Origin of the sequence: Streptomyces sp. NPDC002032, assembly GCF_042890765.1 — a bacterium.
Taxonomy (GTDB): Bacteria; Actinomycetota; Actinomycetes; order Streptomycetales; family Streptomycetaceae; genus Streptomyces.
In genome coordinates, this window is the sequence record NZ_JBIASM010000012.1 from 112,162 (window position 1) to 169,017 (window position 56,856).

Below are 56,856 nucleotides of genomic sequence, written 5' to 3' on the forward strand. Positions count from 1 at the left end.
GGATGAGCGAGTCGACCGTACGGCGCCGGCTGGCGCGGCTGGAGGCGGGGCAGAGCCTGCGCTACAGCTGCTCGATGGCCTCGGCGCTGTCCGGCTGGCCGGTGTCGGCGACGCTGTGGGCGGAGGTGCCGGAGTACGAGGTGGCGGGCTGCGCGGCGGTGGCCTCGGGCCTGCGCGAGACCCGGACCTGCATGTCCGTCAGCGGCCCCTGGAACTTCATCATCAGCGCCCGGCTGCGCTCGGTCGAGGGGCTGTCCCGCTACACCGCCGATCTCTCCAGGCGGCTGCCGGGGCTGCGCATCACCGACACGGCGGTGGCGCTGCACGTACGCAAGTCGGAGGCGCAGGAGCTGGACCAGCTGGGGCGGCGGCTGCGGACCGTCCGGCCGGACATCTGGCAGGACCCGGCGCCGCACGCCTGACCCGGCGCCGCACGCCTGACCCGGCGCCGCACGCCCGGCCCGACGGGGCACGCCCGGCCCGGCGGGGCGGCCGGGCTCACGCGCGTCCCCGCGAGACACGTACGCGCCACGCCTACGGCGGCGGGAGGCACCTGCGGCGGCGCGTACGCCACGCCCGCAGTGGGTGACGTACGTGCCGCCGCGGGTGCCTCCCGCCGCCGGGTCCGTGCGCGGGGGCCGGACCGGTGCGCGGGCGCCGGGGTCAGTGCACGAAGGCCGGTCCGGCCGCGGCCTCCGCCTCCGCGTCCTTCCTGACGCCGAGGTGGTTGAAGGCGAGGTTGAGGACGATCGCCGTGACGCAGCCGGTGCTGATGCCGGAGTCGAGGACGACGAGGAGGTCCTTGGGGAAGGCGTGGTAGAAGCCGGGGGCGGCGATCGGGATCAGGCCGATGCCCACCGAGGCGGCGACGATCAGCGCGTTCTCGCCCTTCTCCATGGCCGCGCCGGCCAGGGTCTGGATGCCGCTGGCCGCGACCGAGCCGAACAGGACGACGCCGGCGCCGCCGAGGACGGGCAGCGGGACGACCCCGATGACGGAGGCGGCCATCGGGCACAGGCCCAGCAGGATCAGGATGCCGCCGCCCGCGGCGACCACGAAGCGGCTGCGCACCTTGGTCATCGCGACGAGTCCGATGTTCTGGGCGAAGGCGCTGCACATGAAGCCGTTGAACAGCGGGCTGAGCGCGCTGCCCAGGGTGTCGGCGCGCAGGCCGCCCTCGATGGTCTTCTCGTCCGCCGGCCGGCCCACGATCCGGCCGAGGGCGAGGATGTCGGCGGTGGACTCGGTCATGCAGACCAGCATGACGATGCACATGGAGATGATCGCGGCGACGTGGAACTGCGGGGCGCCGAAGTGGAACGGGGTCGGGAAGCCGATGACGTCCGCGTTCTTGACGGCGTCGAAGTGGGTCATGCCCAGCGGTATCGCGACGAGGGTGCCCGCGACCAGGCCGAGCAGGATCGAGATCTGCTGGAGGAATCCGCGCAGGAACTTCCGCATCACCAGGACGATCGCCAGGGTGAGGGCGGCCATGCCGATGTTCTTCATCGAGCCGTAGTCGGTGGCGGTGCGGTTGCCGCCCTGCGACCAGTTGAACGCCACCGGGAGCAGGGACACGCCGATCAGCGTGATGACCGTGCCGGTGACGACGGGCGGGAAGAAGCGGACGAGCTTGCCGAAGTAGGGGGCGGCGAAGAAGCCGATGACCCCGGCGACGATGATCGCGCCGAAGATCACGGGGATGGCGTCGGCGCCCTGGTCCTTGCCGATGGCGATCATCGGGGTCACACCGGCGAAGGAGACGCCGTTGACGAAGGGGAGTTTGGCGCCGATCTTCCAGAACCCGAGGGTCTGGAGGAGGGTGGCGAGCCCTGCGGTGAAGAGCGAGGCGCCCATCAGGAAGGCGGTCTCGGTGGCGGAGAGTCCGACGGCGGGGCCGACGATCATGGGCGGGGCAACGACACCGGCGTACATGGCGGCCACGTGCTGGAGGCCGCTGGTGAACATCTTCAGCGGAGGCAAGGTCTCGTCGACCGGGTGCTTCTCCTCCGGTACTGCGACTGCATCTTTGCGAAACCTGGGCGTTTCGGCCACGGCTTCCTCCGGTCGGTTAGACACGTCGGCAGGGACGTGGGTGTCATGGAGGTGGTGCGAAAGCGTTGCTAGTCGAGCCTGTATGGAGTTGTGGATCCTGCGACTTCATGTCCCAAGAGGTGCGGAAACGATTCGCCCAAACCGGTTCCACGCGTTTTCGAGCTGGTGGTGCCGTGGCAGTGGCGCGAGACGTGCTGCGCTGCGGGGTGCAGTGGTTGTCACGAGTCACCGCCCCCGGGGGCGCCGTCGGATCTCTCCTCGGGCGCTTCCCGGGAACGGCTGCCGCGGACCCCGCTCGGGTCCGCGGCCGCCGGCCGGGGGCCGTCCCCCCCGACCGGACTCCGTGGGATCAGGCCTGCGCGGAGATGCGCGCCAGGCGCTGGGCCTCTTCCCGGGTGGACACGGCGATGGCGTCCTCGTCGGCGAAGAGGAGTCGGTTGTTCTCGACGATCTGCTTGCCGTTGACGAACGAGGCCGTCACCGGGGCCGCCGCGCCGAAGACCAGGGCGGTGACCGGGTCGGCGATGGAGGAGTGCAGGAACGTGCTCACGTTCCACAGGACCAGGTCGGCGAGCTTGCCGGCCTCCAGGGAGCCGATGTTGTCGGCGCGGCCCAGGACCTGCGCGCCACCGTACGTACCGAGGCGCAGGGCCTGGCGCGCGTTCAGGGCGCGCTCGCGGTGGACGGGGTTGAGGCGGTTGATGAGGAGCGCGTTGCGCAGCTCGGTGTGCAGCTCGCCGGACTCGTTGGAGGCGGTGCCGTCCACGCCGAGGCCGACCGGTACGCCGGCGGCCAGCATGTCCGGGACGCGGGCGATGCCGGCGGCCAGACGGGCGTTGGAGGACGGGCAGTGCGCGACACCGGTCTTGGTGCGGGCGAACGCGGCGATGTCGGAGTCGTTCATGTGGACGCTGTGCGCCATCCAGACGTCCTCGCCGAGCCAGCCGGTCGACTCGAAGTAGTCGGTCGGGCCCATGCCGAACAGTTCCTTGCAGAACTGCTCTTCCTCGACGGTCTCCGAGCCGTGCGTGTGCAGGCGCACATTCAGGCGGCGGGCCAGCTCGGCGCCCTGCTTCAGCAGCTCGGTGGAGACCGAGAAGGGGGAGCAGGGGGCGACGGCGACCTGGGTCATCGAGTCGAAGGAGGCGTCGTGGTACTTCTTCACGGTCGCCTCGGTGTCGGCGAGCGCGCCTTCGAGGGTCTCGACGGCGTGGTCCGGCGGCAGGCCGCCGTCCTTCTCGCTGCGGTCCATCGAGCCGCGGGCGAGGGTGAAGCGGACACCCATCTCGGACGCGGCGCGGATGATGGAGCCGGACAGGTCGCCGGAGCCCTTGGGGAAGACGTAGTGGTGGTCCATCGCGGTGGTCACACCGCCCTTGGCCATCGCGGCGAGGGAGCCCTGCGCGGCCGTGTACGTCATCTGCTCGTCGATGCGCGCCCAGGTCGGGTACAGCGAGACGAGCCAGTTGAAGAGGTTGTGGTCGGTGGCCAGGCCACGCGTGATCCACTGGTAGAAGTGGTGGTGCGTGTTGACCAGACCGGGAGTCACGAGGTGCCCGGTGCCGTCGATGCGACGAACGACGTTGACGAGGTTCTCGGGGGCCTTGCCCGCGCCGATGGACTCGATCTTGTTGCCGGCGATGACCACATGGCCCGAGGCGTACTCGGTGTCATTGGCGTCGACGGTCGCAATCGCACAGTTCTCGATGACGATGCGCTCGACGGCGCTGTCAGGGGCTGCCGATGCTGCCATGGGACTTCCTCGTGCTTTCAGTGGCGGTGCGGGCACGGCAAAACCCAGGGGATTTGAGTGCCGGAGCCGGGGGCCTTGGCAGCTGACAGTACTGCCGCCCCGTGTGTTGCGTCCGGGTGCCGATTCAGGAAGTTGTGGGGGTGTCGCCCGTCCCGGGGCCACTGCGGAGCTCCGGGACGGGCGCGGCGTACTCAGAGATTGGTCATGTCCACGGGGATACGGGCGTCAACGCCGTCGCGGAGGACCGTCGCCTCGATCAGACCGTAGGGACGGTCCGCGGCGAAGTACACCTCGTTGTCGTTCTTGAGGCCGAAGGGCTCCAGGTCGACGAGGAAGTGGTGCTTGTTCGGGAGCGAGAAGCGGACCTCGTCGATCTCCGAACGGTGGTTGATGATCCGCGAACCCATCTGGTACAGGGTCTGCTGCAGCGAGAGGGAGTAGGTCTCCGCGAAGGCCTGCAGCATGTGCTTGCGGGTCTCGGCGTAGGACTTCTCCCAGTTGGGCATCCGCTGCTCATCGTCCGACCAGTTGAAGCGCCAGCGGGCCGACACCTGGGTGGCCAGGATGCGGTCGTAGGCCTCCTTCAGCGTCGTGTACTTGTCCTTCACGTAACCCCAGAACTCGGAGTTCGTGGAGTTCATGACGACCAGGTCCTTGAGGCCGGAGATGACCTCCCAGTTCGTACCGTCGTACGTGATCTGGGTGACGCGGGTCTCCATGCCCTGGCGGACGAAGGAGTGGTTCACCTCGTCGGAGCCGATGAACTTGGAGTTGGCGTCCGAGGTGGCGATCCGGTCCCAGGAGTACTCCTCGATCCGGATGCGCGCCCGCTGGATCGGCTCCTGGCTGTTGACGAACCAGCGCGCCAGGTGGATGCCGAACTGCTCGGCGGACTCGATGCCGTGCTCCTTGGCGAACGCGTACACCGTGTTCTTGGTGGTGTCCGTGGGGAGCACGTTGGCGTTCGAGCCGGAGTAGTGGACGTCGTCCATGTCGCCGGAGAGGGCGACCGAGACGTTCAGGTCCTTGATGTGGTGCGTGTCGCCGTCCCGCGTGATCTTGACGACGCGGTTCTCTGCTTTGCCGTACTGGTTCTGGCCGAGAATCGTGGCCATGCTAGCTCCCTCGGTAAACGGAGTAGCCGAACGGGTTGAGCAGCAGCGGTACGTGGTAGTGCTCGCCCGGGTTCACCGCGAAGGTGATGGTTACCTCGGGGAAGAACGCACCGCTGTCCCTTACGCGGGGGGCGTCCTGCTGCGCCTCGGCTTGCTTCTTGGAACTGTGCTTACTGGAAAAATACGTCTCGGTTTCGAAATCGAGGCGTACGTGGGTGGTGCCCTCCGGCAGCGCCGGCAGGTCCTTGCAACGCCCGTCGGCGTCGGTGGCGGAACCGCCCAGGGCCGCCCACTCGCCGCCTCGGCCCGTACGGGCCGACAGGGAGATCGCGACGCCCTCGGCGGGCTTTCCGATGCTGGTGTCCAGGATGTGCGTGGACACCGACGCGGTGGTCTCGGTGCTCATGCTCACGCTCCTTCTGCGAGTTCGACGAGGCGGGTCAGGCGGATCTTGTTGATCTTGACGAGCTCACCGCGGGCGGTCTCCCGCTCCTGCTCCGGCGAGTTGTCGATCCGGACCTTGACCGCGTCCCGCATGAACTCACCGGTCGCACCGGTGGCGCAGATGAGGAAGACGTGGCCGAACTTCTCCTGGTACGCCAGGTTCAGTTCCAGGAGCTCGTTCTTCAGCTCCTCCGAGGCGCCGGCCATGCCACGCTGCTCGCGGGCGGAGGTCGGGTCTCCCGGCTTCGGCCGGCCGATCGGCGCGTGGCCTCCCATCGCCTCGCCCAGGTCCTCAGCGGTGAGCTCCGCCATGGCGGACTCGTTGGCCGAAAACAGGGCGTCGACGCTGGCGAAGGGGCGCTGCGCGAGCAGCTTGGCGCCCCACGCCGAACTGGCGCACACCTCGTGCAGCTCGGCCGTGGCCTCGCTGTCGTCCAAGGCGTTGAACCGGGTGAGACCCGGGGTCGGACTCGAAGTCACGGTAGGCCTCCGTGGCCTGTTGTTGCTTTTTGACGGGCTGCGCATAGCTAACGCCCTCGGCAACACGGCGTCAACACTTTGTTGAAACTTCCCGTACACAAAAGCCGCCGCCCGGGTGAATTGGGCGGCGGCTCCTCACGAAGCGTGAATCAGTCTTCACTCTTGGCTGTCTTGTTTGCGTTTTCCCTGTTCAAGTAGTTGTAGACGGTGAAGCGGCTGACGCCAAGCGCTCCCGCGACCGTTTCCACGCCGTGTCGTACGGAGAAGGCGCCGCGCGCCTCCAGTATCCGCACCACGTCCTGTTTGGCCTTGCGGTCGAGCTGGGCCAGCGGCACGCCGTGCCGGCGCTCCAGGGCGGCCAGGATGTGGTCCAGCGAGTCGGACAGCTGCGGCAGACGCACCGCGAGCAGCTCCCGGCCCTCCCATGTGAGCACGACGTCGTCGGGCTGCGCCAGGGCCGGATCCATCAGCTCACCGCCCATGGCGTCCACCAGCGGCTTGACCGCGACGACGAACGGGTGGTCACGGGGCTCGGTCATGGCGTGTCCTCCCCGATCACATTGACCTGGAACGAGACGCGCGTCGCCCCGGCCTCCAGCGAATCGCGCAGCAGCGCGGCCACCGCGCTCAGCACCCGGTCGGACTCGCCCTCGGCGGTGTTGCCGAACGGGCCGACGTCCACCGCGTCCAGCTGCGCCTTCTGGATGACCTCGCGAGCGGCCACGGCATGGGCGGGGGCCTCTTCGAGATCGAAGGGCTCGGTCGTGAACTCCACTCTCAATCGCACGCTGGTCAAGCTACCTCCCGGTCAGCTTTTTTCGGCAGTCCGTACTTGACATCCACGACGGGCCCGATGCAGTCTTCCATCAAGCAGAAACTAACTTCCGCAATACGGAAGGAGCGCACACCCCTCATGGGATACACGGACCAGCGCTTCGATGTGAACCTTTCGATCCTCTTCACGGAACTCCCGCTCCTGGAGCGTCCCGCGGCTGCCGCCGCGGCGGGCTTCACCGCGGTCGAGCTGTGGTGGCCCTGGATCGAGACCCCCACCCCCGCCCAGGCGGAACTCGACGCCCTCAAGAAGGCTCTCGAGGACGCCGGCACCCAGCTGGTGGGGCTGAACTTCTACGCCGGCCGGCTGCCGGGCCCGGACCGCGGCGCGGTCTCGGTACCCGGTGAGGAGTCGGACCGCTTCAACGCCAACATCAACGTGGCGGCGGACTTCGCCGCCTCGGTCGGCTGCAAGGCGCTCAACGCCCTGTACGGCAACCGCGTCGACGGCGTCGACCCGGCCGTCCAGGACGAGCTGGCCCTGAAGAACCTGGTCGTCGCGGCGCAGGCCGCCGACCGGGTGGGTGCGATCCTCCTGATCGAGACCCTCAACAAGCCCGAGTCGCCGCTCTACCCCCTGGTGAGCGCCCCGGCCGGCATCGAGATCGTGGACAAGGTCAACGAGGCTACCGGCCTCGGGAACGCCAAGTTCCTGCTCGACCTGTACCACCTGGCGATGAACGATGAGGACCTCTCCGAGGTCATCGAAAAGTACGCCGCCAAGACCGGCCACGTCCAGATCGCGGACAAGCCGGGACGCGGTGCTCCCGGCACCGGCGAGCTTCCCCTCGAGGAGCTCCTGGACCAGCTGAGGAAGGCCGGATACGAGGGCTACGTAGGCCTCGAGTACAAGGCCGCCGACGCCGCCGCGTCCTTCGCGTGGCTCCCCGCCGAGGCCCGCGCCGCCGAGTAGGCGGACCAAGTCCGGGCGATCAGCCAGGCACACCACGCACTTTTCGTACGAAGCATTAAGAGAAGGACCCTCATCATGAGCACCCTCCCCAAGATTGCCTGGATCGGTCTCGGAATCATGGGCTCCCCCATGGCCGAGAACCTCCTGAAGGCCGGCTACTCGGTCACCGGCTTCACCCTGGAGCAGGACAAGCTGGAGCGCCTCGCCGCCGCCGGCGGCTCCGCGGCCGGCTCGATCGCCGAGGCCGTCAAGGACGCCGACGTCATCATCACGATGGTGCCCGCCTCCCCGCAGGTCGAGGCCATCTCCTACGGTGAGAACGGCATCCTGGAGAACGCGAAGTCCGGCGCGCTGATCATCGACATGTCGTCGATCACCCCGCAGACCTCGGTCGACCTGGCGAAGAACGCCGCCGAGAAGGGCATCCGCGTCATCGACGCCCCGGTGTCCGGCGGCGAGGCCGGTGCCATCGAGGCCGTCCTGTCGATCATGGTGGGTGGCGAGCAGGCCGACTTCGACGAGGCCCTCCCGATCCTGGAGGCGCTCGGCAAGGTCATCGTCCTGTGCGGTCCGCACGGCTCGGGCCAGACGGTGAAGGCCGCCAACCAGCTCATCGTCGCGGTGAACATCCAGGCGTGCGCCGAGGCCGTCGTCTTCCTCGAGAAGTCGGGCGTGAACCTCCAGGCCGCCCTGGACGTCCTCAACGGCGGTCTGGCCGGCTCCACGGTCCTGACCCGCAAGAAGGACAACTTCCTGAACCGCGACTTCAAGCCCGGTTTCCGGATCGACCTGCACCACAAGGACATGGGCATCGTCACCGACGCCGCCCGCAACGTCGGTGCGGCCCTCCCGGTCGGCGCGGTCGTCGCACAGCTGGTCGCCTCGCTGCGCGCCCAGGGTGACGGCGGTCTGGACCACTCCGCGCTGCTGCGCGCGGTCGAGCGCCTCTCCGGCGCCCAGATCTGATCCACCCCGCGGCGGCCGGCTGTGCCCGGCCGCCCCTCCCCCTCCACGGGGGCCTGAGTTTCCGGATGGTGCCGGTGCTGACACCTGTCCTGTCGCGCCCAAGCGCCGGCACCGTCCGGATCACCTCTCCTCTCTCTTCTTCTTTCTTTTCAACAAACTGTTGACGTCGAGTTCACGCCGAAATTAGGCTGTTCCGCATGACGGAAGACGCTTTCCGTCAGCAGTTGCCCCGTACGGAAGGTCACCATGTCGAAGCGCACGCTGACGACCGAGTCCGGCGCCCCGGTCGCCGACAACCAGAACTCCGCCACCGCCGGCGTCGGTGGCCCGCTCCTGGTCCAGGACCAGCAGCTCCTTGAGAAGCTCGCCCGCTTCAACCGCGAGCGCATCCCGGAGCGCGTGGTGCACGCCCGCGGTTCGGCCGCCTACGGCCACTTCGAGGTGACCGACGACGTCACCGCCTACACCAGCGCGGCGTTCCTGAACACGGTCGGCAAGAAGACCGAGACCTTCCTGCGGTTCTCCACCGTGGCCGACTCGCTCGGTGGCGCGGACGCGGTCCGCGACCCGCGCGGCTTCGCCCTGAAGTTCTACACCGAAGAGGGCAACTACGACCTCGTCGGCAACAACACCCCGGTGTTCTTCATCAAGGACCCGATCAAGTTCCCCGACTTCATCCACTCCCAGAAGCGCGACCCCTTCACGGGCAAGCAGGAGCCGGACAACGTCTGGGACTTCTGGGCGCACGCCCCCGAGGCGACGCACCAGATCACCTGGCTGATGGGTGACCGCGGCATACCGGCGTCCTACCGCCACATGAACGGCTACGGCTCCCACACGTACCAGTGGACCAACGCCCAGGGCGAGGCCTTCTTCGTCAAGTACCACTTCAAGACGAACCAGGGCATCCGCTGCCTGTCGGGCGAGCAGGCCGCCGAGCTCGTCGGCAAGGACGCCAACTCGCACCAGACCGACCTGCTCCAGGCGATCGAGCGCGGTGTGCACCCGAGCTGGACCCTCTACGTCCAGATCATGCCCGCCGCCGAGGCCGCGGACTACCGCTTCAACCCGTTCGACCTCACCAAGGTGTGGCCGCACAGCGACTACCCGCTGCAGCGCGTGGGCCGCCTGGTCCTCGACCGCAACCCGGACAACGTCTTCGCCGAGGTCGAGCAGGCCGCGTTCTCCCCGAACAACTTCGTCCCGGGCATCACCGCCTCGCCGGACAAGATGCTCCAGGGCCGCCTGTTCGCGTACGCCGACGCCCAGCGCTACCGCCTCGGTGTGAACCACACCCTGCTGCCGGTCAACGCCCCGAAGGCGACGACGGCCGACAACTACGGCCGCGACGGCGTCATGGCGCTGCGCAACGGCTCGCGTCACGACAAGAACTACGAGCCCAACTCGTACCAGGGTCCGGCCGAGACCGGTCTCGGCCTGGGCGCCCCGCAGGCCGTCTCCGGCTACACGGGCACCCACGAGGCTCCGGCGCACACCAAGGACGACAACTTCTTCCAGGCCGGCGAGCTCTACCGCCTGATGTCGGAGGCCGAGAAGGAGCGTCTGGTGGCGAACATCGCCGGCGGGCTCTCCCAGGTCACCCTGGAAGACGTCATCGAGAAGAACCTGGCTCACTTCCACGCCGCCGACGCCGACTACGGCAAGCGCGTCGAGGAGGCCGTCCGCGCCCTGCGCGACGCCTGAGCCAACAGCTGTACCGGGGGCCTGACGGGAGGTCATGCCCCTGGTGCTGGCCCGCACCGCGGACCCGGATGAGGGGTGGTACGCGGTGGGGGCAGGACGAGGACCGCGACGGGCGAGTGAGCCAGTGCGGTGGTAATGGGTTCCGAGGCCCGTCTCTTGACCTGAGGGAGACGGATGCCGGAGTTCTCGTCACCGCCCGTCGCGGTCCCAGCCACCTCTTCTTCGTGCTCGTGTACAGGGGCTGCGCACAGAGCGCCCTGTGGACGACGGAGGAGCCCTTCCACTCCGCCCGGCGGCGCGAACGTCCTGTCGCGCCCAGCCTCGCACCGTCGGGCGGTAACCAGCCAGAGCGCCGAGTCACGGACGGTCCCGTGACTCGGCGCTTTGCCGTGTCCCCCTCCCCCGTTCCCGGTGGCCGACCGCTACGCGCGCGGTTCGGTGAGCCGTCCGTAGAGCTCGGGGCGGCGGGTCCGCATCAGGCCGAACTCCAGCCAGTCGCGCCGCTGGTCGAGGTCGAGGTCCGCCACGAGGACCGCGGGCCGGTCGCGGGGTGCGCGGAGCACGACCCGGCCGTAGGGGTCGGAGATGAACGAGGAGCCGTAGAAGGTGGAGCGGCCCTCGGTGCCGACGCGGTTCGGCACGATCATGAAGAGCGCGTTGGCCAGGCCGTTGGCGCTGATGGCGTGTTCCCACAGGGGCCGGGTGTCGAAGTCCGGCAGGTCCACCTCGGAGCCGATGGCCGTGGGGTGGACGAGGATCTCCGCGCCGGCCAGCGAGTAGGCCCGGGCCAGTTCGGGGAACCACTCGTCCCAGCAGGTGGGGAAGCCGAAGCGGGCCCCCTCGTGGGCGACGACGGGGAACCCGCTGTCGCCGGGGCGGAAGCACAGGTCCTCGCGGTAGCCGGGGAAGGCGGGGATGTGGTTCTTGCGGGTCCGGGCGATCAGCTTGCCGTCCGGGTCCACGCAGACGGCGGTGTTGTAGCCGAGCCCGCCGTCCACGGCCCGCTCGTAGAGGGAGGCGTGGACGGTGATCCCGAGGCCGGTGGCCAGTTCGGCGGCGAGGCGGACCGTGGGGCCGTCCTCCAGGTCCTCCAGGTGGCGGGCGGCGCCGTCGGCCATCGGGTCGTCGGTGTTGCAGAAGTAGGGGCTGCGGGTCAGCTCGGGCAGGCACACCACCTTCGCGCCCTCCCCGGCGGCCAGGGCCACGCCCTCGCGCAGCCGGTCGTCGTGCTCGCGCGGATCGGCGTACCAGCGCGTCTGGACGAGGCCGACGCGCAGCGGGACGCGCTCGGCCGGCTCCAGCCGGGCCGGGGAGCCGAGCGGGGAGCCGTAGGAGGTGAGGAGGGCGTACGAGCCGGGGTGGGCGGACGGGCCGGGGTGGGCGGACGGGCCGGGGTGGGCGTACGAGGTCACGGGCGGGCCTCCTTGGGGAACTGCTGGGTGATGCAGTGGACGCCGCCGCCGCCGTACGCGAGCACCGGCGTCGGCACGCCGACCACCTTGCGGCCGGGCAGCGCGGCGGCGAGCACGGCGAGGGCCGCCCCGTCCTCGGGGGAACCGGCCACGGGGACCACACAACCGCCGTTGGGCAGGTAGAAGTTGAGGTATCCGACCTCGACGCGGGCGCCCTCGACCTCTCCGTGGGCGGTCTGCGGCAGGGGGACGATCTCCAGCGCGCGGCCGCGGGCGTCGGTGGAGGCCTCCAGCACGGCGAGGTTGGCGCGCATCCGGGCGTGGTCGGGGTGGCCGGGGTCCGAGGGGAGGGAGACGACCACCTTGGCGGGAGCCACGAAGGCGGCGACCCCGTCGACGTGGCCGTCGGTCTCGGTGTCCTCCAGGCCGCCGTACGGGAGCCAGATGACCTTCTCGACGCCCAGGCGGCGCTTCAGCTCGTCCTCGATCTCGGTGCGGCTCATGCGGGGGTTGCGGTTGGGGTGCAGGAGGCACTGCTCGGTGGTGATGAGCGTGCCCTCGCCGTCCACGGTGAAGGAGCCGCCCTCCAGCACCATGGAGGAGTGGACGCGGGGGACGCGCAGGCGGTCCAGGAGGAGCGCGGTGAGCTTGTCGTCGGCGGTCCAGGGGTGGTGCTTCTCGCCCCAGGCGTTGAACCGGAAGTCGAGGCCGACGCGGGCGCCGTGCGCGTCGTGGGCGAAGACCGGGCCGGAGTCGCGCAGCCAGGAGTCGTCGATCGGCAGCTCGATGACCTCGATGGCGGGGTCGTCACCGCAGGCGGCGCGGGCCACGGCGGCCTGGCCCGGAGCGGCGATCATGATGACCGGCTCGAAGGCGGCGATGGCGCGGGCCACGGCGGCGTACTCGCGGCGGGCCGCCTCGAAGGCGGGTCCCCACAGTTCGGCGCGGGCGGGCCAGGCCATCAGGCAGGCCTCGTGCTCGGCCCATTCGGCGGGCATGCGCCAGGTGGTGGCGGGCGTGGTCGTCAGGGTCACGGGGTGCTCCTTCGGCGCGACTGACTGAATTTTCAGTCAGAAGATCACGTGGGAGCTATCGTGGGACCTGACTGAAAGGTCAGTCAAGGGGTGTCCGACCGAAAGGTGCGAACGAGAGTGGCCGACCGTCAAGCGTTGATCTTGGAAGCAGCCGTACGCGTCATCGCGCGCAATGGCGTCAGAGGGCTGCGGGTCGAGGAACTGGCGACGGAGGCCGGCGTCTCCACCGCCCTGATCTACTACCACTTCAAAGACCGCGCCGGCCTGGTCCAGCGCACCCTCGCCTTCATCAGCGACCGTGCCACCGGCTACACGGACGAGGCCGTCGAGGACTCCGAGGACGCCCGCGCGGTGCTGCTCCAGCTGCTGCTCAGCGAGCTCCAGGACACCCCGCGGGTCCGCGAGAACAGCATCGCCTGGGGCGAGCTGCGGGCCAGCGCCATCTTCGACACCGACCTGCGCGAGGCCCTCGCCGAGTCCACCCGCAACTGGACCCGGGACACGGCCGAAGCCGTCGCGGACGCCCAGGCGGCCGGGCTCGCCGACCTCGCCGCGGTCCCGCTGGACGTGGCGGAACGGCTGAACGCGCTGGTGGAGGGCCTGAGCGAGCGCTGGCTGAGCGGCTCCCTGGAGCTGGCGCGGGCCCGGGCCCTGCTGGAGGGCGCCGTGGACGCCGAGCTGGGCCCGCACCCGGGCCGCTGACGGGGGCTCGGGTCCGGGGGCGGGACCAGGACCGGCTCCGGGACCGGGCCCCGTAGCCCCGTAGCCCCGTAGCCCCGTAGAAGGGAACGCGGAACGGCCCCCGCACCTCCTGACGGAGGTGCGGGGGCCGTTCGCTGCTGCTCTCCGCCCCCGCCGGCCCGAGGGGGGCCGGCGGGCGGGGATACGTCAGACGGACAGCGGGCGGATCGCGGTCGGGGCGTGGCCCGGCTCGGTCGCCAGCTCCTCGAACTCGGTGACGTCGCTCATGTCGACCGTCTTGCTCATCGCGATGTTCGTGATGCGCTCCAGGATCGCCTCGACGACGACCGGGACCTGGAACTCCTGGGCCAGCTTCTTGGCCTCCTCGAAGGCCTCGCCCAGCTTGTCCGGGTCGGTGACGCGGATGGCCTTGACGCCCAGGCCCTCGGCGACCTTGACGTGGTCGACGCCGTAGACGCCCAGCTCGGGGGTGTTGATGTTCTCGAACTCGAGGTTGACCTCGAAGTTGATGCCCAGGCCGCCCTGCGCCTGACGGATCAGACCCAGGTAGGCGTTGTTCACGAGGACGTGGACGTACGGGACCTTGTGCTGGGCCGCGACCGCCAGCTCCTCGATCATGAACTGGAAGTCGTAGTCGCCCGAGAGCGCGACGATCGGCGTCTCCGGCTCCGCGGTGGCGGCACCGATCGCGGCCGGGATGGTCCAGCCGAGCGGGCCGGCCTGGCCGCAGTTGATCCAGTTGCGCGGGCGGTAGACGTGCAGGAACTGCGCGGCCGCGATCTGGGAGAGACCGATGGTGGTGACGTAGCGGGTCTCCGGGCCGAACGCCTTGTTCATCTCCTCGTAGACGCGCTGCGGCTTCAGGGGGATGTTGTCGAAGTGCGTCCGGCGCTGCAGGCTGCCCTTGCGCTCCTGCGCGGAGGCGGTCCAGGCGCTGAAGTCGGGCAGCTTGCCCTCGGCCTTGAGCTCCTTGGCGATCTCGATGAAGAGCTCGAGGGCGGCCTTGGCGTCGGAGGCGATGCCGAAGTCCGGGGCGAAGATCTTGCCGAGCTGGGTGGGCTCGATGTCGACGTGGACGAACTTGCGGCCCTTGGTGTAGGCGTCCAGGTTGTAACCGGTGTGACGGTTGGCCCAGCGGTTGCCGATGCCGAAGACGAAGTCCGACTCCAGGAACGTGGCGTTGCCGTAGCGGTGCGCGGTCTGCACACCGACCATGCCGGCGGCCAGCTCGTGGTCGTCCGGGATGGTGCCCCAGCCCATGAGGGTGGAGATGACGGGGACGTTGACCAGCTCAGCGAACTCGACCAGCAGGTCGGAGGCGTCGGCGTTGATGATGCCGCCACCGGCGACGATCAGCGGACGCTCGGACTCCAGCAGGAACTGCAGCGCCTTGGCGGCCTGGGCGCGGGTGGCCTGCGGCTTGTAGACCGGCAGCGGGGAGTAGGTCTCCGGGTCGAACTCGATCTCGGTCAGCTGGACGTCGATCGGGAGGTCGATCAGGACCGGGCCCGGACGGCCGGAGCGCATCAGGTGGAAGGCCTCCTGGAACACGCCCGGGACCTGTGCGGCCTCCAGGACGGTCGTGGCCTTCTTGGTGACCGGCTTCGCGATCGAGGCGATGTCGACGGCCTGGAAGTCCTCCTTGTGGAGCTTCGAGACCGGAGCCTGACCGGTGATGCACAGGATCGGGATGGAGTCGGCGATCGCCGAGTACAGACCGGTGATCATGTCGGTGCCGGCCGGACCCGACGTGCCGATGCAGACACCGATGTTGCCCGCCTTGGCACGGGTGTACCCCTCGGCCATGTGCGAGGCGCCCTCGACGTGGCGGGCGAGGGTGTGGCCGATCCCGCCCACGTTCTTGAGCTCGCGGTAGAACGGGTTGATCGCAGCACCGGGGACACCGAACGCTTGTTCGACACCCTCGAGCTTGAGGATCTCCACTGCAGCGGCGGCGGCTGTCATACGAGGCATCGAGTTCTCCTGCGGGTCTGGCGGTCAGGCTTTTCCGTAATCCGGAAGTTTTGTTCTGCTATACGGAACAAGCTAGGCGGCCACTTCGCGCACGTCAAGGCGCCCGAGGACCTCGGAAGCCACCAAAAGGCGCATCTTGTTCGGTGAGTTGCACAAATGACGGGGCCATCTGTCCGATTCGGCTGGATTCCACGCCACCGCTCGCCCCGGCGGTGACGGGTGGTGGAGCATGGACCCGCGTACGGGCAGCCGACGGCGGAGGGGGTCCAGGCTCATGGCGGAAGCAGTACCGGTGCGCTGCCCGGAGTGCCGGCGCGAGAACGGGTACGCCGTTCCGGTCTTCCCCTGCGCCTGCGGAAGCCCGGTCGCGCCCCAGCTGGACCTGTCGGCGCCGCCGCGCACGCTGACGCACCGCACCTGGGCCGAGAGCTGGGTGACCGTACGGTGCGGCGCCTGCGGCCGGGACGGTGAGTGGCCGCAGCCGGAGGTGGGCTGCGCCTCCTGCGGGACGGTGGCCCGGCTGCCGGTGCGGTCGCCGGACGACCGGGGTGCGGACGGCCACGGCGCGGACGGCCACGGCGCGGACGGCCACGGTGCGGACGGGGTGGGCGAGGCGGACGGGCAGGGGCCGGGCGCGCTCGCGCAGGACACGGGCCGTCCGGGCCCGGCCGGCGGGGACCGGGCCCGGGGTCCGGAGCCGGGGTGGCCCGGGGCGCGGCCGCCGTTCCTCCCGGTGACCATCCGTACGGGCCGGGACGCGGTGGCGACGGCCGCGCTCTACCTGCGCTGGCTCGGCTTCCGGGACGTCCGGCGGCCCGACGGGGTGCCGCTGCCGTCGGCGGCGGTGGACCTGCGGGCCCCCGGGGTGGTGGCGCAGGTGGACCCGACGACGGCCCCGACGGGGCTGCGGGCGGTGGAATGCGTCTGGCTGAACGCCCTGACGGCCGCGGCGGCCGGCGTCTGCTTCTCCCTGGCCGGGTACACGGACGCGGCCCGGGAGCGGGCGGACGAACTGGCCGTACCGCTGTTCGTCATGGACCTCACGGGGGTTCCGCAGCCGGTCAACGACCCGGCGGAGGAGCTGGTGGCGAGGGGGGCCTAGGCTCGGAGGCCTGTCCGTCCGTTCGACAGCCTGCCGAGGAGAGACCGATGAGCCTTTACGACATCCCGCTGACCACCCTGGACGACGAGCCCACCAGCCTCGCGGCCCACAAGGGCAAGGCGATCCTGCTGGTGAACACCGCCTCGCAGTGCGGTCTCACCCCCCAGTACTCGGGTCTGGCCCGGCTGCAGTTCGCGTACGAGGCGAAGGGCTTCACCGTCATCGGCGTGCCCTGCAACCAGTTCGGCGGCCAGGAGCCGGGTACCGCGGAGGACATCCAGACCTTCTGCGCGGCGGGCTTCGGGGTGACCTTCCCGATGCTGGAGAAGACCGAGGTGAACGGGGAGAACCGGCACCCCTTGTACCGCGAGCTGGTGAAGGCCGCGGACGCCGAGGGCGAGGCGGGGGACATCCAGTGGAACTTCGAGAAGTTCCTGATCTCCCCCGCCGGCGAGGTCGTCGCGCGCTTCCGTCCGCGCACCGAGCCCGAGGCCCCCGAGGTCATCGCGGCGATCGAGGCGCAGCTGCCCGCGTAGCACCGTGCGTACGGCCCCGGGGCGGGCCGCCGGCGATGCCGGCGGGCCGCCCCCTCCGGGCCGGCCTCGTCTACAGGCCGGCCCCGTCTACAGGTCGGCCTCGTCGTACTCCCCGGCCGATCCGGACGCGGTGAGCTCGCGCAGCTCCACCCGGCGGATCTTGCCGGACACGGTCTTCGGGAGCTCGGCGAACTCGATGCGGCGGATCCTCTTGTACGGGGACAGGACCGCCCGGGAGTGCGCGAACAGCACCCGGGCGGTTTCCGCGCCCGGCTCCCAGCCCGCGGCGAGGGTCACGTACGCCTTCGGTACCGCGAGCCGCAGCGCGTCGGGCGCGGGGACGACGGCTGCCTCGGCGACGGCCTCGTGCTCCAGCAGGGCGCTCTCCAGCTCGAACGGGCTGATCTTGTAGTCGGAGGCCTTGAAGACGTCGTCGGCGCGGCCGACGTAGGTGAGGTAGCCGTCCGCGTCGCGGGAGGCGATGTCGCCGGTGCGGTAGAGCCCGCCCGCCATGGCCTCGGCGGTGCGTTCCGGGTCGTCGTGGTAGCCGGTCATCACTCCGGCGGGGGTTCCGGCGGGGACGGGCCGCAGGTCCACGCAGAGCTCGCCCTCGTCCGGGGACTCCTCGCCGGTGACGGCGTCCAGCAGGACGATCCGGTATCCGGGGGCGGGCCGGCCCATGGAGCCGGGCTTGACCGGGGCGCCGGGGAAGTTGCCGACCTGGAGGGTGGTCTCGGTCTGGCCGAAGCCGTCGCGGATGGTGATCCCCCAGGCCTGCCGCACCTTCTCGATGACCTCGGGGTTGAGGGGCTCGCCCGCGGCGACGGCCTCGCGCGGCGGGTTCTTGAGCTTGGTGAGGTCGGACTGGATCAGCATCCGCCAGACCGTGGGCGGGGCGCAGAAGGTGGTGACCGCCCCGCGGTCCATCTCCGCCATCAGCCGGTCGGCGTCGAAGCGGGTGTAGTTGTGGACGAAGACGGTCGCGCCGGCGTTCCAGGGGGCGAAGAGGTTGGACCAGGCGTGCTTGGCCCAGCCGGGCGAGGCGATGTTGAGGTGGACGTCGCCGGGGCGCAGTCCGAGCCAGTACATGGTGGAGAGGTGCCCGATCGGGTACGAGGCGTGGGTGTGCTCGACGAGCTTGGGGCGGTCGGTGGTGCCTGACGTGAAGTACAGCATCAGCGGGTCGGTGGCGAGGGTCTCCCCGTCCTGACTGAAGTTTTCGTCAGCCTGGTACATGTCCTCCAGGCGGCGCCAGCCGGTCGGGACGCCGGCTCCGGCGGCGATGCGGGTGTAGGTGCCGGGGACCTCGTCGAACTTCGCCGTGTCCTCGGCGCGCGTGATCACGTGGCGTACGCGGCCGCGGTCGACGCGGTCGCGCAGGTCCGCCGGTCCGAGCAACGGGGTGGCCGGGATGACGACGGCGCGCAGCTTCATCGCGCCGAGCATCACCTCCCACAGCTCGCGCTGGTTGCCGAGCATGACCAGGATCCGGTCGCCCGCGGCGACGCCCTGGGCGCGCAGCCAGCTCGCGGCGGAGGCTGACCGTCCGCTCAGCTGCTCGAAGGTGACCCCTTGGCTGGTGCCGTCCTCTTCCACGATGCGCAGGGCCTCGGCGCCGTTGCCGGCCGCGATGCGGTCGAACCAGTCGAGGGCCCAGTTGAAGCGCTCGGGGCGGGGCCAGGTGAATCCGTTGTGGGCGGCTTCGTAGTCGCCGCGGTGGGAGAGCAGGAAGTCCCGCGCGGCCAGGAAGGAGTCGGTGGCGCTGTTCTGGGTCATGACAGGCATCGTGCCGCGCCGGACGGGGGCTCCACCAGGGCGGCGTCAGCCGTGGATTGACCCGAAGCGCACGGATCCGGCGCCGCCGGCCATCGCGGCGAGCAGCTCGCGCCCCTCGGCCTCGATCTCCTCCTTGCGCGTACGGGTGTGCGTACCGAAGAGCTCGACGATGAGACGGGTCCCCTCACCCGCGCCATCGCCCGCGCCCTCCCCCTCGTCCACGCGCCACAGCCCGGCGACGAAGCCGTCCACGAGGAGGGTGCGGTGGGCTTGGTTCCCGGTCCATGTCCGGCCCCTGATCTCGGGGGCGACGACGCGGGAGCGGTCGGCGTGGGAGAGCAGCAGGTTGTCGAACTCGGGGAGGAAGCGGGGCGGCGCCGGGGTGTCGGGGTCGGGCCGGGGCGCGTCGGGGAGGTCGAACAGCTCGACCCCGTTCTCGTCGCGGAACGCCGACAGGCGCGGGCGGAGCCGCTCGAAGGCCTCGCGCAAGCGGGTGAGCCCGGCCCAGGTCTGCATGTCCTTGACGGAGGCGGGCCCGAAGGCGCCGAGATAGCGCAGCACGACCTCGTCGACCGGCTGGGCCCGCCCGGGCTCCTCCCCGAGCCACCGCTCGACGGTGGTGAGCCGTACCCCGCCGCTGCGCCCCCAGACCCCCCTCGGGGTGACCTGCACGAGCGGCAGCAGGCAGCGCGCGGCGACGGAAAGCGACTGGGGGTCGGCCGCGGGCCACTCCCGGAGCAGCTCCTCGCGGATCTCCCCCATGGTGCGGGGCTCGGCCTCGACGAAGGCCCGGGACCGGGCCTTGAGCCGGTCCAGGTCGACCCCCGTCAGCCCCTTCCGGAAGGCGCCGACCTCGCGGTCGCGGGCGGGCTGGACGAGGGGCCGGAGGGTGAGGGCGTCGCGGGCGGTGTGCGTGTGGAGGGTGGAGCGCATGGTGACCATCCGGACCACGTCCCGGGACTCCATGAGCCCCGCCAGCTCCTCGGGGCGGAATCCGGCGAGCCGGGCGTGCAGCTGGTAGTAGGGCGGCGTGACGTTCTGCGCCTGGAGCCCGAGCAGATGCCCGACGGCGTCCGCGGCGGACATCTCGGCACGCCTCAGCAGCAGCTGCCGGGCGAGCGTGGCGCGGTTCAGCGCCCGGGTGCCGAGTACGGGGTTCGTCGTGGATGCCATACGGGCACGCTAGTCCCCTTTGCGGCCAGCTCCTGTCCTCATTTCCACCTCGCCCGGCGGACCACGCCCCGCCCCGCCCACCCCGATATGCTGCCCGCACCAGAAACCCCCATACCACCCGATACCGCCCCACACCCCCCGCCTACGCGTCCGACCGGGAGCTGACCTGCGATGCCGGAGCGCCCAGACCGCCGCCCCCCGCCCGCGAAGCGCTCGGGAGGCCTCCGCCCGCCCACGCCCCTCCCCCCGGACCACCGGAGCGTGGTCGACTCCGCCGTCTACCGCGACGGCTGCCGGGTCGCCTCCCCGGCCACCCTCGCGGACACCTTCCGCCAGCTGCGCGAACAGCGGGGCGGCATGGCCTGGATCGGCCTGCACCGCCCCACCGAAGCAGAACTCCACTCCCTGGCAGCCGAGTTCAACCTCCACCCGCTCTCGATCGAGGACGCCCTGGAGGCCCACCAGCGCCCGAAGCTGGAGCGCTACGGCGACACCCTCTTCGTGGTTCTGCGCGCGGCCCGCTACCTGGACGCCCCGGAGGAGGTCGAGTTCGGCGAACTCCACGTCTTCGTCGGCCCGGACTTCCTCATCACCGTCCGCCACGGCGCCGCCCCCGACCTCTCCGCCGTCCGCCGCCGCATGGAGGCGAACCCGGAGCTCCTCTCCCTCGGCCCGGAAGCCGCCCTGTACGCGATCCTCGACGCGGTGGTGGACGGCTACGCCCCGGTCGTCTCGGGCGTCCAGAACGACATGGACGAAATCGAGACGGAGGTCTTCCGCGGCGACCCGGAAGTCTCCCGCCGCATCTACGAACTCTCCCGCGAAATGGTCGAGTTCCAACGCGCCACCCGCCCCCTGGTCGGCATGCTCCACAGCCTGATGGCCGGCTTCGCCAAATACGGCACGGACGAGGAACTCCAGCGCTACCTCCGCGACGTGGCGGACCACGTCACCCACACCAGCGAACGCGTGGACGGCTTCCGCCAGGCCCTCACCGAAATCCTCACGGTCAACGCCACCCTGGTCTCCCAACAACAGAACGCCGAAATGCGCGCCCTGGCCGAAGCCGGCTTCGAACAGAACGAGGAGATCAAGAAGATCTCCTCCTGGGCCGCCATTTTGTTTGCTCCCACACTCGTCGGAACTATCTACGGCATGAACTTTGAGTCCATGCCTGAGTTGGGTTGGAGCTTCGGATACCCTCTGGCGATCTGCCTCATGGGGGTGGTTTGCATCAGTTTGTACGTGATTTTCAAGCGACGGGACTGGCTCTAAGCACCCCTCGCATCACACTCAGCAATCCTTCGCACTTCGCTTTCGCGTCACTCACAGATCGCCCCGGAAGTGGCCGTGGGGAGTCCCTGGGGGGAATACATGCGGGTGATCTCCTCGCCCTACCCCCAAAGGGGCCCCTGACCTCGGCTTTCGAGGCTCCAAGGACGGTGGGGGGATTTGGGGGAGAACGGGAGCCGCCAACCGGTCCTCATGCCTGCGCCATCAAGCCCGCCCGCCGGCCGGTCGGCCAGCCCCGGCGCAGCTCACCGGCGGCCGGCCTCCGACGCCGGGGCGGCCGCGTGAGTGGCGCGCTCGTCCTGGACGGCGAGTGCCTGGCCAAGGCCCTGCAACGCGATCGCAAGGTCCGCCAATGGCTCGCCGCCGCCCGCGACGCCGACCTACCGGTGATCACCTCCGCCGCGGTTCTCGTCGAGGTGATCCACCCCCGGATCAACGACGCCGCCCTGAAGTGGACGCCATCCCAACTGCGGGTCGAACCGGTCACCCAGGCCGTCGCCACCCTGCTGCGCACGGCCGGATTGCACGGCCAGGTGGGTAGGTCCTCCGTTTCGGGCCGGGCCCGGCCCGAGCGCGGGGTGACACCCCGACTGGCCCGGTCCCGCTCCTGTCGTTGCGTAGGTCGGTCAGCTCGTCGCCCGTACCGCGTCCCTGATCAGGTCGGCGACCCGTGTGGGCTCGGAGAGGACGACGGCGTGGGAGGCGTCCGGAAGTTCGACGACGACGGCGCCGGCCCGTGCGGCGCCGAAGCGCTGGACCTCGGGGCTGATCGTGCGGTCCGCCCCGGCCACCAGGGCCCAGGACGGTTTGGTCCGCCAGGCCGCCGCGGACGCGGTCTCGGTGAAGGCGGCCGTGGCGAGGGGGCGTTGGGCCGCTGCCAGGATGCCGGCGACGTCCTCGGGCACGTCCGCCGCGAACACGGAGGGAAAGGCCTTCTCCTCGATGGTGACCTCGACCCCAAAGTCGCCGTCGGGGAGCGGGTAGGTCCACTCCTTCAGGCTGCCCGTCAGCGGGGACTCGGGGAAGCCCCCTTGGAGCTGGCCGAGGCTCTCGCCCTCGTGGGGCACGTAGGCGGCCACGTAGACGAGCCCCACTACGTTCTCCGCGGTGCCGGCCACGGTGATCAGCGCACCGCCGTACGCGTGGCCGACGAGCACGGCCGGGCCGTCGACCTGGGCCAGGACGGAGGCGAGGTAGGCGGCGTCCGACGTCAGGCCCCGCAGCGGGTTCGACGGAGCGATCACCGGGATGCCGCTGCTGCGCAGTTCCGAGATGACGCCTATCCAGCCTGTCGCGTCGGCGAAGGCACCGTGCACGAGGACGACGGTGGGGTTGGTCATGCGAGTTCTCTTCTCGGTGTCGGGCCGCGTGAGGGGCGTCGTCACGTCGTCGTCACGTCGTCGTCGCGAAGGCCGAGGTCGCCAGCGCCTGCCATTCGCTGGGGCTCATGCCGTAGGCCCCGCGGAACGTGCGGCTGAAGTGCGAGGGGCTGCTGAAGCCCCAGCGGTGTGCCACCGCGGCCATGGTGATCCTCCGGTTGGAGCGGCCCAGTTCGAGCCGGCAGAATTCGAGCCTGCGCCGCCGCACCCATTGGCTCACCGTGCTGCCGTCGTTCTGGAAGAGCTTCTGCAGGTACCGGACGGAGATGTGGTGGGCGCGTGCGATCGACTCCGGTGAGAGGTCCGGGTCCATCAGATGCTCTTCGATGTAGCCGTGGATACGGGACAGCATCTCGTTGACGGCCCCGGACGCGTCGTCGGCCTCCTCCGACGTGTCCGCTTCGAGGAGCTCCATGACCAGGACGGAGAGAAGGTGGACGGCCGTCCGGGCACGCCGGTCCCCGATCGTGGACCGTCGGAACTCCGCCTTGGCGGCGAGCGAGGTCAGGAAGTCGGACGCCAGCGCCCCGATCCCCTCCCCGCCGCGTACGGGTACGCCGAGCACCTGGTTCAGTTCCGACTCCGTGACGCCCAGGTAGCACCGGGGCACTCGGAAGAAGATCATCTGGCAGTTTTCTCCGAACTGCAGCAGACGCCGTCGGGCCGGGTCGCAGAAGACCAGGTCGTTCGGCTCCAACAGGGTCTTGGCGTGCTCGTGGACGACGGTGACGGGCCCACGGACATGGACGCCGAGGTAGACGTGGGTCCGGTCGTTCGTCTCCGGCATCTCGGAAAGCATCTGGACCAGCCACCCCGAGCGGGGGGAGGGCGAGGCCGGATCGGGCGCCGGCCGGGGCACCCGTCGGGGCGCACGTGACATCAGTGTGAGGGTCATGGGGATTCCTAGCCGTAGGTGCCTGCGGGCGGAGGGCGGACTCACGCGCCGTTCGCCGGCTCCTCGGCCAGGAACTTCTCCACCACGGCATTGAAGGCCGACGGGTTCTCCAGGAAGGGGAAGTGCGAGCTCGCCACGTCGGAGGCGAAGACGTGCAGGCGTGCGCCGGGAATCCGCTCGGCGACGAAGCGCTGCGAATCGGGGTGCACATGGCTTCCCTCACAGCCGATCACCAGGGTCGGCACGTCGATCCGGGGAAGCACGTCGCGCCAGTCCTGCGCGCAGTGGTCGAACAGCAGCGGTACGCCCGCGGGGGCGGGTGTCGACCGGATCTCCTCGCCGACGAAGGCCAGCACCTCGGGGTCGGGCTCGCCGGAGAACATGCCGCGCACGAAGTCGGCGCGGACCGTGTCGCCCTCCGGCCCCGCGAGGGCCGCACCCAGGTACAACAGCCCCGAGACATCGAAGATGGCACCGGAGTCCCGCTGTTCCCGCTCGGTCATCCAGGGCACGGCCGCGACCGCCGCGGGCTGGTCGACGGCGACGAAGCGCCGGATCCGGCCGGTCCCGTACTGGTCGATGAAGCTCCACCACACCGAGACGCCCATGGACCAGCCCAGTGCGTCGAAACGGTCAAGACCGAGATGGTCGACGAGTTCGAGCACATCGCGGGAGAGCCGGGCGATGCGGTAGCCGTGACGCGGCTTGCCGGACTTCCCATGGCCGCGGAGGTCGACGGTGACGACGCGACGGCCGGGCGCCAACCCCTCGATCTGGTGGCGGAACATCGCCTGCGTCTGCCCCCAGCCGTGCAGCATCACCAGCGGGACGCCCTCGCCGCCGGTGTCCTGGTACGCGAGCCGCGCGCCGTCCGTCGTGATCAGTTCCTTCATGACCTCTCCCCTGGTCAGAGGCGGTACATCGGTCCCGCCCGTCCCGAACATCATCGAATGGGGCCCGCCGCCCGCACCACCGCGAGCTGTAGGAATCGGGCCGTGGATCCTCCTCGCTTTGTCGAAGCGAGTCCGTGGTCAGACGGCCCCGTCGCCGACCGGGGCGAGGAGTTCCCCGATCCTGAGGCCGAGGTGCAGAGTGAGCCGGTGGGCGCCGTTGTCGAGGTCGAGTCCGGTGATCTCCTGAATCTGGCGCAGGCGGTAGTAGAGCGAGGTGCGGTGGATTCCCAGCGTGTCCGCGGTCCGGGGAATCGATCCCGCGTGTTCGAGGAAGCAGCGCAGGGTGTCCCGCAGGCGGTCGCCGCCATGAGTGTCGCTCAGGGTACGGAGCGGCTTCGGGACCAAAGACGCGTTCAGGGCGTGCTCGGGGAGCTGGAGCAGCACCGCGAGCTCCCCGAGCAGCTCCCAGTCACCGGCGCTGTTCAGGGTGGGCAGTCGGCGTGCCGCGCGTGCCGCCACGAGCGCCTGCTCGTACGACGTCCATGCGTCGTCCAGGCTGGGGTGCCGGCCGCCGACGCCGATCACGGGGCCCGCCGACGGGCCCAGGAAGGTGCGGAGTTCGTCCAGGATGCGAGCGGACTGTGCGGTGACCTCGTCCTGGCCGGGTGGGCGGTCGCGCAGCTGGAGCAGTGTCGCCCGCTCCTTACCGATCGCGATGAGGCCCTGGGCCGAACGCGTCTGCCGGAACCCCTCCAGTGCCCCCCACAGGGCCGCCTCGGACTGCCGCACGAGCTCCGTCGCGCAGCTCAGCTGGACTACGGTGACCAGGACGTGCTCGGCTGCTCCGAGCAGTCCGAGTTCCTTGCCTCGCCGCCGTGCGGTGGTACGGGCGGCGACGTCGGTGCCGACGAGTTCGAGGACGAGGTCCCGCTCGTCGGACTTCCGGGTGTCGGTTGCGATCTGCTCTCCGTGCATCTGGACGGCCATGGCGTCCGCGGCCCGGGCGATGGCACGTGTCTCGTGCTCTGCGAGCGTCTTCTCGGGCACGACCACCAGGAGCAGTCCGAAAAGATGCCCGCGCTCGCGCAGGGGCACGACGTAACGGGGCAGCAGTCCGAGATCGTCACGGCCATCGATGAATCCGGCTCGGGACCACTGGGTCACGCCCTGGGCGAGGACGTAGCGGATGGTCGCGTTGTCGGCGCGGCCCTGCAACAGGGTGCCGATGCGCACCGGGTCCTCGTCGCCGAAGTGGCGACTCGTGCAGACCATGCGGACCAGCGGGTCGTCGACGGCGACGGACCGGCCGAGCCGCTCCGCGAGCTCGTCGACAAGCGCCTGGAGCTCAGGGCTGCCGGGGCGGGCTCGCTGGAGCCTTACGGTCATGCGCTGTTCCTCTCTCGACCAACGGTTCCCCGCGGACTTTTCCATTCCGCGGCTCTTGATCAGTCTGAGGAAGCGACGACGTCGGCACATCACACGAATCGTCCATTGCCATGACGCCTACGGAGGATACGAAGTGATTACTCTCCGCTGTCGCGATGCTTCACCAGCCGGGTCAGCTCCACACGCGAGGTGATGTCCAGCTTGGTGAAGGCCCGGCGCAGGTGCGAACCCACCGTGTGCGGCGAGAGGGAGAGGTGCTCGGCGACCTGTCGGTTGGTCAGCCCACGGGCCACGAGCCGTACCACCCGTATCTCCGCGGCCGTCAGCTCGGGCCATGCACCGGAGAGGCCGGCCGTCGAGGGCCGGCGGCGGACGCCGGCGGCCCTCAGGCGCCGGTGGACGCGTGCGACGTCCCGCTCGGCGCCGGCTCTCACGTAGAGGGCGAGGGCCGTGTCGAAGTACGGCACCGCTTCGGACCTGCGGGTGACCGCCAGCTTGCGTCCGGCGTCCTCCAGTGCCGACGCCCGGGCCAACGGCCGAGGGCAGTCCTCGTACAGCCGGACGGCACGTACGAGAGGGGCGAGGTCGTTGTCGAGGAGCCCCCGGGCGTGCGCGGCGGTGGCGGCCAGGAACGTGAGACCGGGGTTGAGCACGGTCAGTCGCTCGGCCAGGGCCACTGCCTGCGCGGCCCGTTCGTGCGCGCCGGCACGCAGCGCCAGGCGGACGAGGACCGGGGCGTCGGCGGGGTCGACCAAGCCGGCGTAGGCCGGCCGGTCCGCGGCGCGCGACGTCATCACCTCGTCGAGTTCGGCCATGGCACGGTCGGGCCGGCCTTCGAAGTCGGCCATCAGTGCCAGCATCCAGGAGCCGAAGTGCCGGACGACGGGTGCGCCGTCGCTCCGCATGCGCCTCGCCTCCGCCGCGTACGCCCGTGCGGTCCGCCGGTCGTTGGTGTGCAGGGCGACGCGCATCATCACGTACCGGAGCGTGACGTCGGCGAGGTTGCCCGGGCCGAGATCGTCGGCCGTCGCGGACGCGGCTTCGGCGTCGGCCCGGGCGTCCGTCAGCCGTCCGGCCTCCAGAAGGATGCGGGAGCGGGTCATGAGCCACATACGGGTGGCGGCCGTCCGGCCCTGCTCCCTGGTGACCCGGATGCCGTCCTCCGCGGCGGCGAGCGCCTCCGCGCAACGTCCGGTGGTGTTCGACAGGAGAGCGTGCCACAAGGCCTCCGGAACCCACAGCGAGGTGCTGACGCCCAGGGCGTCGGCCAGCGCGGCGGACCGCTCGGCCTGACGGAACGCCTCGGCCAGGTCCATGCGGTGGAAACTCACGGCCGAGCGGACCGTCGTCAACGTGGCCTCGGCGGAGCGGTCCCCCGCTGCCGCTGCGGTCTCCCACGCCTCCGCGGCGACCTGCTCGGCCGCCGAGTGCTCACCCGCCATCGACAGGCCGACAGCGAGCATGGCGAGCAGTCGCCCCCTCACCTCCACGGGGATCCCGGGCAGTGCCGCCCCGGCGCGGGCCTGCCGGGCCGCCTCGGAGAAGTCGAACGGTACGGCGAGGCGTGCCAGGGCAAGGCGTATGCGTGCCTCGTCCTCAGGTCCGAGACCGCCGGTAGCCAGGGCGGAGGTTCCCAGCTCACGTGCCTGGGCGGCCCGGCCCGTCTGCCAGAGCAGCGGGATCGTCTCGGCGATGACCCGCGGCCGCTCCGGAGCGTCCGCCGTGGTGAGTTCCAGGGCCTTGAGGCTGCGTTCCGCGGCGGGCCCGGGAGCGGTGGCCGCGAGTTCCGCCGCGGCGGTGCGCAGCCGGTCGGCCTCCGCCACGTCTCCCGGCCCCGCTCTCCAGGCCTCCGCCGCATCTGCCGGTGCTCTCCCGGCCGACGGCCCGGGACGCTCGACGGGGCAGGCCGGGCTCCCCGGCGGCAGCTCGGCGGCTTGACCACGCAGGGCCTGACGCAGGGGCAGGGGGAGACCGGCTTCCACCGCCTCGCGGATCAAGTCGTGGCGAAAGGCGAGGCGATCGCCGCTTTCGGTGAGCAGATCGGCGTCGAGGGATTCCCGTACCGCTGTGATGAGCGCCGCCGAAGACCTGCCGAGCAGTTCGGCCAGCAGCGCGACGGTGACCGGGACGCCCACGGCGGCCGCCGTCTGCACCAGCTCCCGTGCCTCGTCGGACAGCTGGTCGAGGCGGCGCACGACAGAGGGGAGTTCCCGTGGGGCGGGAGGTCCGGCCGACAGCCTGGCCGTGCCGTTCTCGATCGTCACCGCCTGCCGCAGCGAGCCGAGCAGCTCGACCAGCAGCTGCGGGACTCCTTCGGCGCGGCGGGCGATGCGGAGGACGTCGGGGTCGGGAGCGGCGCCGAGGACGTCCTCGGTGATCCGTGTGGTCGTCTGGTCGTCCAGCGCTCCCAGCGCCAGTTCGTGTGCGCCTGCCTGCCGGATCCGGTCCAGGGTCGTGCGCACTCCCGACGGCACGCTGCCGCCGCGCACGGCGACCAGCCAGAGGATGGCGTGCGACGAGAGCCCGGCCGCGAGGGTGTTGAAGGTGAGAAGGGTCAGGTCATCGCACCATTGGAGGTCGTCGAGGACGACGAGCAGGGGGCCGTTTCGAGCCGTCTCCCGCAGGCGGTCCCCCAGTTCCTGGAGCAGCCAGAAGCGCTGGCCGGGCGTCGTGGCGAGATCCCTGAGACGGACGGCGCCCGACAGCGGTACCTCGGCGGAGAGCAGACCGTCGAGGAGCGGGCCGAGCGGCACGAACTGTTCGCCCGGGTCCGCCGCTCCCTCGAACACCCTCGTCCCCCGCCGCCTCGCGGCCGCCGCGGCCTCCGCGAGGATCCTGGACCTGCCGATGCCGACGGGGCCTTCGACGCGGATGATCCCGCCTTCGCCCCGGTCGAGCGCGCCGAGCCGCGCCTCGATGAACGCCAGTTCGGCGTCCCTGCCACGGAGCGGCGTCCGTACACCCTCGAGTTCCTCGGGCACGGTCTTCGTCGTCACTCGGTTCACGCTCATACGGCGGAACAGTATGAACCATATGAACCACCACCGCCGTCGCCCGGCCCAGGGGCCCGTCTCAGTCGAAGCGCAGGTCGGCGAGTTGCCGTTCGAGGTCGGTGACGTCGCCCTCGGGCTCTTCACCGACCGGGCGCGCCGCCATGAGTGCGGCGAGCTCGACACCCGCCCGGCGGACGCGGCCGGGCAGGCCGTCGGTGTACTGGTCTCCCCCCGAGCCCCAGTCCTCGGAGGCCGCGAACACGGCGGTGGGGACGACGACGGCGCGGAGATAGGCGAAGAGCGGGCGCACAGCGTGCTCAAGGACCAGGGAGTGGCGGGCGGTACCGCCCGTCGCCGCGATCACGACCGGCTTCCCGGAGAGGGCGTCCGGATCGATCACGTCGAAGAAGGACTTGAAGAGACCGCTGTAGGAAGCCGCGAACACGGGAGTCACCACGATCAGACCGTCAGCCGCCGTCACCGCGTCGATCGCGGCGCTCAGCCGCGGCGGCGGAAAGCCGGTCACGAGGTGGTTGGCGATGTCGCCGGCCAGTTCCCGCAGCTCCACGACCTCGGCCGACGGCGCCCGTCCCCGGGCGGCGAGTTCGTCGCGGGCCGCCTCGGCCAGCCGGTCGGCGAGCAGGCGGGTGGAGGAGGGGGTGCTCAGCCCCGCGGAGACGACGGTCAGCTTCATGCGGCGGACACCTCCCGGACGGCTCGAAGGGACGCGTGCGTGGGGGCCTCCGGCACGTCGGCCGGACGTCCCTTCGCAAACTCCCTCCGCAGCACGGGCACGACCTCTTCACCGAGGATGTCGAGCTGTTCAAGGACGGTCTTCAGGGGCAGGCCCGCGTGGTCCATCAGGAACAGCTGGCGCTGGTAGTCGCCGACGGCATCCCGGAACGACAGGGTCCGCTCGATGACCTGCTGGGGAGAGCCCACCGTCAACGGGGTCTGCTCGGTGAAGTCCTCCAGCGACGGGCCGTGGCCGTACACCGGCGCGTTGTCGAAGTAGGGCCGGAACTCCCGGACGGCGTCCTGGGAGTTCTTGCGCATGAAGACCTGTCCGCCCAGGCCGACGACGGCGTCCTCCGGCCGGCCGTGGCCGTGGTGCGCGAACCGGCGCCGGTAGAGCTGCACCATGCGCCGGGTGTGGTCGGCCGGCCAGAAGATGTTGTTGTGGAAGAAGCCGTCGCCGTAGAAGGCGGCCTGCTCCGCGATCTCGGGGGACCTGATGGAGCCGTGCCAGACGAAGGGCGGGACGCCGTCCAGGGGCCGCGGTGTCGAGGTGAAGGCCTGGAGCGGCGTCCGGAACGTGCCCTCCCAGTCCACGACGTCCTCGCGCCACAGCCGGCGCAGCAGCGCGTAGTTCTCCTTGGCGAGGTTGATGCCCTGGCGGATGTCCTGGCCGAACCACGGGTAGACCGGACCGGTGTTGCCGCGCCCCAGCATGAGGTCGACACGGCCGTCGGCCAGGTGCTGGAGCATCGCGTAGTCCTCGGCGATCTTCACCGGGTCGTTCGTGGTGATCAGCGTCGTGGACGTGGACAGGATCAGCTTCTCGGTGCGGGCGGCGATGTAGCCGAGCATGGTGGTCGGCGACGACGGTACGAACGGCGGGTTGTGGTGCTCGCCGGTCGCGAAGACGTCCAGGCCGACCTCCTCGGCCTTGAGCGCGATGGTGACCATCGCCTTGATGCGCTCGCGTTCGGTCGGAGTGCGGTCGTTGGTGGGATCGGGGGTCACGTCCCCGACGGTGAAGATGCCGAACTGCATGGGTGTCTGCTCTCCTGAGCTCGTCCGGTTCCCGCGCCGGGGAACCGGGGGCCGGGGTGACGCCGGGGGCTCCGGCGTCACCCCGGCGGGTCAACGGTGCGGGGTCACTTCGCCAGGAAGGCGAGGAGGGCGGTGTTGACCTCCTCGGCGTGGGTCCACAGCAGACCGTGCGGGGCGCCCTCGATCTCGACGTAGTCGGCCGACGGGAGCGCCTCGTGGAACGGGCGCGCCGTGCCCTCGGCCGGCAGGATGCGGTCGGCGGTGCCGTGCAGGATCAGGGCCGGCACGTCGACGGCGGGGATGTCGGCGCGGAAGTCGGTGTACCAGGTCGCCGGCGCGGCGGACGCGGCGAAGGAGCCGCCGCGGACCGCGGTGTTCCAGCTGCTGCGGACGGCCTCCTCGCTGATGCGGGTGCCCAGGTTCTCGTCGAGGTTGTAGAAGTCGTTGAAGAAGGCCGTGTAGTAGGCGTAGCGGTCGGCCTTGACGGCGGCGACGACGCCGTCGAAGAACTCCTTCGGGGCGACGCCGTCCGGGTTGTCGTCGCTCTTGAGCAGGCAGGGCTCGAGCGAGGCCAGGAAGGCGACCTTGGCGACACGGCCGGAGCCGTGGGTGGACACGTAGCGGGCGACCTCGCCGGTGCCCATGGAGAAACCGACCAGGACGGCGTCGTTCAGGTCGAGGGTCTCCATCACGGTGTTCAGGTCGGCCGCGAAGGTGTCGTAGTCGTAGCCGATGGTCGGCTGCGAGGACCGTCCGAAACCGCGGCGGTCGTACGTGATCACGCGGTAGCCGGCGTCGAGCAGCGCGGCGCTCTGGCGCTCCCAGGAGTGGCCGTCGAGCGGGAAGCCGTGGATGAGGACGACGGGCTGCCCGGCACCCTGGTCCTCGAAGTACAGCTCGATGGGGTTGGTGTTCTCCTGGCCCACGGTGATGTACGGCATGGGGAGGCTTCCTCGATTCGGGTTCGGCTGGTCCGCGCGTCGAAGCGGCGCGGCATGCCCGTCACGCTAGGACCGGTCCCACACCTCCTGTTGCCGTACCGCGCACCACGCCTTGCACGGGGGCGCAGAGGTCACTCAGCCACCGGTGGCGGTTGCGGTGTCGCCCTCCGCAAGCGCGATCCGGGCCAGGTGGACCCGTGAGCGCACCGAGAGCTTGCGGAAGATCGATGCCAGGTGGGTGTTGACCGTGTGCGGGGAGACGACGAGGGCCTCCGCGGCCGACCGGTTGGTGTGGCCCGCGGCGATCAGCCGGGCCACCTTGCGTTCCGAGGCCGTGAGCGCGTCCCAGCCCTGGGCGGGGCGCGGCCGGAGGCCTCCGGTGCGCCGGCCGGAGCGGCTGGTGGCCCGTTCCAGATCGGCCCGGACCCACTCGGCTTCGGCATCGGCCCCCGCCCGGGTGTAGATGTCGTGGGCCCTGGTCAGGGCGGGTGTCGCGGCGGGGTCGCCTGCGGTGAGGAGCGCGCGCCCGAGGTCGGCGGATGCGGCGGCGAGGGGCAGCGGCCGGGGGCCGGTGAGGAGGACGCGGACCGACCGCTCCAGGAGTCCGTGGTCGGCGTTCGCCAGGGCGGACGCGTGGGCGGCCGCCCCCTGGGCGGTCGGCACGCCGGGGTTGCGGGTGGCGTGTTCGACAGCCTGGGCCGCGAGGTCCTCGGCCAGGTGACGGTCCCCGCCGCGCAGGGCGATGCGCACGGCCTGGACGACATGGGGGCGCAGGAGCCGCCATCGGAGGAAGGGGTGGTCACGCTGCACGGACCGGACCAGTTCGGCCGCTGCCGCGTGGTCGCCGTCGGCGTCGGCGGCGACGGCCTCGAAGTACTGGTGCGTGGCGTGGTTGCCCGTGTTCGGCCGCTCGGCCACGGCCGCCCGCACGACGTCCAGGTGTTCCCGCGCGGCTTCGCGGTCGCCGCGCAGCATCGCGAGGAGGCCGCGGTTGACGCGGATGTTGACGAGGTTGCCGGGCAAGTGGAGGTCCGCTTCGAGCCGCTCGGCGGTGACGAAGTCGGCGTCCGCGTCGTCGAGCAGGCCGAGCCCCATGTTGAGGGTTCCCTGGGCCCAGATCAGCATGGCGGGGCGCAGGGGAGCGTCGCCCCCCGTCCGGAGCAGTCGTCGTACGGTGTCGAAGTCGTCCATGTGGATCCGGGCGACGGCCTCCTCGGGCAGGAAGGCCGTGTCGAACACGCTCAGCGCCGTGTGGTGTTCGACGGCGGCGGCGCAGTCGCCCGCGTTGAGGGCGATCTCGCCGAGGCCCCACAGCGCGAGGACACGGGCCTCCCGGTCACCGGACCGCTCCGCCTCGGCGAGCGCCCGTTCGCCGGTCTCGCGGGCGGCCCCGAGGTCGCGCCCGCGGGAACGGGCGAGGGCCTGCCGGGCGGTGAGCCGGGCGCGGATCGTCGGGTCGGTGACGGCTGCCAGTGCTGCCGTCGAGCGGCGGGTCAGCTCGTGGACGTCGTCGAGGTGCCACAGCGCGTCGCCGAGCACGGACTGCAGACGGGCGAAGACATCCAGGGGCGGCTGCCGGGCGAGCAGCGCGTCGCCGGTATCCCGCGCCTGGGTGTACCGGCCCGCACGGGTCAGCGCGACGATGGCCCGTTCTCCCACGTCGAACACCATGGGCGCATGGGGCGGTACGAGTTCCAGGGCGCGCACGGCCAGGTCGGCGGCGAGGTCGGGCATCACGGCGATCACGTCCGTGACGGCCGTGCCGAGCAGCCCGATCGCCTCCTGGTCGCCGGGTTCGGCGCTCTTCAGCAGATGCGGGACCGCGTCGGTGGAGCTCCGGCCCGCCGCGACGAGCCGGCTCGCGGCCTCCCGGTGCAGCGCCCGGCGTACGGAGGGGGTGAGATCGGCGTACACCGCCTGGCGGAGCAGGTCGTGGCGGAACAGGAGGCGTTCACCGTCATCGTGGAGGAGGGCGGCGGCGATCGCCTCGTCCACTTCTGCGCCGAGTCCGGAGGCGGGCCGGCCGCACAGGGCGGCGGCGTCCGCGAGCGAGAACGCGCGGCCGAGGACCGAGCCGATCCGCAGGAAGTGGAGGGTGTCCGGCCGGAGGTCGGCCAGCCGGTCGCGTACACCGCGGACCAGCCGCTCCGGCGGCTCCGGCGCGTCCGCGCCCGACGCCGCGATGCCCGTGAGCATCTCGGCCGCGAGGAAGGGGTTGCCTCCGGCCCCGTCGAGGAGTTCCGCGACCTTCTTCGGCACGTCCCCGCCGAGGACGTCCCGTCCCAGCTCGGCCAGGGCCGTGTCGGACAGCGGCCGGAGGGGGAGGGTCGTCGTCCGCGGCCCCTGCCGGTACAGTTCCGGATCGCTCCTGCCCGTGAGCAGCCAGAGGACCGGGGAGCTGAGCAGCCGTGCCGGCATGACACTCAGGGCGAACCGGCTCAGCGGGTCGGCCCATTGGACGTCGTCGACACCGATCAGTACGGGCGTGCCCGCCGAGCGTTCCTCGATCAGCTGTGCCAGTCGTTCGACGAGCCAGACGCGCTGGTCGTGATGGCCCGCGAGGTCTGCGAAGTCCGTGCTCGACAGCAGCGGCGGGTCGCCGTGCAGGAGGCCGGAGGCCAGTGAGGCGAGCGGTGCCAGCTCGTGCAGTTCCTCGGCGCGTCCATGGCTGACGACGAACCCGTGAGCCCGCGCGATCGAGACGGTCTCCTGCAGCAGTACGGTCTTCCCGATCCCGGGCTCGCCCAGGAGCAGCGCGATCGCTCCTCCCTCGCCGTCGCGCACCGCCTCGACCAGGGCGCGCAGCCGCTCCAGCTCGGCTTCGCGGCCCCGCAGCCCGGGCCGGCTCAGCCCCGCGCTCCCGGGCACCGCGATGCCTGCTCCCTCGGGCCGCTCGGGGCTCATCCCTTGACCGATCCGGCGAGCAGTCCCCGCGCGAAGTGCCGCCGGAGGGAGAAGAAGACGAGCAGCGGGACGAACGCCGCCACGAAGGCTCCTGCGGTGAGCCGCTGCCACTCGTTGCCGTACGTCCCGGCCAGGCTCGCCAGTCTGACCGTCATCGGCGCGGTCTCGGCCGTTCCGCCCAACAGGGTCAGTGCGACGAGGAGGTCGTTCCACACCCAGATGAACTGGATGATGGCGAAGGAGACCAGGGCCGGGCGGGCCAGGGGCAGCACGATCCGGAGCAGCAGCGTCCCGTGTGACGCGCCGTCGACGCGGGCGGCCTCGATCAGGTCCCTGGGCAGCCCTGCCAGGAAGTTGTGCAGGAGGAACACCGCGAACGGCAGCGCGAAGGCCGTGTGGGCGAACCAGACCTGCCCGAATCGCGCGGGACCGGTGAGGTTCCACGCGTGCAGGAACAGCCAGCCCTGGGAGAACAGCTTCAGGAGGGGGACGAGCGCCATCTGGAGCGGCACGACCTGGAGCGCGAAGATGCCGACGACGAGCGCGTCCCGCCCCTTGAAGTCGATCCACGCCAGGGCGTACGCCGCGAAGAACGCCAGCACGAGCGGGAACAGCACCGAGGGAACGGTGATGACGACGGAGTTGACGAAGTACTCCGCGAGCCGCCCCGACCCGTTCCCGCCGCCGGACAGCACCTCGCCGTAGTTGTCGAGCGTGAGGCGCGGCGTACCGAACACGGTCCACCAGCCCGTCGTCTTGATCTCCTCCTCGGGACGGAACGAGGAGAGCAGCAGACCGAGGGTCGGTGTCGTCCAGAGGACCGCGATCACCACGGCGATCGACGTGAAGGCGCGGGAGGCGAGACGCTCCCGGACGCCGTTCACGCCGTCCTCCGCTGTGCCCGGACCTGGTGGGCGACGAAGGGGGTGACGAGGACGAAGAGGAGCACGGCGAGCGCCGCGCCGCGGCCCGTCTCGCCGTAGCGGAAGGCCTGGTCGTACATCTCGTGGGCGATGACGCCCGTGCCGAACTGTCCGCCGGTCATGGTCTTGACGACGTCGAAGGCCTTGAAGGTGGCGATCGCCTGGGCGAGGACCACGACGAGCAGCGTGGGCCTGATCGACGGCATGGTGATCCGCCAGAAGATCTGCCGGGGGGACGCGCCGTCGAGCCGGGCCGCCTCGGTCAGCTCTCCGGGAACGGCCCTGATCGCACCGGCCAGCAGGACGGCCGCGAAGCCCGCCTGTGTCCACACCATCACCGCGATGAGGAACAGCACGTTCCAGGGAGAGTCCACGAGCCATTGCCTCGGTTCGCCGCCGAACGCGACGACGAGCTGGTTCAGCAGCCCGATCTGCCCGGCCTCCGCGGGACGGTAGGCGTAGACGAACTTCCAGACGACACCCGCGCCGACGAAGGAGATCACCATCGGCATCAGGACGAGGGACAGCGCGAACGCTCTGAACCGCGACCGTACGACGGCCGCCGCGTAGAGCAGACCGACCGAGGTGGCCAGCAGCGGCACAAGCACCACCCACGCCAGGGTGTTGCGCAGCGCCACCAGTGCCCGGGGGTCGGTGACCATCCACACGTAGTTGTCGAAGCCGGCCCACGCGTCTCCCCCGCTGTCGGTGAACGACAGGACCAGGGTGCGCAGACCGGGCAGGAGAAGACCGACCGTGAGGAGCAGCAGCGCGGGGGCCAGCAGGATCAGGGCCGCGGCCCTCCTCCGTACCGGCCCCCGGTGCAGCGCGAGCAGGATCAGGGAGACCACCGCCGCGAAGGCGGCGACGCCCTGGAGCAGGTACAGCAGCTTGGGCTGCTGGGCGACGGTGTCGAACGGCATCAGTGGCTCGGCCAGGACCGTTCGATGGAGTCGGCCACCTGCTGGGTGCTCGCGCCGCCGATCCAGTCGGCGGCTCCCTTCCAGAACGTCCCGGCGCCGACCGACGCGGGCATCAGGTCCGAACCGTCGAACCTGAACTGTGTCCTGGGGTCCTGGAGCAGCTGGATCGAGAGCCTGTCGACCGGGGTCGCAGCGTTCGCCGGATCCACGCCCCTGTTCGCCGAGACGAACGGGCCCCTCTTCATACGCGCGTTCGCGAAGTCCGCGGAGGCCAGATACTCCTGGAACGCCCGCACTTCGGGACGGTCTGCGAACGCCGCGGTGAACACCCCACCGCCCAGTACGGGGCGGTCGGCAGGGTCGTCCCCCGGCAGGAGGAAGGCGTAGACGTCCTTGTCCGGTCCGATCTCGGTGCCCTTCGGCCACATGCCGGCATAGAACGAGGCCTGGCGGTGCATCGCACAGTCGCCGGAGAGGATCGGTGTGCCGGCCTCCTGGAAGGAGATCGACGCCATCGAACGGGCCTGGCCGAAACCGCCGTTGGCGTACCGGTCGCTCTTGAGGATGGACCCCACGGTGTCCACGGCCTTGATCACCCGAGGGTCGTTGAACGGGATCTTGTGGGCGACCCACTGGTCGTAGACATCCGTGCCCTGCTGACGCAGCAGGACGTCCTCGATCCAGTCCGTCACGGGCCAGCCGGTCGCCTCGGCAGACTCGATGCCCGCGCACCACGGCTTGACGCCCGACGCCGCGACCTTCTCCGTCACGGCCATCAGCTCCGACCACGTGCGGGGAACACTCAGCCCCCTGTCGCGGAAGAACTTCGGCGAGTACCAGACGAACGACTTCACGTTCGCGACCAGCGGCGCGCCGTAGAGGGTGCCGTTCACGGTCGCGTAGCTGTTCCAGTCAGCCGACCAGCCCTGCTGTGCGAGGGCCACGACCCCGGCGCTCGCGGGCTTGAGCTTCCCCGCCCGCGCAAAGCGTTCCAGGAGCCCGGGCTGAGGGAAGAACGCCACGTCCGGCGCGCTCCCGCCGTCGACCCGGAGCTGAATCTGGGCCTCGAACGCCCCGTCCCCCTCGTACTGGACGTCGATTCCCGTGCAGTGCGCGAAGTCCGCCCAGGTCTCTTCGAACAGGTCGGCCTCCCGGTCACGGTTCTCCGCGTAGACGGTGACCTTGGTCCCGGGGTGCTTGCCGTACCTGGCGTACGGCCCACAGTCCACGGCGGTGTGCGACTGCGAACCACTGTCCCGCGGAACACCACAGGCGGCGGCAAGGGCGGCGAGGGGGATGACGGCGAGCGCGAGCCTCGCGCCGAACCTCATGGGCGTATCTTCTCCGATCACCCGCCGAAGGGGTCCTCGGGGGCGATCAGAAGCTACCAGCGCTCGAACATTATCGACTAATCGTTCGATCCTGAACGATCGGGTCAGTGGGCGGTGGACCGGGCCGCGTCCTGGATCAGCTCCGCCACGGCCTTGGGATGGGCGAGCATGACCAGATGGGAGGAGTCGACCTCGACGGTGGTCATGCCGGCGCGCTCGTACCCGTAGCGCTCCACATCGGGGTTGATCGTGCGGTCGGAGGTGGCGACCAGGCCCCACGAGGGCTTGGTCCTCCACGCCGCGACAGGCGCCGCCTCCGAGAAGGCCCGTGCCGCCAGGGGGCGCTGGGAGACGGCGAGCACCGCGGCGAGGTCAGGGTCGACGTCCGCCGCGAAGAGGGCGGGGAACTTCTCGATCTCCACCGAGACGTCGGTGCCGGTCTCGGTGGAGCCGGCCACCGGGAACGGGGTGTAGACGAGCGCGTCGGCGAGACCGGAGTCGGGGAAGCGGCCCTGCAGCTCACCCAGGCTCTCGCCCTCCTCCAGCGCGTATCCCGCGAGATACACCAGGGCGCGGACGTTGTCCTCCGTGCCGGCGAGGGTGATGACGGCACCGCCGTAGGAGTGCCCGACCAGGATCACGGGACCTTCGACGGCGCGGACCACCGAGGCGATGTACGCGGCGTCGTCGACGAGGCCGCGGTTGGGCACGGCCGGGGCCACCACTTCCATGCCGGCGGCGACCAGTTCGGGGATGACGCGGGCGAAGCTGGAGGCATCGGCGAAGGCGCCGTGGACCAGGACGACGGTGGGGCGGGCGTGTCGGGACATGGGGGAACTCCTCGGTGCGTGACTGGGGCTGGGGCTGGGGATGCGGTTGGGGATGCGGTTGGGGACGGGGGAGGCAGGTCGGTGTACTCGGGGTGCTTGCCGATCCAGCCCCCGGGCGGGTGCTGTCAGAGCGTGCGGCGTACGCCCGCCTGGCGTTCCAGGTTGCGGAGTTGGACGGACAGGTCGCCTTCCACGGCGAGGTGGGCGGGGCCGCTGCGGCCGATGGGCAGGACCTGCTCGCTGCGCATGTCCTCGAGCATCAGGGCGAACGCCGTGTACATCGCGACGAGCGCCACCACGAGGCCGAGCGCGCCGGACGTGCGCGTCAGCCATTCGGCGCCGGTGATGCCCGCGAGGCCGGTGGCCGCCCAGCGGGGCAGGGAGACCGCGAGGACGAGCCACAGCGCGCGCTTGGGCCGGGTCACGGCGGTCATCAGGACCCCGAAGCAGAGGAGCGCCAGGTTGAACACGCCGAGGACCTGAAGGCCGTCGGCCGCGCCGCTGAGCATGATGAGCGAGTAGGGCAGCCAGCTGCCGGCGAACACCGCCATCAGCGTCGCCGCGATCACGTCACGGGCGCCGAAGGCCAGGAAGCTCACCAGGAGTTGCAGGGCGAAGGCCGGCAGTACGGTGAAGGCGACGGCGCTGCGGGCCGTCGTGTCGAAGATCCCGAGCTGCAGACAGCCTGTCATCACGGAGGCGATGGCTATCGTGAAGAAGCCGAGCGGCATGGGTGAGGCGATGGGGCGCAGGTTGATCCGTGTCATCGACCGGAGGTCCGGCTCGAAACGGCGTCCCGGGGGAACCTCCGGCAGGGTTTCCGGCGTGTCGCCGCCGTCGGCGGCGGGGGAGGCTGCGGACATCGGGTGGACCTCTCTTTCAGTGATCGAAGCAGGGATCGACGAAGGACGGCGTCATGTCGGGAACGGAGCCGCGTGCGACGCGCCAGCGGCGGTGCTGCTCGGACTCGGCGACGGCCTCGGCCACGGCCGATGCCTGGCGGGCACCGCTCTGGTACCCGCCGAAGCGGGCCACCGGGCTCCACTCGGGTGTCACCGGCGGGATGGCCTCGTCGAGCCCCTCGTACTCGGCGGTCGCGTAGACGATCCGGCCGCCGACGACAGTGAGGACGGACTCGATGTCGGGAATGACGTCCTCGGGCACGGTGAGGAAGTCGTCGGAGAGGATCGCGAAGTCGCCGTAAGTCCCCTCTCTCAGGGTTCCCTTGACGTCCTGCTCGCCGGTGAGCTGCGCTCCGCCCCGGGTGTAGAGGCCGAGGGCGGTCTCCCGGTCGATCAGGTTCCCGGCTGGGTAGAGGGCCGTACCGCCGACGGTGCGCCCGGTGACCAGCCAGTGGAGGGCGACCCACGGGTTGTACGAGGAGACGCGGGTGGCGTCGGTTCCCGCGGCGACGGTCAGGCCACGGTCGAGCATGGCCCGGACCGGCGGGGTGTGGGCGGCGGCCCCGGCGCCGTAGCGATCGAGGAACGCGGCGCCCTGGAAGGACATCCGGTTCTGGACCGAGACGGCGCCGCCGAGGGCGGCGATCCGGTCGAGGCTGTCGGCCGAGACCGTCTCCGCGTGGTCGAAGAGCCAGCGGTTGCCGCCGGGGAAGAGCCCCTCCGCCGCGAGCTTCTCGAAGACGGCCAGGTCGCGGCGGATCGTCTCGTCGTAGGTCGCGTGGAGCCGGAAGCCCCAGCCGTTCTCAAGGAGAAGCCGGACGGCGCTCTCGAACTCGGTCTCGTACCCTGCGGCGAGCTCGGGCCGCGGCTCGGAGAAGTTCTCGAAGTCTGCGGCGGCCCAGGTCAGATTCTCTCCGGCACCGTTGAGGCGGAGCCACTCGTCCCCGTCCCCGGGCTTGACCGCCTCGGTCCAGCGCTTCAGGTCGGCGAGCTCCTGCCCGGCCGTCTGCGGGAACAGGTGGTAGGCGATCCGGAGGGTCAGCTCCCCCGACCGGGCGAGGTCGACGACCGTCGCGTAGTTGTCGGGGAAGTTCTGGAACCCGCCGGCGGCGTCGACCGCGGACGTCAGTCCGAAGCGGTTCAGCTCGCGCAGGAAGTGGCGCGTCGACGTCCGCTTGTCCGCCTCGTCGAGGGCCGGCGCCTTGGCCAGGGTCGAGTACAGGATGAGGGCGCTCGGCGCCGCGAGGAGCACGCCATTGGGTTCGCCGTCCCTGCCGCGGACGATCTGCCCGCCGCGGGGATCCGGGGTGTCGCGGGTGAATCCGGCTGCCTGCACCGCGGCCCGGTTCATCAGCGCCGACTGGTACAGGTGCAGGACGAAAACCGGGGTGTCGGGGGCAGCGGCGTTCAGCTCCGCGACGGTCGGCATCCTGCGCTCGGCGAACTGCTCGGCGGTCCAGCCGCCCACCACCCGGATCCACTGCCCCTTCGGGGTGCGGCCGGCCTGCTCGCGCAGCATCGCGAGGGCGTGGCGGAGGCTTCGTACGCCGTCCCAGCGCAGCTCCAGGACGTAGTTCAGGCCGCCCCGGATGACATGCAGGTGCGAGTCGTTGAGGCCGGGGATCATCCGGCGGCCGAGGGCGTCGACGACCTTCGTTCCCGGCCCGACGAGGTGGGCGAGGTCGTGGTCGTCGCCGAGGGCCGCGACCCGGCCGTCGCGGAGGGCGACGGCACGGGCCTCGGGGCGGTCGGGGTCACCGGTGAACACCTTGGCGTTGCGGACGAGGAGGTCGGCGTGCTCGTGTTCCCGACGCGGGGCGGGGACGAGGCCCGCCACCGGCATGCTCGTCGACGGCCCGGTCATGCGAGGGCCTTGCGCAGGGTGTCGGTGGCGAGACTGATGGCGAGTTCCGCGGCCTGCGTCTCGCGCAGTGCGTTCAGCATCACGAAGTCGTGGATGACGCCCTGGACGCGCAGGGCGGTGACGGGGACGCCGGCAGCACGGAGCTTCGCCGCGTACGCCTCGCCCTCGTCGCGCAGGACGTCGGCCTCGGCGGTGATGACCAGGGCCGGCGGCAGGCCGCTGAGCTGCTCGGTGGAGGCTCGCAGCGGGGAGGCGGTGATCTGGGCCCGCTCGGCCTCCTCGGTCGTGTACTGGTCCCAGAACCACTTCATGGCGTCCCGACGCAGGAAGTAGCCCTCGCCGAACTGGTGGTACGAGTCGGTGTCGAAGCTCGCGTCCGTGACCGGGTAGAACAGGACCTGCTGGACGAGCGTGACGTCGCCGCGCCGCTTGGCCATGAGGGTGAGGGCGGCGCTCATGTTGCCGCCCACGGAGTCGCCCGCGACGGCGATCCGCGTGCCGTCGAGGTCCTTGTGGTGGCCCTCGCGGGCGACCCACTGGGCGACGCTGTAGTTCTGCTCGATCGCGACGGGGTAGCGCGCCTCGGGCGAGAGGTCGTACTCGGGGAACACCACGGCCGCCCGGGTGCCGACGGCGAGTTCGCGGACGAGCCGGTCGTGGGTGTGGGCGTTGCCGAAGACCCAGCCCGCGCCATGGATGTAGAGGATGACGGGAAGCGGGCCGGTGGCGCCGCGGGGGCGGACGATCCGGGCGCGGACGTCGCCGGTCGGGCCGCCGTGGACGGTGATCCACTCCTCGTCGACCTCGGGCAAGGGGACGCCCTCACCGCTCTGGACACCGTCCACGGCCTTACGGCCTTCGGCGACGGGGATCTGGTAGAGGTACGGCGGCTGGGCGGTGGCCTCGGCGAAGGCCTGGGCGGAGGGTTCGAGGATCGGTCGGTTCTTCATCAGGGGTTCTCCTTCTGGGGATGTACGGGAAAGCGCGGGTCGGGGGCTCAGCGGGTCGCCCGTACGGCGTCGAGGATCACGTCGGTGACCACAGCCGGACGGGAGACGGCCACGGCGTGCGACGCGTCCACTTCCGTGATGTGCGAGCCGGCGCGCCGGGCCATCCACCGTTCGGCGGCCGGCGGGATGTTCTTGTCGGCGGTGACGATCAGCGCCCAGGAAGGGATCGTCTTCCAGGCCGCGTCCCCGGCCTTCTCTTCCAGCGCGGCGGTGGCGACCGGGCGCTGGGTCGCTGCCATGACGGCCGCGTCGGCGGCGGGGACGTCGGCGGCGAACTGCCGGTGGAACTTGGCCCGTTCGATGACGAGTTCGGTGCCGGTGCCTCCGCCGGGCAGCGGGTACGACCGCGGGTTCACGGTGTCGCCGAGGGTGGAGCCGGGGAACTTGGCCGCGAGCCCGGCCGCGCTCTCGCCCTTGTCCGGGATGAACGCGGCGATGTAGACGAGGGCCTTCACACGGATGTCGCCCAGCGCGGCGCCGCTGATGACGGCGCCGCCGTAGGAGTGGCCGACCAGGACGACGGGTCCCTCCACGGCGGCCAACACGCTGCGCAGGTAGGCGGTGTCCGCGGCGAGACCGCGCAACGGGTTGGCGGGGGCCAGGACGGGGTAGCCGGCGCGCTGAAGCCGCCTGATCGTGCCGCTCCAGCTGGAGGCGTCGGCGAACGCCCCGTGGACCAGGACGATCGTGGGCTTGGGACCGTGCCGGTCGGCGCCGGCGGCGGACGGGATGCTCTCGGATGCGGCGGATGTGGCGGGTGCGGCGCCCAGCAGGGCGGCCAGCGTGGCCGGCAGGGCGAGGGCGAGGGTGCGCCTCTTGGGATGCATGGGGTTTCCTTGTCGGGTGGTGAAGCATTCGGGTGCGCTCGGGCGGGCGGGGCGCCTCGGTCGGGCGGGAACGCCTCGGTCGGGCGGGCCCTCACCTCAGAGGCCGTACGCCTCCAGGAGCCGTAGCCAGATCTCGCTGACCGTCGGGAAGGCGGGGACGGCGTGCCACAGGCGTTCGAGCGGGACTTCTCCCACGATGGCGACCGTTGCCGTGTGGATGAGTTCGGTCGCCATCGGGCCGGTGAGTGTGCAGCCGACGACGACTCCTCGGGTCTCGTCGACGACGAGCTTGGCGACGCCGCGGTAGTCGTCCGCGTGGAGCGCGGCACCGGCGACGTCGTCGACGCGGTACTCGACCACGCGTACTGCGAGACCCGCTTCGCGTGCCGCGCGTTCCGTGAGACCGACGCTCGCGACCTCGGGACGGGTGAAGACGGCCTGCGGAACGGCGGCGTGGTCGGCTTCCGCGCTCCACGGTTGCCGGCCTCCGGTGACGGCCGGGCGCCCCGCGGCTCGCTCGGCGATCGCCGCCGCGCAGGCGCGGGCCTGGTACTTGGCCATGTGGGTCAGCGGCGCACGGTGGTTCACGTCGCCGACGGCATGGAGCCAGTCGCCCTCGACTGCCGTGACGCGGCAGGTGTCGTCGACCGGGAGCCAGTCGCCTGACGCCAGTCCGACGGAGTCCAGGCCGAGGTCCGCGGTCCGCGGGCGCCTGCCGACGGCGGCCAGGACCTCGTCGCAGACGAGGGCGGTGCCGTCGTCGGTGTCCACGGTCACCGCGCGGGTGTCCTCGTCACGGGCGACCCGGACGGCCGACACCCCGAAGCGGATCGTGACGCCCAGATCGCTCAGCCCCCGGGTGACCTCTTCGCCGGCACACGGCTCCCAGCCGGTCAGCAGGGCCTGGTCGCGGACCAGCAGGGTGACGGAGGAGCCGAGCGAGCGCCACGCGGTGGCCATCTCGCAGGCCACCACTCCCCCGCCGATGACGACGAGCCGCTCGGGCACCGCGTCGGCCGTGGTGGCCTGCCGGCTGTTCCACACACCGATCCGGTCGAGCCCCTCGACTGACGGAAGGGCGGGTTCCGTGCCGGTGCAGACCACGACCGCGCGCCGGGCCCGGAGGGTACGGACCGTGCCGTCGGCCCCTGTCACCTCCACCCGGCGCTCACCGGCGAGCCGTCCGTGCCCCCGTACGAGCGCGATGCCCGCACCGTCGAGCCAGTCGGCCTGGCCGGTGTCGTCGCCCCGCCCGGTGAAACGGTCACGGCGGGCCAGGACGCGCGCCGGGTCGAGTGCCGCCGTGACCGCCTGCCGGGCCCCGTCGACCGAGCGGGCCTCCGCCCGGGCGGCGCCGGGCCGCAGCAGGGCCTTGCTCGGCACGCAGGCACGGTAGGAGCACTCGCCGCCGACCGCCTCGGTCTCGACGACGACGGCGGTCAGTCCTGACCGGACGACCCGGTCGGCGACGACCTCGCCGGCCGGACCGCCGCCGACCACGACGACGTCGTACATGTCCATCAGCCGCGCACCAAAGGGGTGTCCACGAGGTGCTCGGCCAGGAACCACACCTGCGCCTCGCCGGTGCGGATGACATCGGAGACGAGCAGGTCGGCGCTGCCCTCGTCGCCCTCCCCAGAGAGCCGGGCGGCTGCGTCCCGGGCGTCGATCAGGATCCGCTCGTGCGCGTCGAGGAGCCGCGACAGCATGACGGGCACCAGCTCCACACCGTCCGGCGACCGGGGTATCGCGGTCAGTTCGGCGACGTGACGCGGGTCTCCGACGGCGACGCCGCCGAGGCTCTGAACCCGCTCGGCCAGCGCGTCCACTATGGCCAGTTGGGCCTCCGCGTGCTTGTCCAGCATCAGGTGGAGCGAGTAGAAGGTCGCCCCGCGCATGAGCCAGTGGTGCTTCTTGTAGAGGGAGTAAAGGATCTGCGTGTCGGCGAGTACGCGGTTCAGCCGCTGGCACGCGTACATGCGGGTGTCGTGGCCGAGACCGATCGGCAACTGCTTGAGCGTGCCGAACGCCTGGGTCTCGGCGCCCTTCTGGTGCAGCAGCGGCTGGCCGCCGCCGCGCGGGGTCGTGAGGGTGTCCATCGAGTGCCCCTGTTCGGGAGAGAAGGTGGGAAGGGCCCGGCCGCCCGGTCGGGGGTACGCGGGCGGCCGGACCCGGTCTGTGGGGCTCGCGCTCAGCGCTCAGCGATCAGCGCTCAGCGATCGCCGGGGCAGCGGTCCGGTGCAGGACGAGCCGGGTGAGCAGTCCGCTGCCGAGACCGGCCACGAGCGCGAGGGCGGCCCACCACAGCGGGTACGGTCTGAGGCCGAGAGCCGCGTCGAGGGACCAGTCACCGGGTCCGGTGGCGGCGAGGGCGGCGGCGGTGCCGATGAGGACGAGCGGGTACTCGTACCCGTCGTTCTGGACCCAGAGCCCGTGGCGCCATTTCACGGTGAGCGCGACCGTCATGACCCCGATGGCGCCGGTCGCGGCGAGCGGGGTCAGGAGGCCGACCGCGAGCAGCAGGCCCGATCCGATCTGGCCACCGCCCGCCGCCAGGGCGGTGAGGGCTCCGCCGCGGAAGCCGTCGGCGCGGAACTCCTCCGCACCGCCTTCAAGTCCCTTGCCGCCCAGGTGCGAGCTGATCTTCTGCACACCGTGGCCGGCGACGAGCAGTCCCACCAGCAGACGCAGGATCAGAATGCCGGTGTCCACAGGGGTCAGCCGGCCGCGTGCGCGCCGATGACGCTCTGCGCGTACACGACGCCCAGGCCGTACGCACCCGCGTGAGCCTTGACGATCTCCATGACCGCGCCGTACGACTCCTGACGCGCCCAGTCGCGCTGCAGCTCCAGGAGGACCTGGACCCAGGTCACCGGGACGGCGCCGGCGGCGATCATCCGCTGCAGCGCGTGCTCGTGGGCGGCCGGGCTGACGCCACCGGAGGCGTCGGTCACGACGTACACCTCGTAACCCTGCTCAAGCGCCGAGAGCGCGGGCAGCACCAGGCAGACCTCGGTCCACAGACCCGACAGGATGATCTTCTTGCGCCCGGCCGCCTTGACCGCCGCCACGAGCGCCTCGTCTTCCCAGGCGTTCATGGTGGTGCGGTCGATGATCTCGTTCTTGGGGAACACCTCGGCGAGCTGCGGCAGCAGGGGCCCGGAGAACGACTCGGCGGCCACCGTGGTCAGAACGGTCGGAACGTCGAAGGCCCGAGCCGCCTTGGCGAGACCCACGGTGCTGTTGATGATCGCGGCACGGTCGCCGCTGCCGGTGCCGAAGAACATCTGCGGCTGGTGGTCCACGAAGAGCATGACCGAGTTGTCGGGCGTGAGCAGGTCCTTGCTCGGGGCGGCCTGCACCTTGGTGATGTCGAACATGAGGGGTCCTCTCGAAGCAATCGGTATCGCGCCCGCCACGTCCGCGGCTCGGCACTTCTTCAAGCTACGAGCGACCCACCGACCGCGTTGACCTCCTGCGCCCAGGGGTTGGCACGTCAGCGCACAACCGGTCAAGGACGGGATCCGCGCAGTGTCACGGGCGCGAACCCGCAAGGTCGCGACGCCGGCACACTCGCCCCGAGACCCCTCCGAAACGGCGCGTAACCACACCCCGACCCAACGAAGGGCCGCCTCACCAGCGGAAACGCTGCCAGGAACGGGCTGCGGCTGAGGGGAATCCGGGGGGAATGGAGCCCCGTTGGGGGGCGGCTGGGGAGAATCGGCTGTACGAGCGGGTAGCACGACGAAAGGGCCGGAAAGGCGGATCGCCGCAGGTCAGAGCGCCTCTCCAGTCGGTTTCCACAGGTCAGCGGCGTGAGGGTGACGACTTCAAGAAGCTCTCCTCGTGGGCGGCCATCCTCTTCGCCCCCACCCTGGTAGGCACGATCTACGGCATGAACTTCGAGACGATGCCGGAGCTCAAGTGGGCAGCGGGCTACCCCTTCGCCATCCTCCTGATGGCAGTGGTCTGCGTCAGCCTGTACATCATCTTCAAGAAGCGCGACTGGCTGTAGCCGGCAACCCCACTCCGTTGATCAATTTCACATTCGCGCGGGAGCAGGCCACTCCACCCGCATCTGCCGTTCCGGGTATCCGATCCAGCCGACCCCAGCGCCCCGCCCTCCAAGTGCATACGTGTTGACACCCCGGTCCGGGCGCTCCAGACTCCTTCATGGGAGCGCTCCCACATTACAACTGGCTCTACTGAGCGGCGAGTTGAGGACCGGGTTCCCACAGCGCGGTCGTTTCCATCCCCCACCCAAGGCCGCGGCGCCGCCGGCGGTACGTGTCGATCGCACGCTTCGGGCGTCGCGGGCCGTACCGCCCGCGCCGTCGGCTGCTGAGAAGGAGACCATGCGTACGACACACAAGGCGGCCGCCTTGGCGGCGGTCGCGGTACTGCTGGCCGGTACCGGAGCGGCGCAGGCCGTCGCCACCGCGCCCGGGCGAGCGGCGGCGACGGCAGCTGCCACCGCGGGCCCGGCGATCACAGTGGACGCCACCAGCGGGCAGCACACCATCGACCCCCACATCTACGGCATGAACTTCCCCGACGAGGCACTGGCCAAGGAACTGCGTCTGCCGCTGGGCCGCTGGGGCGGCAACGCCACCAGCCGTTACAACTACAAGCTCGACGCCTACAACGCCGGGTCGGACTGGTACTTCGAGGACCTCCACTACAACAACGACACCGCGTCGCTGCCCGCCGGATCGCAGGCGAACAAGTTCGTCGAGCAGAACCGCAGGACCGGTACCGACACCCTGATGACCGCGCCGATGATCGGCTGGACGGCGGCCGGCCGCGACAGCGGCTGCGGGTTCAGCGTCGCCAAGTACGGTTCTCAGCAGGACACCGACGCCCAGTGGCGGCCGGACTGCGGCAACGGCAGGAAGCCCGACGGCTCCCTCATCACAGGCAACGCTCCGGCCGAGACCAGCACGCCCGCGGGGCCGGACTTCGTCAAGGGCTGGGTGCAGTACCTCAAAGGCACCTACGGCACCGCGAACAGAGGCGGCGTGCGCTTCTACAACCTCGACAACGAACCGGACCTGTGGTTCGGCACTCACCGCGACGTCCACCCGGCCGGCCCGAGCTACGAGGAACTGCGCGACAGCACCTATGCCATCGCCGCAGCCGTCAAGGATGCCGACCCGGCCGCGCAAACCCTCGGCCCGGTCGGCTGGGGCTTCAACTCGCTGATCTACTCCGGCCTGGACCAGCAGGTGTGCGGCCAGCAGGGGGGCAGCTGCTGGTCGAACCCGCCGGACGCCGCCGCGCACGGCGGCGTGCAGTTCGCCCCGTGGTACCTGCAGAAGATGAAGGAGTACGAGCAGTCGCACGGGCGCCGGATCCTGGACTACTTCGACGAGCACATCTACCCGCAGCAGTCCGGTGTGTCGGGCAGCGCGGACGATGCGGCGACGCAGGCCCTGCGGCTGCGTTCCACCCGGCAGCTCTGGGATCCCTCGTACGTCGACGAGAGCTGGATCAACCAGCCGATCCAGTTCGTCCCCCGCATGCGCTCGCTCGTCGACCAGAACTACCCGGGTACGAAGCTGGCCATCTCGGAGTACAACTGGGGCGCGCTGGACCACATCGACGGCGGCCTCGCCCAGGCCGACGTGCTGGGGATCTTCGGACGTCAGGGGCTGGACCTGGCCACTCTGTGGTCACCGCCCAAAGCGACCGACCCCGGAGCGTACGCCTTCCGCATGTTCCTGAACTACGACGGCCACGGCGGCACCTTCGGCGACACCTCCGTCAAGGCCGCGAGCACCGACCAGGACAAGCTGTCGGTGTACGCGGCCGAACGCAGCAGCGACCACGCCACCACGGTCATGGTGATCAACAAGAGCACCGGCGACCTGACCGCACCCGTCTCCATGACGAGCGGCACCGCGCTCCCGGCTGCGGCGCAGGTCTACCGCTACGGCCAGGGCGACCCCACCACGATCCAGCACCCAGCCGATCAGCCGCTGAACGGCGGCTCCTTCACCGCGACCTTCCCGGCGTACTCCATCACCGAGTACGTCATCCCCGCCGGCTCGGCCCAGGCCACCCCGCCCTCGGCACCAGGCACTCCCACGGCCTCAGCGACCGGCCCCGACCGCGTGACTCTGACCTGGCCGGCCGCCACACCCGGGACCTCCCCCCTGGCGGACTACCGTGTGTACGCGGGCGACCCGGCCACCACGACGCCGCTGGCCACCGTCCCCGCACCGGCCACCACCGCCACCGTCCCCGGACTGACCCCGGCCACCGCCTACGCGTTGCGCGTGCTGGCCGTCGACACCGGGGGCCGCAGCTCACCTCCGTCGGCTCCGCTGCACGTCACCACCGGCCCGGCCACGACGAGCCGCTGCACCGTCGCCTACCAGGTCGGCAACGACTGGGGCGCCGGCTTCACCGCGAGCGTGAAGATCACCAACCTGGCGGCACCGGTCACCGGCTGGAACCTCGGATTCACCTTCGCGGGCAACCAGACGGTCACCCAAGGCTGGAACGGCACCTGGGCACAGACCGGTGCCACGGTCACCTTCAAGGACGTCGGCTGGAACGCGTCCCTGCCCACCGGGGGTAGCACCACGATCGGCTTCAACGGCGCCTACTCCGGCGCCAACCCCGCACCCGGCGGCTTCACCCTCAACGGCACCACCTGCACCACCGCCGGCACCGCGCTCCACTAAGCCGCCCCGCCCACGCATGGCCGATCCCGCACGACAAGGGGTCGGCCATGTGCCATCGCACCACCGAATGATCACGACCCACTACGGCTACCGCCTTGCGGGGGCCGGACCCGGGATCGCGATCAGCTCTCGCACCCCGGCCTGCACGGGGCACATAGCAGCTGGCCTTGACCGCCATGACGAACCCTTCGGGCGTCCGCTCCCCCCGCCAAGACCCGAAGACCTTCTTCGTCGGAAGCCGGTAGAAGGCGTTGTTGTTCTCGACGGTCGCGACCCGCCGGGCGTACTCCTCCAGCCACAGCCACGGCCGCTGCGGCAGGCCGGTCGGGTAGAGAGCGCCGCGCCAGTCCTCGTACTGCCACCCCGAGGTTCCGACGAGCATGGGCATGAACGACCCCTACCCGCGAAAAATAGGGATATCCATACCAGAACGGGCTGCGGTCTCCAGGACGTGAAGATTCCCGCGATAGGTGACGAGCTCGCGGCGAGCGGGGCCATACACGACCTGGCCGGTCAGCTGGAGCGGGCTGCCGACCGATACCTGACGGCGGCGAGCGCCGTACCCGATCTGCCGCGCACCGACTACAGCCGGCCCGACGACGCGGTGGGCGCGCCTCCGCACGGTCAACGGACCTGCATAAATGGTCAGTCGTGGTACGACTGCACCTGCCAGACCTGGGCGCTGTCCAGGCGGGCGGGGCCGCCTTCGGCGAAGAGCTGGATGCCGTCGCTGTCCGGGCCGGGAAAGACCTGGTCCGTGATCACGGCCTCGCCTTCGCCGCCGAACACCTCGACGGATGACCAGCCGACCAGGATCCGGAGCTCGATCTTGCCGCTCCGGGCCGTCGGCGGTGCGCGCTGGATGCCGGGGAAGTCGTTGTGGAAGTCCACCGCACCCGAACGCGTCCGGTCGACATACAGCTCCCGGGTCTCCTTGTCATAGCCGATGACGGTCTCCTGCCCGTCACCCGTGCGTACCTTGAACCCCAAACGCTCGGCGTCACCGAGGGCGAACGCGGCCCGGATGTCGAGCGGCCTTGCCATCGGCCCGGCCCGCCGCCAGCGGCACGGAACCTTCCGCGGTCCTGATGTCACGCAGGCTGACCGAAGGGCCGTGGAGCGACTCCACCGTGGACACGGGCTGCTGCGTCAGCCGGGGCCGGCCGTTCACGGTGCGCAGTGCCATCTCGCGCGGGATGCTCTGCACGCTGCGTCAGGGGGAGGTCGGGACGTCGTTGCCGTACTGCCAGTTGTTCAACCAGCCGATCATGCGGCGCTTGCCGTCCGGGGCGCCCTCTCAGGAGACGGCGGCATAGTAGTCCTTGCCGTGGTCGACCCAGTCGGCCCGCTGGAGGTGCGAGACGGCCGGCTGGTCGGTCCTCCGAGTCGGTGCCGGTGGCGCTGCGCACGGGCTTGCCGGCCACGAGGAGCCGGACGGCGGTGGGCGCGTCGGATCCGGAGGGGTGATTGCCGCCGCCGATGAGGCCCCGTTGCCGTCCAGGAGCCGTAGCCGTCCTGTTCGAAGTCGGCGGGGACCTTTCCGGCGGGCGCGGGAGACTCGCCCATCACCGAGCCGGGGACGTGCGGGTGACGGCCGCCGGCCACCTTGAAGTTGAGATACTTGCTGTCCACGGTGGAGGGCGCTGAGGTGAGGGTGCCGGTCTCGTCGTCGCCGCCGTGGAAACTGTCGACGAGTCCCTTGCCCTCGAAGCCGCTCGTGCCCGATGTCCCGGGCGCCGGGGCGGGGGCGGGTCCGTCACCGAAGGCCGTGCCGGCCGTCTGCCAGGTGCCGTAGCCGGCCCCCTCGAAGTCCTGTACCACCAGGCCGCCCGGCGGCGTGTTGGAGCCGTCGTCGTCGGGTTCGAACCGCTTGCCGTCGAAGTCGCCCACGAAGTACTGGGCAGCCGAACCTTCGGCGATTGCTCCGGCGTTGACGTTGACGACGAGCACCCACTTCATTCGCTCGGGGTCGCCGTCGACGGGCAGCGGGAAGAGGTCCGGACACTCCCAGACGCCGCCCACCGCGTTCTGCGGGCCGAAGTCGCTCAGATGCGTCCAGCTCTTGAGGTCCTTGGAGGAGTAGAACCGGACCTTGTGCTCGGTGGCCAGCGACACCGTCATCAGCCAGCTCTTGGCGGGGGCGTACCTCTGGACCTTGGGGTCGCGGAACTCCGTCGACCCGATGTCGAGCACGGGGTTCCCGGCGTACTTGGTCCAGGTGCGGCCGCGGTCGGTGCCGTACGCCAGGGACTGGGCCTGCTTGCCGCCGTCCTTGTAGTGGCTGGTGTAGACGGCCACCATCGCGGGGTTTGGTACTCACCCTTGACCCAGACCAGTCCGTTGGGGTCGTTCATCCGGTTCTTCGCGCGGCTGAAATGGAACTGGGGGCGGTACGTCTCCGTGTACGGCGCGCTGTCCTGCGCCGCCGCCCGCGGGGCGACGGCGGTGACGGTGAGCGCGCGGGTCGCGGCCGCGGCGGCGGCGAGGCGCAGCGGGATGCGACGGCGTGCGGGGACTCGGCTCATGGTTTCTCCTGCACTGGGGGCGGCGGCGTCGTGTCCGCGTCCACTACGGGGGTACGGCGCCGGGGAATTCGCAGTGCCGGGCGGTGGGGCGGCGACCCGGGAACCAGATTGTCATCGATGACATGTGACAGCGCTGACATCCGCTGGGGAGTGATGATGTGCGAGCTCGGGGCGGCGCGTCAATGGCCTGGAGTGAGTTCGTCCGGACCGCCCGTTCAGCCGGCGATGAGTCCGGCCGTGGGTGCCGGCAGCCGCAACTGGCCGGCCCACGGCGGGTTCGGCCCGACGACGCCGCAGGTCAGCGCCGCCACCCGGGAAGCGAAAGCGCAGGCGTCGAAGACGTCGTCGACCCGCAGATCCGTCAGCCGTCCACCGAGGAGGCCCTTGGCGCCGAGATGATGCAGGAGCCCTGCGGTGAAGGAGTCGCCCGCGCCGACGGTGTCGACCACGTCGGTCGGGGGCGCCGGTACGGAGACCCGCTCGCCGTCCAGGGAGGCGACCGCGCCGTGCTCCGCGCGGGTGATCACGACGAGTGGGACGCCCGCCGCATGCCAGGTGTCGCAGGCTCGCTCGATCGCGTACCCGGGGAGCAGCAGCTCCAGATCGTCCTCGCTCAGCCTGAGGATGTCCGTGAACGCGCACCAGCGCGGCAGGCGTTCGCGGTAGACCTCGGGCCCCACGAGCAGCGGCCGGACGTTCGGGTCGACGGAGATCGTGGCCGTCGCGAAGGCTCGGGCGAGGAACTCCTCCACGACCGCGCCGCCGGGCTCGCGCACCAGGGCCAGGGAGCCCGAGTGCAGACAGGCCATGGAGGTGAGGTCCGTCGCGGCGAGTTCGTCCGCCGTCCACTGCCAGTCCGCGGTGCCGTGGGCATGGAAGGAGTACGCCGCTCGGCCCTGGGCGTCGAGTTCGGCGACGGCCAGTGTGCTCGGCTCGGCCGCGCGTACGGCAGCCGTGAGATCGACACCCGAGGCGTCGAGGTGATCGCGGAACAGGCGGCCGAAGACGTCGTCGGACAGCCGTGCCAGGAAGCGGGCGGGCGTGCCCAGCCGGGCGAGCGCCACAGCCGTGTTCGCCGGACCACCCCCCGGCAGGACCCGCAGGGCAAGCTCGCCCGGCGTGGGCGCGGGGACGGTGAAGGCGTCCGCGACGCATTCTCCGAGGACGGTGACCAGGGGCAGGCGCATGGATCATCTCTCCAGGTGGGCAGCGCGAGAAGGCTGAGTGCGCAAGGGACTTGAGGAAGCTCACGGAGAGCAGGGCTCTCGGTGTGAGGCGGCACGGCCGGCGTTGCCGATTTGTGACGGCGTCAAGGCATTGACGTTTCCGGGTGACGGAGTCCATCATCCTCCGCAAGCGGTGTCAACGATGACATCAGTCAACGATGACATTCCCACAGCGCCTTCGACGGCAGCATCCCCTTTGCGCCGCAGTCCTTTCGATCCGCGCGGCCGTTCCGCCTCGTCCAGCAGGAGACCAGCATGCTTCGCAGAAACCGCGCCATCCGCGCCTCCGTCGGATTCACCGCTTTCGCCGCCGTCTCGGCGCTGACCCTGACGGCCTGCGGCTCCGGTGCGCAGGGAGGCTCCGGCGGCGGAACCAAGGTCGGGCTGATCACCAAGACCGACACGAACCCGTTCTTCGTGAAGATGAAGGAGGGCGCCGAGCAGGCCGCGAAGGACAACGGCATCGAACTCGTCAGCGCGGCCGGAAAGTTCGACGGCGACAACGCGGGACAGGTCGCCGCGATCGAGAACATGCTCAGCTCCGGCGTGAAGGGCATCCTCATCACGCCCAACGACTCCAAGGCGATCGTCCCCGCCCTCGCAAAGGCACGCGCCAAGGGCGTCCTGGTCATCGCACTCGACAGCCCGACCGATCCGCAGGACGCCACCGACGCCCTCTTCGCCACCGACAACGTCAAGGCGGGCGAGCTCATCGGCCGCTACGCCAAGGCCGCCATGGCCGGCAAGGAGGCGAAGGTCGCCACTTTGGACCTCGCGCCCGGCGTCGCGGTGGGTGTGCAGCGCCACCAGGGCTTCCTCACGGGCTTCGGCATGGCGGAGGGCGATCCTTCGGTCGTGTGCATGCAGGACACCGGCGGCGACCAAGCCAAGGGACAGACCGCGATGGAGAACTGCCTCCAGAAGTCCCCGGACATCAATGTCGTCTACACGATCAACGAGCCGGCCGCGCTGGGCGCCTACACCGCGCTGAAGGCGAAGGGCCTGGAGAGGAAGGTGCTGGTCGTCTCCGTCGACGGCGGCTGCACCGGCACCAAGGCCGTCAAGGAAGGCAAGATCGCGGCGACTTCGCAGCAGTACCCGCTCAAGATGGCCTCCCAGGGCGTCAAGGCGGTCGCCGACTTCGCCAAGGGCGGCAACAGGGCCTCCGGCTACACCGACACCGGCGTCACCCTCATCACCGACGCGGCCCAGCCGGGTGTCGACGCCAAGGACACCGCGTACGGCCTGGAGAAGTGCTGGGGCTGACCCCCGGCATCAGCGCGCGCCGCGGAAATCCGCTCCCGGCCGATCGCTCCCGCGGCCGCGCAACGGTCCGAACCCGACCTCCCCGTCCCCCAGACCGGACCGCCCCCGCCCTTCGGGTATCACTCCTTCGGCACCTCCGGCGAACGCCGCCCGCGGCGAACGGCCCTCCGGCACGCAGCCCCTGACGAACGAACTCCGCTCCGCCGACCATCAACCACCGGCAAGGACCACCATGACTGCCACAGCCCTGCCCTACGACCAGCTGAAAGGACCGACCACGGTCCGTCGGCTGCTCGCCACACCGACCACGGGCCCACTCGCCGCACTGTTGCTGGCCTGCGTCTTCTTCTCCCTGACGACCGAGCAGTTCCTCTCCGGCGGCAACTTCTCGCTGATCGTCCAGCAGGTCATGGTCGTGGGCACGCTGGCCATCGGTCAGACCCTGATCATCCTCACCGCCGGCATCGACCTCTCCTGTGGTGCCGTCATGGCGTTCGGCAGCATCGTCATCGCCAAGACGGCTGCCCAGGGGGGCCTGCCACCACTCGCCGCGATCGCTCTGGGTCTGATCGTCTGCGCGGGTTTCGGCCTGGTCAACGGCCTGCTGGTGCGGATGATCCCGCTCCCGCCGTTCATCGTCACCCTCGGCATGCTGAACGTGGCGTTCGCCCTGACCCACATCTATTCGGCCGAGCAGACGATCACCAACCTGCCGGCACCGCTGACCGCCCTCGGTGAGACGTTCCCGCTCGGTAACACCGACATCACCTACGGCTCGCTTGTCACCATCGCCCTGTTCCTGATCTTCGCCTACGCGCTGAGCGGCACGTCATGGGGCCGGCACGTGTACGCGCTGGGCGACAGCCCCGAGGCCGCCCGGCTCAACGGCATCCGCACCTCCCGGCTGACCATCGGGATCTACACCCTGGCCGGACTCGTCTACGGAATCGCCGCACTGCTCATGCTCTCCCGCACCGGCGTCGGCGACCCACAGGCCGGACAGACCGACAACCTGGACAGCATCACCGCCGTCGTCCTCGGCGGCACCAGCCTCTTCGGCGGCCGGGGGGCCGTCCTCGGCACCTTCATCGGCGTCCTCATCGTCGGTGTGTTCCGCAACGGCCTCCAGCTGATGGGCGTCGCCTCCATCTACCAGACCCTGATCACCGGCGTGCTGGTGATTCTGGCCGTGACCGTCGACCAGATCTCCCGGAGGAAGGCACGATGAGCCCTGCCGATGTCACGCCCGTGCTCCAGGCCCGCGGCCTGGTCAAGCGGTACGGCCATGTCACCGCCATCGACGGCGCCGACTTCGACCTGCTGCCCGGCGAGGTCCTCGCGGTCATCGGCGACAACGGCGCCGGCAAGACGAGCCTGATCAAAGCCCTCACCGGTGCGCTCACCCCCGACGAGGGCGAGATCCGGCTGAACGGCGAACCCATCAGGTTCACCGGACCGCAGAGCGCCCGGCAGCACGGCATCGAGACCGTCTACCAGGACCTGGCCGTCGCCGCCTCCATGGACATCGCCTCCAACATGTTCCTCGGGCGCGAACTGCGCCGGCCGGGCTTCCTCGGCGGCGCGCTGCGCATGCTCGACAAGAAGCGCATGCGCCAGGAGGCAGCGGTTCACATGGCCGACCTCAAGATCGGATTGCGGTCGCTGACTCAGCCGGTGGAGACGCTCTCCGGCGGTCAGCGCCAGGCCGTGGCGGTCGCGCGCTCCGTCGCCTGGGCCAAGAGCGTCGTCGTGATGGACGAGCCCACCGCCGCGCTGGGCGTCAAGGAGTCGGGGCAGGTACTCGACCTGATCCGCCGGGTCCGCGACAAGGGCATGCCCGTGGTCCTGATCAGCCACAACATGCCGCACGTCTTCGAGATCGCCGACCGTATCCACGTCCACCGGCTCGGCCGTCGCGAGGCGCTGATCAAGCCGTCCGACCATTCCATGGCGGAGGTCGTCGCCATCATGACGGGCGCGCTCAAGGTGAACGACGATGGGGGTACGGTCGTTGCCGACGCGGATGCCGCCCAGGCGGCAGGCGTGTCCGCCCACTGAGTCGCCGCAGGGGCAACGCCGCGCAGACCACAGGGTCGCCGCACGGTCA

Annotated in this window: 48 protein-coding genes and 3 pseudogenes (1 of these 51 only partly in view); 14 read left to right on the forward strand and 37 right to left on the reverse strand. The window is 70.7% G+C overall.

Annotated elements, in window-relative coordinates; genetic code table 11:
• Positions 1-422: the end of an Lrp/AsnC family transcriptional regulator gene (locus ACFYYT_RS25870; RefSeq protein ID WP_351816088.1), read on the forward strand. 634 nt of this gene lie to the left of the window's left edge; 422 of the gene's 1,056 nt are visible here — the last part of the coding sequence; its start codon lies beyond the left edge, outside the window; it ends in the stop codon at positions 420-422.
• 241 nt (positions 423-663) lie between these two features.
• Here the strand turns inward: ACFYYT_RS25870 and ACFYYT_RS25875 are convergent, their stop codons facing one another.
• From ACFYYT_RS25875 to ACFYYT_RS25905, 7 genes are all read right to left on the reverse strand, one after another.
• Complete coding sequence (locus ACFYYT_RS25875; protein WP_351816085.1) at positions 664-2,055, reverse strand: nucleobase:cation symporter-2 family protein; 1,392 nt, start codon at positions 2,053-2,055, stop codon at positions 664-666.
• A gap of 349 nt (positions 2,056-2,404) precedes the next feature.
• Entirely contained in the window at positions 2,405-3,808 is a 1,404-nt protein-coding gene (locus tag ACFYYT_RS25880; RefSeq protein ID WP_351816082.1) for an 8-oxoguanine deaminase, read from the reverse strand.
• A gap of 191 nt (positions 3,809-3,999) precedes the next feature.
• Positions 4,000-4,923, reverse strand: a complete 924-nt coding sequence (gene pucL, locus ACFYYT_RS25885) for a factor-independent urate hydroxylase (protein ID WP_351816079.1) — start codon at positions 4,921-4,923, stop codon at positions 4,000-4,002.
• Between the two features lies 1 nt (position 4,924).
• A complete protein-coding gene (uraH, locus tag ACFYYT_RS25890; protein WP_351816076.1) occupies positions 4,925-5,329 on the reverse strand; it encodes a hydroxyisourate hydrolase in 405 nt (134 codons plus the stop codon).
• 2 nt (positions 5,330-5,331) lie between these two features.
• Entirely contained in the window at positions 5,332-5,847 is a 516-nt protein-coding gene (gene uraD, locus ACFYYT_RS25895) for a 2-oxo-4-hydroxy-4-carboxy-5-ureidoimidazoline decarboxylase (protein WP_351816073.1), read from the reverse strand.
• 149 nt (positions 5,848-5,996) lie between these two features.
• Positions 5,997-6,386 carry a helix-turn-helix domain-containing protein gene (locus tag ACFYYT_RS25900; protein WP_351816070.1) on the reverse strand — a complete coding sequence of 130 codons (390 nt, stop codon included), beginning with the start codon at positions 6,384-6,386 and terminating at the stop codon, positions 5,997-5,999.
• Positions 6,383-6,634 carry a thiamine-binding protein gene (locus ACFYYT_RS25905; protein ID WP_351816067.1) on the reverse strand — a complete coding sequence of 84 codons (252 nt, stop codon included), beginning with the start codon at positions 6,632-6,634 and terminating at the stop codon, positions 6,383-6,385. The genes ACFYYT_RS25900 and ACFYYT_RS25905 overlap by 4 nt, the downstream gene beginning before the upstream one ends.
• Before the next feature lie 126 nt (positions 6,635-6,760).
• On the opposite strand from ACFYYT_RS25905, the gene ACFYYT_RS25910 reads away from it, so the two are divergent.
• From ACFYYT_RS25910 to ACFYYT_RS25920, 3 genes are all read left to right on the forward strand, one after another.
• The gene (locus ACFYYT_RS25910; protein WP_351816064.1) at positions 6,761-7,594 is read left to right on the forward strand and encodes a TIM barrel protein; all 834 of its coding nucleotides are present in this window, start codon (positions 6,761-6,763) and stop codon (positions 7,592-7,594) included.
• A gap of 75 nt (positions 7,595-7,669) precedes the next feature.
• On the forward strand, positions 7,670-8,560 hold the full coding sequence (locus tag ACFYYT_RS25915; RefSeq protein WP_351816061.1) for a 2-hydroxy-3-oxopropionate reductase: 891 nt from the start codon (positions 7,670-7,672) through the stop codon (positions 8,558-8,560).
• A gap of 246 nt (positions 8,561-8,806) precedes the next feature.
• A complete protein-coding gene (locus ACFYYT_RS25920; RefSeq protein WP_351816058.1) occupies positions 8,807-10,264 on the forward strand; it encodes a catalase in 1,458 nt (485 codons plus the stop codon).
• Positions 10,265-10,686: 422 nt separating this feature from the next.
• Here the strand turns inward: ACFYYT_RS25920 and ACFYYT_RS25925 are convergent, their stop codons facing one another.
• Positions 10,687-11,565 carry a nitrilase-related carbon-nitrogen hydrolase gene (locus ACFYYT_RS25925; protein ID WP_351816148.1) on the reverse strand — a complete coding sequence of 293 codons (879 nt, stop codon included), beginning with the start codon at positions 11,563-11,565 and terminating at the stop codon, positions 10,687-10,689.
• 107 nt (positions 11,566-11,672) lie between these two features.
• Positions 11,673-12,710 (reverse strand): agmatine deiminase family protein, encoded by a 1,038-nt coding sequence (locus tag ACFYYT_RS25930; RefSeq protein ID WP_351816055.1) that lies wholly within the window; start codon positions 12,708-12,710, stop codon positions 11,673-11,675.
• 117 nt (positions 12,711-12,827) lie between these two features.
• On the opposite strand from ACFYYT_RS25930, the gene ACFYYT_RS25935 reads away from it, so the two are divergent.
• Positions 12,828-13,412 carry a TetR/AcrR family transcriptional regulator gene (locus ACFYYT_RS25935; protein WP_388609396.1) on the forward strand — a complete coding sequence of 195 codons (585 nt, stop codon included), beginning with the start codon at positions 12,828-12,830 and terminating at the stop codon, positions 13,410-13,412.
• Positions 13,413-13,598: 186 nt separating this feature from the next.
• Here the strand turns inward: ACFYYT_RS25935 and gcl are convergent, their stop codons facing one another.
• Positions 13,599-15,386: a glyoxylate carboligase gene (gcl, locus tag ACFYYT_RS25940; RefSeq protein WP_351816052.1), complete on the reverse strand. Its 1,788-nt coding sequence runs from the start codon at positions 15,384-15,386 to the stop codon at positions 13,599-13,601.
• Positions 15,387-15,660: 274 nt separating this feature from the next.
• On the opposite strand from gcl, the gene ACFYYT_RS25945 reads away from it, so the two are divergent.
• Together ACFYYT_RS25945 and ACFYYT_RS25950 are read left to right on the forward strand one after the other, a co-directional pair.
• Positions 15,661-16,488: a hypothetical protein gene (locus ACFYYT_RS25945; RefSeq protein WP_351816049.1), complete on the forward strand. Its 828-nt coding sequence runs from the start codon at positions 15,661-15,663 to the stop codon at positions 16,486-16,488.
• 47 nt (positions 16,489-16,535) lie between these two features.
• Complete coding sequence (locus ACFYYT_RS25950; protein WP_351816047.1) at positions 16,536-17,024, forward strand: glutathione peroxidase; 489 nt, start codon at positions 16,536-16,538, stop codon at positions 17,022-17,024.
• 87 nt (positions 17,025-17,111) lie between these two features.
• Here the strand turns inward: ACFYYT_RS25950 and ACFYYT_RS25955 are convergent, their stop codons facing one another.
• Both ACFYYT_RS25955 and ACFYYT_RS25960 read right to left on the reverse strand, forming a co-directional pair.
• Positions 17,112-18,800, reverse strand: coding sequence for an AMP-binding protein (locus ACFYYT_RS25955; protein ID WP_351816044.1), 1,689 nt, complete (start codon positions 18,798-18,800; stop codon positions 17,112-17,114).
• Between the two features lie 45 nt (positions 18,801-18,845).
• On the reverse strand, positions 18,846-19,973 hold the full coding sequence (locus tag ACFYYT_RS25960; RefSeq protein ID WP_351816041.1) for a winged helix DNA-binding domain-containing protein: 1,128 nt from the start codon (positions 19,971-19,973) through the stop codon (positions 18,846-18,848).
• A gap of 261 nt (positions 19,974-20,234) precedes the next feature.
• Between ACFYYT_RS25960 and ACFYYT_RS25965 the strand changes: the two genes are divergently transcribed.
• Both ACFYYT_RS25965 and ACFYYT_RS25970 read left to right on the forward strand, forming a co-directional pair.
• Positions 20,235-21,248: a magnesium and cobalt transport protein CorA gene (locus ACFYYT_RS25965; RefSeq protein ID WP_388609401.1), complete on the forward strand. Its 1,014-nt coding sequence runs from the start codon at positions 20,235-20,237 to the stop codon at positions 21,246-21,248.
• 299 nt (positions 21,249-21,547) lie between these two features.
• Positions 21,548-21,796, forward strand: a pseudogene (locus ACFYYT_RS25970) (DNA-binding protein); the annotation flags it as partial.
• Positions 21,797-21,892: 96 nt separating this feature from the next.
• Here the strand turns inward: ACFYYT_RS25970 and ACFYYT_RS25975 are convergent.
• The 21 genes from ACFYYT_RS25975 to ACFYYT_RS26075 all read right to left on the reverse strand — a co-directional run bounded on the left by ACFYYT_RS25975 (position 21,893) and on the right by ACFYYT_RS26075 (position 46,423).
• Positions 21,893-22,606: an alpha/beta hydrolase gene (locus ACFYYT_RS25975; protein ID WP_351816036.1), complete on the reverse strand. Its 714-nt coding sequence runs from the start codon at positions 22,604-22,606 to the stop codon at positions 21,893-21,895.
• Positions 22,607-22,658: 52 nt separating this feature from the next.
• Positions 22,659-23,540 carry a helix-turn-helix domain-containing protein gene (locus tag ACFYYT_RS25980; RefSeq protein WP_388609404.1) on the reverse strand — a complete coding sequence of 294 codons (882 nt, stop codon included), beginning with the start codon at positions 23,538-23,540 and terminating at the stop codon, positions 22,659-22,661.
• A 41-nt stretch (positions 23,541-23,581) separates the two neighbouring features.
• Complete coding sequence (locus ACFYYT_RS25985; protein ID WP_351816030.1) at positions 23,582-24,433, reverse strand: alpha/beta hydrolase; 852 nt, start codon at positions 24,431-24,433, stop codon at positions 23,582-23,584.
• 138 nt (positions 24,434-24,571) lie between these two features.
• Complete coding sequence (locus ACFYYT_RS25990; protein ID WP_351816028.1) at positions 24,572-25,819, reverse strand: helix-turn-helix domain-containing protein; 1,248 nt, start codon at positions 25,817-25,819, stop codon at positions 24,572-24,574.
• 137 nt (positions 25,820-25,956) lie between these two features.
• Positions 25,957-28,830 (reverse strand): AAA family ATPase, encoded by a 2,874-nt coding sequence (locus tag ACFYYT_RS25995; protein ID WP_351816025.1) that lies wholly within the window; start codon positions 28,828-28,830, stop codon positions 25,957-25,959.
• A 61-nt stretch (positions 28,831-28,891) separates the two neighbouring features.
• Entirely contained in the window at positions 28,892-29,506 is a 615-nt protein-coding gene (locus ACFYYT_RS26000) for an FMN reductase (RefSeq protein WP_351816023.1), read from the reverse strand.
• Positions 29,503-30,588, reverse strand: coding sequence for an LLM class flavin-dependent oxidoreductase (locus ACFYYT_RS26005; RefSeq protein ID WP_351816020.1), 1,086 nt, complete (start codon positions 30,586-30,588; stop codon positions 29,503-29,505). The genes ACFYYT_RS26000 and ACFYYT_RS26005 overlap by 4 nt, the downstream gene beginning before the upstream one ends.
• 104 nt (positions 30,589-30,692) lie before the next feature.
• The gene (locus ACFYYT_RS26010; protein WP_351816017.1) at positions 30,693-31,529 is read right to left on the reverse strand and encodes an alpha/beta hydrolase; all 837 of its coding nucleotides are present in this window, start codon (positions 31,527-31,529) and stop codon (positions 30,693-30,695) included.
• 135 nt (positions 31,530-31,664) lie between these two features.
• Positions 31,665-34,433 (reverse strand): AAA family ATPase, encoded by a 2,769-nt coding sequence (locus ACFYYT_RS26015; protein ID WP_351816014.1) that lies wholly within the window; start codon positions 34,431-34,433, stop codon positions 31,665-31,667.
• Positions 34,430-35,317, reverse strand: coding sequence for a carbohydrate ABC transporter permease (locus ACFYYT_RS26020; protein ID WP_351816011.1), 888 nt, complete (start codon positions 35,315-35,317; stop codon positions 34,430-34,432). Before ACFYYT_RS26020 ends, ACFYYT_RS26015 begins: the two co-directional genes overlap by 4 nt.
• Complete coding sequence (locus tag ACFYYT_RS26025) at positions 35,314-36,279, reverse strand: sugar ABC transporter permease (RefSeq protein ID WP_351816009.1); 966 nt, start codon at positions 36,277-36,279, stop codon at positions 35,314-35,316. Before ACFYYT_RS26025 ends, ACFYYT_RS26020 begins: the two co-directional genes overlap by 4 nt.
• Positions 36,279-37,610, reverse strand: coding sequence for an extracellular solute-binding protein (locus ACFYYT_RS26030; protein ID WP_351816006.1), 1,332 nt, complete (start codon positions 37,608-37,610; stop codon positions 36,279-36,281). Before ACFYYT_RS26030 ends, ACFYYT_RS26025 begins: the two co-directional genes overlap by 1 nt.
• A gap of 104 nt (positions 37,611-37,714) precedes the next feature.
• On the reverse strand, positions 37,715-38,440 hold the full coding sequence (locus ACFYYT_RS26035; RefSeq protein WP_351816003.1) for an alpha/beta hydrolase: 726 nt from the start codon (positions 38,438-38,440) through the stop codon (positions 37,715-37,717).
• Positions 38,441-38,565: 125 nt separating this feature from the next.
• Positions 38,566-39,303: a GPR1/FUN34/YaaH family transporter gene (locus ACFYYT_RS26040; protein WP_351816000.1), complete on the reverse strand. Its 738-nt coding sequence runs from the start codon at positions 39,301-39,303 to the stop codon at positions 38,566-38,568.
• A 16-nt stretch (positions 39,304-39,319) separates the two neighbouring features.
• Positions 39,320-41,206, reverse strand: a complete 1,887-nt coding sequence (locus ACFYYT_RS26045; RefSeq protein ID WP_351815997.1) for an amidohydrolase — start codon at positions 41,204-41,206, stop codon at positions 39,320-39,322.
• Positions 41,203-42,156, reverse strand: coding sequence for an alpha/beta hydrolase (locus ACFYYT_RS26050; protein ID WP_351815994.1), 954 nt, complete (start codon positions 42,154-42,156; stop codon positions 41,203-41,205). Before ACFYYT_RS26050 ends, ACFYYT_RS26045 begins: the two co-directional genes overlap by 4 nt.
• 47 nt (positions 42,157-42,203) lie before the next feature.
• A complete protein-coding gene (locus ACFYYT_RS26055) occupies positions 42,204-43,043 on the reverse strand; it encodes an alpha/beta hydrolase (protein WP_351815991.1) in 840 nt (279 codons plus the stop codon).
• Positions 43,044-43,139: 96 nt separating this feature from the next.
• Positions 43,140-44,564 (reverse strand): NAD(P)/FAD-dependent oxidoreductase, encoded by a 1,425-nt coding sequence (locus ACFYYT_RS26060; RefSeq protein WP_351815988.1) that lies wholly within the window; start codon positions 44,562-44,564, stop codon positions 43,140-43,142.
• Complete coding sequence (locus ACFYYT_RS26065; RefSeq protein ID WP_351815985.1) at positions 44,564-45,142, reverse strand: DNA starvation/stationary phase protection protein; 579 nt, start codon at positions 45,140-45,142, stop codon at positions 44,564-44,566. The genes ACFYYT_RS26060 and ACFYYT_RS26065 overlap by 1 nt, the downstream gene beginning before the upstream one ends.
• Positions 45,143-45,248: 106 nt before the next feature.
• Positions 45,249-45,755, reverse strand: coding sequence for a DoxX family protein (locus ACFYYT_RS26070; RefSeq protein WP_351815983.1), 507 nt, complete (start codon positions 45,753-45,755; stop codon positions 45,249-45,251).
• A gap of 5 nt (positions 45,756-45,760) precedes the next feature.
• Positions 45,761-46,423, reverse strand: a complete 663-nt coding sequence (locus tag ACFYYT_RS26075; protein WP_351815980.1) for a hydrolase — start codon at positions 46,421-46,423, stop codon at positions 45,761-45,763.
• Positions 46,424-46,875: 452 nt separating this feature from the next.
• Here ACFYYT_RS26075 and ACFYYT_RS26080 point away from each other — a divergent pair.
• A pseudogene (locus tag ACFYYT_RS26080) lies at positions 46,876-47,058 on the forward strand (CorA family divalent cation transporter); the annotation flags it as partial.
• Between the two features lie 340 nt (positions 47,059-47,398).
• The gene (locus ACFYYT_RS26085) at positions 47,399-49,732 is read left to right on the forward strand and encodes a glycoside hydrolase family 44 protein (protein WP_351815977.1); all 2,334 of its coding nucleotides are present in this window, start codon (positions 47,399-47,401) and stop codon (positions 49,730-49,732) included.
• A gap of 136 nt (positions 49,733-49,868) precedes the next feature.
• Here ACFYYT_RS26085 and ACFYYT_RS26090 read toward each other — a convergent pair.
• The 4 genes and pseudogenes from ACFYYT_RS26090 to ACFYYT_RS26105 all read right to left on the reverse strand — a co-directional run.
• Positions 49,869-50,120, reverse strand: a pseudogene (locus ACFYYT_RS26090) (DUF72 domain-containing protein); the annotation flags it as partial.
• Between the two features lie 257 nt (positions 50,121-50,377).
• Positions 50,378-50,776 carry a GH32 C-terminal domain-containing protein gene (locus ACFYYT_RS26095; RefSeq protein ID WP_351815974.1) on the reverse strand — a complete coding sequence of 133 codons (399 nt, stop codon included), beginning with the start codon at positions 50,774-50,776 and terminating at the stop codon, positions 50,378-50,380.
• Positions 50,777-50,998: 222 nt separating this feature from the next.
• Positions 50,999-52,033 (reverse strand): glycoside hydrolase family 32 protein, encoded by a 1,035-nt coding sequence (locus ACFYYT_RS26100; protein WP_351815971.1) that lies wholly within the window; start codon positions 52,031-52,033, stop codon positions 50,999-51,001.
• Between the two features lie 439 nt (positions 52,034-52,472).
• Complete coding sequence (locus ACFYYT_RS26105; RefSeq protein ID WP_351815968.1) at positions 52,473-53,444, reverse strand: carbohydrate kinase; 972 nt, start codon at positions 53,442-53,444, stop codon at positions 52,473-52,475.
• A gap of 294 nt (positions 53,445-53,738) precedes the next feature.
• On the opposite strand from ACFYYT_RS26105, the gene ACFYYT_RS26110 reads away from it, so the two are divergent.
• The 3 genes from ACFYYT_RS26110 (at position 53,739) to ACFYYT_RS26120 (ending at position 56,807) form a co-directional block, all read left to right on the forward strand.
• Entirely contained in the window at positions 53,739-54,749 is a 1,011-nt protein-coding gene (locus tag ACFYYT_RS26110; RefSeq protein WP_351815965.1) for a sugar ABC transporter substrate-binding protein, read from the forward strand.
• A gap of 232 nt (positions 54,750-54,981) precedes the next feature.
• Positions 54,982-55,977 carry an ABC transporter permease gene (locus ACFYYT_RS26115; protein ID WP_351815962.1) on the forward strand — a complete coding sequence of 332 codons (996 nt, stop codon included), beginning with the start codon at positions 54,982-54,984 and terminating at the stop codon, positions 55,975-55,977.
• The gene (locus ACFYYT_RS26120) at positions 55,974-56,807 is read left to right on the forward strand and encodes an ATP-binding cassette domain-containing protein (RefSeq protein ID WP_351815959.1); all 834 of its coding nucleotides are present in this window, start codon (positions 55,974-55,976) and stop codon (positions 56,805-56,807) included. Before ACFYYT_RS26115 ends, ACFYYT_RS26120 begins: the two co-directional genes overlap by 4 nt.
• The last annotated feature ends 49 nt before the right edge of the window (positions 56,808-56,856 follow it).

Excerpts from the sequence above, each read along its gene's own strand:
- ACFYYT_RS25950 (WP_351816047.1), top strand. The coding sequence starts at position 16,536 with ATGAGCCTTTACGACATCCCGCTGACCACCCTGGACGACGAGCCCACC.
- ACFYYT_RS26120 (WP_351815959.1), top strand. The coding sequence starts at position 55,974 with ATGAGCCCTGCCGATGTCACGCCCGTGCTCCAGGCCCGCGGCCTGGTC.
- uraH (WP_351816076.1), bottom strand. The coding sequence starts at position 5,329 with ATGAGCACCGAGACCACCGCGTCGGTGTCCACGCACATCCTGGACACC.
- ACFYYT_RS25955 (WP_351816044.1), bottom strand. The coding sequence starts at position 18,800 with ATGACCCAGAACAGCGCCACCGACTCCTTCCTGGCCGCGCGGGACTTC.
- gcl (WP_351816052.1), bottom strand. The coding sequence starts at position 15,386 with ATGCCTCGTATGACAGCCGCCGCCGCTGCAGTGGAGATCCTCAAGCTC.
- ACFYYT_RS26095 (WP_351815974.1), bottom strand. The coding sequence starts at position 50,776 with ATGGCAAGGCCGCTCGACATCCGGGCCGCGTTCGCCCTCGGTGACGCC.
- ACFYYT_RS25975 (WP_351816036.1), bottom strand. The coding sequence starts at position 22,606 with ATGACCAACCCCACCGTCGTCCTCGTGCACGGTGCCTTCGCCGACGCG.
- ACFYYT_RS26035 (WP_351816003.1), bottom strand. The coding sequence starts at position 38,440 with ATGTCCCGACACGCCCGCCCCACCGTCGTCCTGGTCCACGGCGCCTTC.
- ACFYYT_RS25915 (WP_351816061.1), top strand. The coding sequence starts at position 7,670 with ATGAGCACCCTCCCCAAGATTGCCTGGATCGGTCTCGGAATCATGGGC.
- ACFYYT_RS26005 (WP_351816020.1), bottom strand. The coding sequence starts at position 30,588 with ATGCAGTTCGGCATCTTCACCGTCGGGGACGTGACCCCCGATCCCACC.
- ACFYYT_RS25985 (WP_351816030.1), bottom strand. The coding sequence starts at position 24,433 with ATGAAGGAACTGATCACGACGGACGGCGCGCGGCTCGCGTACCAGGAC.
- ACFYYT_RS26045 (WP_351815997.1), bottom strand. The coding sequence starts at position 41,206 with ATGACCGGGCCGTCGACGAGCATGCCGGTGGCGGGCCTCGTCCCCGCC.
- ACFYYT_RS26100 (WP_351815971.1), bottom strand. The coding sequence starts at position 52,033 with ATGGTGGCCGTCTACACCAGCCACTACAAGGACGGCGGCAAGCAGGCC.
- ACFYYT_RS26110 (WP_351815965.1), top strand. The coding sequence starts at position 53,739 with ATGCTTCGCAGAAACCGCGCCATCCGCGCCTCCGTCGGATTCACCGCT.
- pucL (WP_351816079.1), bottom strand. The coding sequence starts at position 4,923 with ATGGCCACGATTCTCGGCCAGAACCAGTACGGCAAAGCAGAGAACCGC.
- ACFYYT_RS25995 (WP_351816025.1), bottom strand. The coding sequence starts at position 28,830 with ATGAGCGTGAACCGAGTGACGACGAAGACCGTGCCCGAGGAACTCGAG.
- ACFYYT_RS25910 (WP_351816064.1), top strand. The coding sequence starts at position 6,761 with ATGGGATACACGGACCAGCGCTTCGATGTGAACCTTTCGATCCTCTTC.
- ACFYYT_RS25900 (WP_351816070.1), bottom strand. The coding sequence starts at position 6,386 with ATGACCGAGCCCCGTGACCACCCGTTCGTCGTCGCGGTCAAGCCGCTG.
- ACFYYT_RS26030 (WP_351816006.1), bottom strand. The coding sequence starts at position 37,610 with ATGAGGTTCGGCGCGAGGCTCGCGCTCGCCGTCATCCCCCTCGCCGCC.
- ACFYYT_RS26105 (WP_351815968.1), bottom strand. The coding sequence starts at position 53,444 with ATGCGCCTGCCCCTGGTCACCGTCCTCGGAGAATGCGTCGCGGACGCC.
- ACFYYT_RS25990 (WP_351816028.1), bottom strand. The coding sequence starts at position 25,819 with ATGACCGTAAGGCTCCAGCGAGCCCGCCCCGGCAGCCCTGAGCTCCAG.
- ACFYYT_RS26010 (WP_351816017.1), bottom strand. The coding sequence starts at position 31,529 with ATGCCGTACATCACCGTGGGCCAGGAGAACACCAACCCCATCGAGCTG.
- ACFYYT_RS26065 (WP_351815985.1), bottom strand. The coding sequence starts at position 45,142 with ATGGACACCCTCACGACCCCGCGCGGCGGCGGCCAGCCGCTGCTGCAC.
- ACFYYT_RS26040 (WP_351816000.1), bottom strand. The coding sequence starts at position 39,303 with ATGTCCGCAGCCTCCCCCGCCGCCGACGGCGGCGACACGCCGGAAACC.
- ACFYYT_RS26055 (WP_351815991.1), bottom strand. The coding sequence starts at position 43,043 with ATGCATCCCAAGAGGCGCACCCTCGCCCTCGCCCTGCCGGCCACGCTG.
- ACFYYT_RS26015 (WP_351816014.1), bottom strand. The coding sequence starts at position 34,433 with ATGAGCCCCGAGCGGCCCGAGGGAGCAGGCATCGCGGTGCCCGGGAGC.
- ACFYYT_RS26085 (WP_351815977.1), top strand. The coding sequence starts at position 47,399 with ATGCGTACGACACACAAGGCGGCCGCCTTGGCGGCGGTCGCGGTACTG.
- ACFYYT_RS26115 (WP_351815962.1), top strand. The coding sequence starts at position 54,982 with ATGACTGCCACAGCCCTGCCCTACGACCAGCTGAAAGGACCGACCACG.
- ACFYYT_RS25980 (WP_388609404.1), bottom strand. The coding sequence starts at position 23,540 with ATGACCCTCACACTGATGTCACGTGCGCCCCGACGGGTGCCCCGGCCG.
- ACFYYT_RS26025 (WP_351816009.1), bottom strand. The coding sequence starts at position 36,279 with ATGCCGTTCGACACCGTCGCCCAGCAGCCCAAGCTGCTGTACCTGCTC.
- ACFYYT_RS25880 (WP_351816082.1), bottom strand. The coding sequence starts at position 3,808 with ATGGCAGCATCGGCAGCCCCTGACAGCGCCGTCGAGCGCATCGTCATC.
- ACFYYT_RS26075 (WP_351815980.1), bottom strand. The coding sequence starts at position 46,423 with ATGTTCGACATCACCAAGGTGCAGGCCGCCCCGAGCAAGGACCTGCTC.
- ACFYYT_RS26050 (WP_351815994.1), bottom strand. The coding sequence starts at position 42,156 with ATGAAGAACCGACCGATCCTCGAACCCTCCGCCCAGGCCTTCGCCGAG.
- ACFYYT_RS25960 (WP_351816041.1), bottom strand. The coding sequence starts at position 19,973 with ATGGCATCCACGACGAACCCCGTACTCGGCACCCGGGCGCTGAACCGC.
- ACFYYT_RS25945 (WP_351816049.1), top strand. The coding sequence starts at position 15,661 with ATGGCGGAAGCAGTACCGGTGCGCTGCCCGGAGTGCCGGCGCGAGAAC.
- ACFYYT_RS25920 (WP_351816058.1), top strand. The coding sequence starts at position 8,807 with ATGTCGAAGCGCACGCTGACGACCGAGTCCGGCGCCCCGGTCGCCGAC.
- ACFYYT_RS26060 (WP_351815988.1), bottom strand. The coding sequence starts at position 44,564 with ATGGACATGTACGACGTCGTCGTGGTCGGCGGCGGTCCGGCCGGCGAG.
- ACFYYT_RS26000 (WP_351816023.1), bottom strand. The coding sequence starts at position 29,506 with ATGAAGCTGACCGTCGTCTCCGCGGGGCTGAGCACCCCCTCCTCCACC.